Consider the following 56460-nt stretch of genomic DNA (forward strand, 5'->3'; position numbering starts at 1 on the left):
GGTTGAATTCTCAATCGAGTACGGTACCCGGCGCTGCGTGAGAGTTCAACGAGTCACCAGCCAGGTCAGGACGACGGCCGAGCGGGTGTGGTCGACGTTGGCCGCCAGCCGGAGCCGTTCCAGAGCGTCCTCCAGTGAGCGCACGTCGCGCGAGCGCAGCAGGACCAGCGCGTCCGCCTCACCGGTCACCGTTCCGGCCGTGACGACCTCGGGGACCGCCGAGAGCATCCGCTGCAGCTCGGCCGGGCGACCGTGCCCCGGCAGAACAGCTCGACGTAGGCCTCCACCCCCGGTGTCTGCTCGGCGTCGGGGTCCACCTGCACGGTGAAGCCCTGCACCACGCCCCGGGCGGTCAGCCGGTCCACCGGCGCCGCACGGCCGACGCCGACAGGCCCACCCGCGCGCCCAGATCGGCCCAGCCGGCGCGCCCGTCGACCCGGAGGAGGTCCAGCAGTCTGCGGTCGATCGCGTCGATCCCGTCCACGGCGCCGGATGCTAGTGCGCGACACCCGGAACCGGCGTAGAACGGGGTGCAGACGCGCGGATCGGGTGCAGGAATCCGGGAAACGCTCGGGCCCGGCGCGCCATGCTGTGGCCCATGACCTCTGTGCTGATGTGCCGCCCCGAGCACTTCACGGTGAGCTACCGGATCAACCCCTGGATGCGTCCGGAGCAGGCGACCGACACCCGGGTCGCGCTGGCCCAGTGGGAGACCCTGCACGCGGTCTACCGCGACCTGGGCTTCGACGTCCGGCTCGTCGACCCGCTGCCGGGCTACCCGGACATGGTCTTCGCCGCCAACGGCGGCACCGTGATCGACGGGACGGCGCTGACCGCCCGGTTCCGCCACACCGAGCGTGCCGCCGAGGGGCCCGCCTACGGCGCGTGGTTCCGCGCCGCCGGGCTCGCCGTGCACGAGGCCCTCCACGTCAACGAGGGCGAGGGCGACCTGCTGCTCGTCGGCGACACCGTCTACGCGGGCACCGGGTTCCGCACCGACCCCCGCGCGCACGCCGAGGCCGCGCAGGTGTTCGGCCGCGAGGTCGTGTCCCTGCAGCTGGTCGACCCGCGCTACTACCACCTCGACACGGCGTTCGCGGTGCTCGACCCGGCGGGCGGGCCGGGCGCGGTCGCCTACCTGCCGTCCGCGTTCGACGACGCCTCCCAGGAGGTGCTGCGCTTCCGCTTCCCGGACGCGGTGATCGTGTCCGACGACGACGCGTCGGTGCTGGGCCTGAACTGCTTCTCCGACGGGCGCACCGTCGTCCACGCACCGCAGGCGGAGAAGTTCGCCGCCGACCTCGCCGAGCGCGGCTTCGGCACCGTCGGCGTCGACACCTCCGAGCTGCGCCGCGGTGGTGGCGGGATCAAGTGCGCCACGCTGGAGCTGCGGTCGTGACCGCCGTGGTCCCGGGCACCGACCCGCAGATCGCGCTCGCCGAGGCGTTCGGCGCGGCGAACTACGCACCGCTGCCGGTGGTGCTGTCCCGCGGCGACGGCGCCTGGGTCACCGACGTCGACGGCGGCCGCTACCTCGACGCGCTCGCCGGCTACTCCGCGCTCAACTTCGGGCACCGGCACCCGGCGCTCACCGCGGCCGCGCACGCCCAGCTCGACAGGCTCACGCTCACCGCACGGGCGTTCCACAACGACCGGCTGCCCGCGTTCCAGCGTGATCTCGCCACGCTGACCGGCACCGAGGCCGTGCTGCCGATGAACACCGGCGCGGAGGCCGTCGAGTCCGCGGTGAAGCTCGCCCGCGCCTGGGGCTACCGGGTGAAGGGCGTGGCGCCGGGGGCGGCGCGGATCGTGGTCGCCGGGGGGAACTTCCACGGCCGCACGACGACGGTCGTCTCCTTCTCCGACGACCCGGTGGCCCGCGACGACTTCGGCCCGTTCACCCCCGGCTTCGACCGCGTCCCCTACGGCGACGCCGACGCCCTGGCCGCCGCGCTCACCGACGACACCGTCGCGGTACTGCTCGAACCGGTGCAGGGCGAGGCCGGGGTCCTCGTGCCACCGCCCGGCTACCTGCGCGCGGTCCGCGAGCTCACCGCCCGGCGTGGCGTGCTGCTGGTCTGCGACGAGATCCAGTCCGGGCTCGGTCGCGCCGGGGCGACGCTGTGCACCGACCTGTCCGGGGTGCGCGCCGATCTCTACACCCTGGGCAAGGCGCTCGGCGGTGGGATCGTGCCGGTCAGCGCCGTCGTCGGGCGGCGCGACGTGCTCGGGGTGCTGCGCCCCGGTGAGCACGGCTCCACCTTCGGTGGCAACCCGCTCGCCGCCGCCGTCGGGTCCGCGGTGTGCGCGCTGCTGGCGACGGGGGAGTTCCAGGCCCGGGCCCGCGAGCTCGGTGCGCACCTGGGTACGCGGCTGCGCGAACTGACCGGGGTCACCGCCGTGCGCGGGGTGGGGCTGTGGTTCGGCGTCGACGTCGACCCGCGGATCGGCACCGGCCGCGACGTGTGCGTCGCGCTGGCCCGGCGCGGGGTGCTGGCGAAGGAGACCCACGGCGTCACCGTGCGGCTGTCCCCGCCGCTGGTCGTCACCCGCGACGAGATCGACGTGCTGGTCGACACGTTCGGGGCCGTGCTCACCGACCTTTCCCGCGGGTAGGTGGCAGGCTGTCCGCCATGCCGACCCTCGTACTGCTGCGTCACGGTCAGAGCGACTGGAACGCGAAGAACCTGTTCACCGGCTGGGTGGACGTCCCGCTCTCCACCCAGGGCGAGGCGGAGGCCCGCCGGGGCGGCGAGCTGCTGGCCGAGGCGGGCGTCGCCCCGGACGTCGTGCACACCTCGCTGCTGCGCCGGGCGATCTCCACCGCGAACATCGCCCTCGACGCCGCCGACCGGCACTGGATCCCGGTCAAGCGCGACTGGCGCCTCAACGAGCGGCACTACGGCGCGCTGCAGGGCAAGGACAAGAAGCAGACCCTGGAGCAGTACGGCGAGGAGCAGTTCATGCTCTGGCGCCGCTCCTACGACACCCCGCCGCCGCCCATCGAGAAGGGCTCGGAGTTCTCCCAGGACGCCGACCCGCGCTACGCCGGTGTCGACGCCCCGCTGACCGAGTGCCTGGCCGACGTCGTCGACCGGTTCCTGCCGTACTGGACCGAGGCCGTGGTGCCGGACCTGCGCGACGGGAAGGTCGTGCTGCTGGCCGCGCACGGCAACTCGCTGCGTGCGCTGGTGAAGTACCTCGACGGGATCTCCGACGCCGACATCGCCGGCCTCAACATCCCCACCGGCATCCCGCTCGTCTACGACCTCGACGACGACCTGGCGCCGACGAACCCGGGCGGGCGCTACCTCGACCCCACCGCGGCGCAGGAGGCCATCGCCGGGGTCGCGAACCAGGGTCGCTGACCGCGCCCACCCCTCTCCCGGCACGCACTCGGCCCGGCACCCGGTCCACGCACGCCCCCGCACTCGGCACGCCCCTGCGCCCGGCACGCCCCTGCGCTCGGCACGCCCCGGTCCGCACGAACGGGCCCCTCGTACGAACCTTTCGTGCGAGGGGCCCGTTCGTGCACACGAGGGGTCCGGACGGGGTTCGTTGAACCCACGGTGAACGGGGTCGGAACAGTGTCGCGCGAAGGGGTCGCGGGCGTCACCATCCGGTGTCCGGCGCTGGTCAGCAGGTACCCCCGGCTGCCTACCATGCACCCGTGACCACGCTCGCGTGGCTGATCTCGGCCCTCGCCCTGCTCCTCGGTCTCACCGCCGGGGCGGCACTGGCGCGACGGCCGTCGCACGGCCGACCCAGCCCCGGCACCGGCCGCCCCCCGGCGGATCCCGTGGCCGCCGACGGACCCACCCTCGGCGAGCTGCTGCACCGCACGTTCCGCCAGTCGAGCTCCGGGCTCGCCGTCGTCGGGGCCGGGGGCGAGGTGCTGTTGTACAACCCGCGGGCCGTCGGCCTCGGTGCCGTCAGCGGCGAACGGCTCGACCCGCGCGCACTGGCCGCCTGCCGGCGGGCCCAGGGCGGGGACCGGCGCCTGGCCTCGGGTGACTACACCGTCGACCTCTCGCCGCTGGACCGCACACCCCGCGGCCCGGTCGCGGTGCAGGCCCGGATCCGTTCCCTCGGCGACGGGTTCGCGCTGGTCGAGGCCGTCGACACCTCCGAGGTGGCCCGGCTGGAGGCGACCCGGCGGGACTTCGTCGCGAACGTCTCCCACGAGCTCAAGACCCCGGTCGGTGCGGTCGCGCTGCTCGCCGAGGCCCTGCTCGACAGCCTCGACGGCCTGGAGCCGTCCGACGGCGCCGACCCCGACCCGGACGCCGTCCGCGAGGTCCGGCGGTTCGGCGACAAGCTGCTGCGCGAGGCCACCCGGATGGGGAACCTGGTCTCGGAGCTGATCGCGCTGTCCCGGCTCACCGGCGCCGAACGGTTGCCGGCGCTCGCCGCGGTCGACGTCGACGAGGTGGTGTCCGAGGCGCTGGCCCGCAGCCGCACCTCCGCCGAGTCGCACGCCGTCGAGATCACCGCCGACGAGACGTCGGGTCTGGTCGTCGACGGCGACCGCACGCTGCTCGTCACTGCCCTGACGAACCTGCTGGAGAACGCGATCGCCTACTCCGCGGCGGACTCGTCGGTGTCGGTGAGCCGCCGGGCGGTCGACGGCTCGGTCGAGATCGCGGTCACCGACCGGGGGATCGGCATCGCCCCCGAGCACCAGCAGCGCGTCTTCGAGCGCTTCTTCCGGGTCGACCCGGCCCGTTCGCGGGCCACCGGCGGCACCGGTCTCGGCCTGGCGATCGTCAAGCACGTCTGCGCCAACCACGGTGGCGAGGTGCGGCTGTGGAGCCGTCCCGGCACCGGATCGACCTTCACCATGCGTCTGCCCGCCCGGATGGGCATCGGCGGCGCCCCGCACGGTGCGGCTGCCGCCGGCAGCTCCCCCCAGACCGCCGGAACCGGAGGATGAGATGACCAGGGTGCTGATCGTCGAGGACGAGGAGTCCTTCGCCGACCCGCTCGCGTTCATGCTGCGCAAGGAGGGGTTCACCACGGCCGTCGCGGCCAACGGCAACGACGCGCTGAGCGAGTTCGACCGCAACGGCGCCGACATCGTGCTGCTGGACCTGATGCTGCCCGGCATGAGCGGCACCGACGTCTGCAAGGCACTGCGTTCCCGCTCCGCGGTGCCGGTGATCATGGTGACCGCCCGCGACAGCGAGATCGACAAGGTCGTCGGGCTGGAGCTCGGTGCCGACGACTACGTCACCAAGCCCTACTCGGCGCGCGAGCTCATCGCCCGGGTCCGCGCGGTGCTGCGCCGCGGTGGGGAGGCCGGCGGCGAGACCGAGAGCGGCACCGGTGTCCTGGAGGCGGGCCCGGTGCGGATGGACGTCGAACGACACGTCGTGTCGGTGAACGGCGACGAGGTCGCGCTCCCGCTCAAGGAGTTCGACCTGCTGGAGTACCTGCTGCGCAACGTCGGGCGGGTGCTCACCCGCGCCCAGCTGATCGACCGGGTGTGGGGAGCGGACTACGTCGGCGACACCAAGACGCTCGACGTGCACGTCAAGCGGCTGCGGTCCAAGGTCGAGGGGGACCCCTCGACGCCCAAGCACCTGGTCACCGTGCGCGGGCTCGGCTACAAGTTCGACGTCTGAGCAAGGGGTTGCCCGGCCGTCGATAACGGCTCGGTAACCTGACCGGGTGCGCCTGGCAGTCCTCGACGTGGGGTCCAACACCGTTCACCTGCTGGTGGTGGACGCCCACCGGGGCGCCCACCCGAGGCCGATGTCGTCGGAGAAGGACCAGCTGCGCCTGGCCGAGCACCTGGACCGCAAGGGTGCGCTGGGCCGCGACGGGGTGAAGGCCCTGCTGGAGAGCGTGCACCGGGCCCGCGACACGGCCCGGGCCGCCGGCTGCGACGACCTCCTCGCGTTCGCCACGTCCGCGCTGCGCGACGCGACGAACTCCGCCGAGGTGCTGGCCCGGGTGCAGCGCGAGACCGGGGTGGCGCTGGAGGTGCTCCCCGGCGAGGACGAGGCCCGCTGGACCTTCCTCGCCGTCCGCCGCTGGTGCGGCTGGTCGGCCGGCCGGCTGCTGGTGCTCGACATCGGCGGCGGCTCGCTGGAGCTGGCGGTGGGCCGCGACGAGACCCCCGACGTCGCCGCGTCGGTGCCGCTGGGCGCGGGCCGGCTGACCCGCGAGGCGTTCACCTCCGACCCTCCGTCCCGCGCGGAGGTCGCCGCGCTCACCGAGCGGGTCCGCGACGAGATCGCCCCGGTCGCGGGGCGGCTGCGTGCCGCGGGCCGGCCGGACCGGGCCGTCGGCACCTCCAAGACCTTCCGGACGCTGGCCCGGCTCGCCGGTGCCGCCCCGTCCAGCGCCGGGCCGGGTGCCCGCCGCACGCTCACCGCGCAGGGCCTGCGCCAGCTGTCGGCGTTCATCACCCGGATGTCGGGCCCCGACCTCGCCGAGCTCGACGGCGTGAGCGCCAGCCGGGCGCACCAGCTCGTCGCCGGGGCGGTCGTGGCACAGGCCGCGATGGACGGCCTCGGCGTGACCGAGCTCGAGATCTGTCCGTGGGCGCTGCGCGAGGGAGTGATCCTCCGGCGCTTCGACATGCTCGATGGGACGAACGGGGACGACCGCTCGGCGCAGACATCCCCGGGCGGGCTTGGACCCTTGACAACGCACAGGGCACGGTGGTCGTGATGAGTGTGGACAGCGGAGAGCCTCGCCAGCGGACGGTCGCGGAGCTCCTGGCCGCCAACGGCGGCCAGCAGCCCGGACGACGCCGCCGTCGTCGCGCCGCGGAGGACGACGAGGGCTCCGGCGCCCCGTCGTCCGCGGCACCGGTCCGGACCGACGTGGCGGCCCCGCCGCGCCGCCCGGCGGCCGCAGACCGTGTCCGCCCGCCCGAGGGCGCGGGCGGGTTCGCCCCGCGCGGTGGCGACGGGCCGCCTCCCGCCGAGCACCCCTCGTTCCCGCCGGCCCGCCGCCCCGACCCGTCGGAGCGGGCACCGGAGCCGTTCGTCCCGAACGGCAACGCTCCGAACGGCAACGCTCCGAACGGCCGCGCCCCCCAGGGCGGCCCCGCGAACGGCGGCCGCCCGCACGGCAGCGGCCCGGACGGCGGCGCGCCGCACGGTGCCACCGCCTTCGGCGGCCCCCCGAACGGCGCGCCGCCCCGCAGCCCCCAGGGCCCGCCCCCCGGCCCGTGGAACGCCGGCCCCGGACCGGTCGCGCCGGCGCCCGTGCGCCCGCCGAACGGCCGCCCCCACGACGACGGCCCCGCCACCCAGGACTGGGGCCCCCGCGGCGACGTGCCGCGTCCGGCAGGGCCCTACGGGCCCCCGCCCGGTGCCGCCGACGACCGCCCCGACGAGATCCCCACCAGCCGGCTCGGTGCCCGCCGTCCGGCCCCCGCGGCGGACGACGACGGCGGCCCGCCCACCCAGTTCGGCGCCCCGCCGCTCGACGACGACCGGGACGGACCGTCCGGGCGTCCGGGACCGGCGGACGCCGGGCCGCCGACCGGCGCCTACGACCCGTTCGTCGACGACTACGACGACCGTGGCCACGCCCGGCAGGGCTACGCCGACCGGCCGGACCACGGCGACGGGCAGGGCTACGACGACCGTGGCTACGACGACCGGGGTTACGACGACGGCGGCTACGACGACCGCGGCTATGGCGACCGGGGCTACGACGACCGGGGTTACGGCGACTCCGGCCACGACGACCGGGACCGCGGCCACGGTGCCGGTCCGCGCCAGGACCACGGGCCCGGTTCACCCGACGGCGGACGGACCGGCGTGCTCGCCCCGGAGCACCCGCAGGACGACCACGAGGACCACCCGGACTACGAGGACTACGAGGACCACGGCGAGCTCGCCGCGGGCGCGGTCGAGGAGGACGACGCCCCGCGCCGTCGCTTCGGGCGCCGCGCGGCCGTCGCCGACAGCGGTGCGCAGCCGCCCGCGGGCCTGGACGACGACGCGTCGGCCGGTGGGGCCGGGACCGGCCAGGCCTGGGCCGTCGTCATCGCCCAGTGGATCGGTGGTGCCGTCGCCGGTGCGGCGATCTGGGTGCTGTTCCGCTTCCTGTGGACGTCGCTGCCGATCGTCGCGATCTTCACCGCCGTCGCCATCACCATCGGCCTCGTGCTCGGTGTGCGGGCCCTGCTGCGTCAGGACGACCTGAAGACCACGCTGTTCGCGGTGCTGGTCGGTCTGCTGCTGACCGTGTCCCCGGCTCTGCTGGTGTTGTTGGACCGGTAACGATGAGCGACGGTCCGACGACATCACGATTCGTGACGCCGTCGCGCCCGTCCGCCGTCGCCCGTGCCCGGGTGGCGCCCGTCGCGCTGTCCACGGCCTCGGTCTACCCCGAGGGCGTCGCCGCCGGGTTCGAGATCGCCGGTGAGCTGGGCTACGACGGCGTCGAGCTCATGATCTGGACCGACCCGGTCAGCCAGGACCCGCGCGCGGTGGAGCGGCTCGCCCACCGCCACGGGGTGCCGATCCTCGCGGTGCACGCGCCCTGCCTCGCGGTCACCCAGCGGGTCTGGGGCGCCGACCCGGTGCACCGGCTGCGCCGCACCGTGGAGGTGGCCGCCCGGCTGGGCGCCCGGACCGTGGTGGTGCACCCGCCCTTCCGCTGGCAGCGCCGCTACGCGGGCGTCTTCGCCGACGAGGTCGCCCGGGCCCACGAGGTCCACGACGTGACGCTGCCGGTGGAGAACATGTTCCCGGTGACCCGCGGCGCGATCAGCACCGTGCCCTACGCGCTGGGCCACGACCCGACGGAGATCGGGTTCGGCGCCTATACCCTGGACCTGTCGCACACCGCCGCCGCCGGCGTCGACGCGCTCGACCTCGCCGAGCGGATGGGGGACCGGCTGACCCACCTGCACCTCACCGACGGCTCCGGCGCCCCACGCGACGAGCACCTCGTCCCCGGGCGCGGCGCGCAGCCGTGTGCCGAGGTGTGCCAGCGCCTGGCCGACTCCCGGTTCGCCGCGACCGGCGGCACGGTCGTGCTGGAGGTGTCGACCCGGCGCTGCCGGACCCGGCAGGAGCGCACCGGGCTGCTCGCCGAGTCGCTGCTGTTCGCCCGGCTGCACCTCACACCGACGATGTCCGCGGCCATCCCTACCCGTGGGTAACATGCCCGTATGAGCAGCACGACGGCCCGGCCCTTCGCCGACTCGCACGTCCTGTCCGACCTCGGGGACGGCCGGTTCCGCGCCCGGCTCGACGGGACCTGGGCGATCGGGGACAAGGCCTTCGGCGGTCTGCTGATGGTGCTCATGGCCAAGGCCGGGCTGGCCCGGCTCGCCGCCGACGACGCACCCGCGCCCGATCCGCTGGCCGTGTCCGCGGACTTCCTGCGCGCCCCCGACCTGGGCCCGGTCGAGATCACGACCGATCCGCTCAAGATCGGTCGGACGGTGTCCTCGGTCGCGGTGCGGCTGCACCAGGAGGGCAGGCTCATGCTGCACTCCACGATCACCGCGGGCGTGCTGCCGTCCGATGCCCCGCGCCTGGACGACGGCTCCGCGCTCGCCGCCGAACCCGACCCGGACGCACTCGACCCGGCGTCGGCCGAGGGCGGGGCGCGCGGGCTCGCCGCCGCCTGCGAGCTGCGCTACCCGCGCGGCGCGCTGCCGTTCCTGCGCGGCGAGACCGGCCCGCCGGAGATGGCGGGCTGGGCCCGCCCGCGCGGTGAGGAGCCGGACGCGCTGTTCGCGCTGCTGTCCGGCGACATCCTGCCCCCGAGCGTGTTCAACCTGGGCGGGGCGTTCGGCTGGGCGCCGACGGTGCAGCTCACCGCCCTGCTGCGGGCCCGGCCCGCCCCGGGCTGGCTGCGGGTCGAGTCCCGGTCCCGCGCGGTGTCGAGCGGCCAGTTCGACGAGGACGTGACCGTCGTCGACGCGCGGGGACGCACGGTCTGCCAGGCCCGCCAGCTCGCCCTGGCCCCGCTGGCCCGCTGAGGGGTTCCTACCCTGGCCCCATGACGAGGATCGCGGTACTGGGTGGGGGACGGATCGGCGAGGCACTGCTCGGCGGGCTGCTGGCGGCCGGGCGGGACGCCGAGGACCTGGTGGTCGCGGAGCGGTACCCGGCCCGGGCCCAGGAGCTGAGCGCCTCGCTGGGCGTCACCGCGGCCCCGGTCGCCGAGGCGGTGCGCGGGGCCGGGACGGTCGTCGTCGCGGTCAAGCCGCAGGACGTCGTCACGCTGCTCGGCGAGGTCGCCGGGGTGCTGGAGCCGGGCGCGCTCGTCGTGTCGCTGTGCGCGGGCCTGCCGACCTCGCTGTTCGAGGGCGCCCTGCCCGGGGGCACGCCGGTCGTGCGGGTCATGCCGAACACCCCGATGCTGCTCGGCGCGGCGATGTGCGCGATCTCCCCGGGCGCGCACGCGACGGCCGCGCACCTCGACGAGACCGAGGCGCTGCTGTCCACCGTCGGTGCGGTGCTGCGCCTGGACGAGGCGAAGCAGGACGCCGCGACCGCGCTCTCCGGCTCCGGGCCCGCGTACTTCTTCCTCGTCGCCGAGGCGATGATCGAGGCAGGGGTCGGCCTCGGCCTGACCCGCCCGGACGCGACCGAGCTGACCGTGCAGACCGCGCTCGGCGCGGCCCGGATGCTGCGCGAGACCGGCGAGCACCCCGCGCTGCTGCGGGAGAACGTCACCTCGCCCGCCGGCACCACCGCCGCCGGACTGCGCGAGCTGGAGCGGCACGGCCTGCGCGCGGCCCTGGCCGACGCGGTCACCGCCGCGCACGACCGATCGGTCGCGCTCGGTCGCGCCTGATCCGGCCGTCGTACCTCGTTCAGCGCATCGTGTGACGCAAAGTCACCCGGACGCGCCGCGCCGTGGCACGATCGGGCCCCCCTCCGGCGGACCGATCGTCACATCAGCCCCGCTAGAATGCATCTGCATCCCCCACCACCGGGCGAACCGGGGAACCCGTCTCGGGGGAGGAAGGCGGTGCCCCATGGCGGCGGAACGTCCCGAGCCCCTGCGGTCGTCCCAGGTCCAGTTCCTGACGGTGGCCGAGGTCGCGTCGATGATGCGGGTCTCGAAGATGACGGTGTACCGGCTCGTCCACTCCGGTGAGCTGCCCGCGGCGCGGGTCGGCCGCTCGTTCCGCGTGCCCCAGCGCGCGGTCGAGGACTACCTGCGCAACGCCTACTTCGACGCGGGCTGATCCCCCGTGGGGTGACGGCCCGTACACCCGGGTAGAATGGTGAACCGGCTGCCGACCCCCACCGGTCGCATCGCGTCGTCGTCCCGCTCCGGCGGGCGTCGCCCGGCCCGCGCCTCGTGCCAGCGTGCACGGATCGTGCGGGCGGCCCACTCCGAGGTCACCCGGTGGAGCGGTCGCTGACGATCTGCGTCGACACAGGAGGAGCACCCACATGGGCTCGGTCATCAAGAAGCGCCGCAAGCGGATGTCGAAGAAGAAGCACCGCAAGCTGCTGCGCAAGACCCGGGTGCAGCGCCGCAAGCTCGGCAAGTGACTCGCGCACCGGCCGCGCCCCCGCTCCGAGCGGGTGCGCGGCCGGTGTCGTTGTGGCGCCGCGCGTCCCGGGAGGGCGCGTCGCGCACCTCACGTGTCCGCGTGCCCACCCGGTGTGGCGGGGCCGGACTACGATCGGCACGTCCCGACGTCAGCACCCGGTGAACGGAGCGCCCATGGACCGGCCGACCCCGAACGTCGTGCTGGTCACCGGGGTCAGCGGCTTCCTCGGCGGGCACCTCGCGGCCCGGCTGGCGGCCGACCCGGCCATCGACCGGGTGCTGGGCGTGGACACCGTCCCCCCGCCCCGGGACCTGCTGAAGCGGATGGGTCGCGCCGAGTTCGTGCGCGCCGACATCCGCAACCCGCTCATCGCGAAGGTCATCTCCTCGGGGGGCGTCGACACCGTCGTGCACGCGTCGCTCTCGGCCAGCCCCGCCTCCGCGGGCGGGCGGGCGACGATGAAGGAGATGAACGTTATCGGCACGATGCAGCTCCTCGCCGCGTGCCAGAAGGCGACGAGTGTGCGTCGGGTCGTGCTCAAGTCGACGACGGCGGTCTACGGCTCCAGCTCCCGCGACCCGGCCGTGTTCGACGAGGCCACCGGGGCCAAGGACCTGCCGTCGGGTGGCTACGCCAAGGACGCCGCGGAGATCGAGGGCTATCTGCGCGGGTTCAGCCGTCGCCGCCCGGACGTCACGACCACGGTGCTGCGGTTCGCCAACTTCATCGGCCCGCGGATGGACACCGTGCTGTCGCGCTACTTCGCGCTGCCGGTCGTCCCCACCGTGCTGGGCTACGACGCGCGGATCCAGCTGTTGCACGAGGAGGACGGCCTCGCCGTGCTCGAGCGGGCCGCGACCCACGAGCTGCCGGGTGTGTTCAACGTCGCCGCGCACGGGGTGCTGATGCTGTCGCAGGCCATCCGGCGCGCCGGCAAGATCGCCGTCCCGGTCCCGAGCGGTGCGGTCGGCCCGGTCAGCCGGGTGCTGCGGGGCGCGCGGGTCGTCGACTTCTCCCCGGAACAGATGCGCTTCCTCAACTTCGGCCGGGTCGTGGACCTCACCCGGTTGATCGACGAGTTCGGCTTCGTGCCGCGGTGGACGACCACGCAGGCGTTCGACGACTTCGTCCGGGGCAAGGCGCTGGCCCCGGTGCTCGGCCCGGAGCGGATCGCCTCGCTGGAACGGGGCGTCCTCGGTCTGGCCCGGTCGCTGCGGTGACGGGGCGGGACGACGGCGTGCGGGCACACGAGCGACCACGGTCGGGCGGCCGCGGTGGTGCGACGGAGGGGAACGGCATGGCCGAGGCACGGGTGATCCCGATCCGGGGCAACCGGGGGCCCGCCCGGCCCGCCAGGACCGACGAGCCGCGTCCGGCGCCGGTCGCCGCGGCACCCGAACCCGACGACGCCGAGGGGCCGGCCTGGGAGGCCGCGCTGGAGCAGGTCCTGGAGTTCCTGCGTCGCCGTCTCGCGGGCGACTACCCGGTCGACGAGTTCGGCTTCGACCGCGAGCTCACCGACGCGATGGTGCTGCCCGCGCTGCGCCCGCTCTACAAGCGCTGGTTCCGGGTCGAGACCATCGGCACCCACCACATCCCGGAGACCGGTGGCGCGCTGATCGTCGCCAACCACTCCGGCACGCTGCCGCTGGACGCGGTGATGACGACCGTCGCCGTGCACGACGACCACCCCTCGCACCGGCACCTGCGGCTGCTCGGCGCCGACCTCATGTTCACCATGCCGGTCTCCGGCTCGCTGGCCCGCAAGGCGGGCGCGACCCTGGCCTGCAATCCCGATGCCGAGCGGCTGATGACCTCCGGCGAGCTCGTCGGCGTGTTCCCCGAGGGCTTCAAGGGCATCGGCAAGCCGTTCCGGGACCGCTACAAGCTGCAGCGCTTCGGCCGTGGCGGGTTCGTCTCGGCCGCCCTGCGCACCGGGGTGCCGATCATCCCGTGCTCGATCGTCGGCGCCGAGGAGATCTACCCGAAGATCGGCGACCTGGCGCCACTGGCGCGGCTGTTCGGGGCGCCGTACTTCCCGGTCACCCCGACCTTCCCGCTGCTCGGCCCGGCGGGGCTGATCCCGCTGCCGTCGAAGTGGTACATCGAGTTCGGTGAGCCGATCCGGACCGACGACCACACCCCGGCCGACGCCGACGACCCGATGCTTGTGTTCAACCTGACCGACCAGGTCCGCGAGACCATCCAGCACACGCTGTACTGGCTGCTGTCCCAGCGGCGCAACGTGTTCCTGGGCTGACCGGGACGGCCCGCCCGCGTGGTGGGCGCGGGAGAGCAGGTCACGCACCGGGTCCGCCGGGCCCGCCGCCGGCGGACGCCGGCACCGGTCAGCGCTTGCGGTAGGCCATCCCGGCCGCCACCGCACCGGCGACGGCGCCCGCCCCGAGCACCGACGGCACCCCGATCCGGGCGGCCTTGCGGCCGGTCCGGAAGTCGCGGATCTGCCAGTTGCGGGCCTTCGCGACGTCGCGCAGCTCGGAGTCCGGGTTCACCGCGACCGCGGTGCCGACGGCCGAGAGCATCGGGACGTCGTTCACCGAGTCCGAGTAGGCGGTGCAGCGGCGCAGGTCCAACCCCTCGGCGGCGGCCAGCGCACGCACCGCGTGCGCCTTCGCGGGGCCGTGCAGGATCTCGCCGACCAGCCGCCCGGTGTAGAGCCCGTCGACGGACTCCGCGACGGTCCCCAGCGCCCCGGTCAGCCCGAGCCGGCGGGCGATGATGCGTGCCAGCTCGATCGGCGTCGCGGTGACCAGCCAGACCCGCTGGCCGGCGTCGAGGTGCATCTGGGCCAGGGCGCGGGTGCCGGCCCAGATCCGGTCCGACATCAGCTCGTCGTAGATCTCCTCGCCGAGCGCGACGACCTCGTCGACCGGACGGCCCGCGACGAACGACAGCGCGGTGTCACGGTGCCCGGCGATGCCGCCCTTGTCCTCCCGGCCGCCCACCCGGAACTTGATCTGCTGCCAGGCGAAACCGGCCATGTCGGAGGTGGTGAAGAACTTGCGCGCGGCCAGGCCGCGGGCGAAGTGGAAGATCGACGCGCCGACCATCATCGTGTTGTCGCAGTCGAAGAACGCGGCGGCGGTGAGGTCCGGCGGTGCGCCGTCCCCGCCCTCCGGGCCGTCGGGATGGTCGTCGGCCTCGGCGGCGACGGCCGCAGCGGCGGAGGCCTGCCCGGCGCGCTGCGCGGAGTCCAGCGCGGTGGCCTGCTCCAGCACCCCCGGCTCCTCGGAGAGCCCGGTGTGGGTGGGCGGGTGAGACTCGCGGGTCCCGCTCTGGTCGAGAGGGGGGACGGACCCGGGATCACTCACCACGGCGGCCTTCCTGGTGCGACGGCATCTCGCGTCCCGAGGGGTCGGGACACGGCCCCAGCCTACTGCCGGATCGCGGGAGCGGGCCCGGCCTCCGGTGCGTGACGCGTGTCGACGTGGCGGTGGCCGGGCCCGTGCCCGCGAGGTCCGGAGCGGATCAGCCCAGGGTCACCGGGCCGAGGCCCGGCAGCAGCGGCGGGATGGTGATCGGCGGGAGCAGGCGGTCCTGCTCCGACGAGGACTCCGACGAGCTGCTCGTGCCGCCGTCGGTGGTGGTCGAGCCGCCGCCGTTCAGCAGCGGCAGCCCCCCGCCCTGCTCCGAGGAACCGGAGGTGGTCGGGGCCTGCGAGGTCGAGGTCCCCGGGGCGGACGACGTCGACGACGGCGACGGCGTTCCGGTTGCGGTCTCCGACGGCGTCACCGGTGCGGACTGCTCGACGGCCTGTGCCGAGGACGGCCCGCTCGGGGTGCGGCACTCGCCGGGAACCGGGCCGAGGTCGTCGACGGTCCCGCCGCTGTCCGCGGCGCAGCCGGTGCCGGCCCGCAGCGCCTCGGCCCGGGACAGCACCCGGTCCAGCAGGCGGATGGCCTCGGCGGTCTCCCCACGGCTCTCCGCGGGAAGCCCGGACTGCAGGCGGGTGATCCGCCCCGACTGGGCGGCCGCCCAGGTCCGCAGCTCGGCGAGGCGGGAGGCGTCGGCCCCCTCGGTGCCCGCACCGGAGAGCATCAGCCTGCTGCCGGTGCTGGTGGCCCGGTCGAAGTCGCCCATGGCGGACGCCACGGCGTCCGGGGAGGGCGGCGTGGACCGCGCGACCAGGCTCTCCAGCTCGTCGACCCGGGAGCGGGCCAGGTCGAGCTGGCGGGCGGCCTCGGCCTGCTGGCCGACGGTGAAGACCCCGCCGACGCTCTCGCTGGCGCGCTTCACGCCGTACATGGCGTCGCCGGGCAGGGCGTCACGGCTGGCGGTCGAGGTCACGCCCGCGATCACGGCGAGCGCGGCGAAGCCGCCGACGACGCCGAAGCGCTTGCGGACGCTCGGGCGGCGCCGGTCCAGCATCCGGGCGCCGGACTGCGCCGGGCGGGCGGAGTCGTCGCGGCCGGGCCCGGCATCGGCGTCGCGGGCCGGTCCGGCCGGGGCCCCCACCTGCTCGGGGTGGTCCGGGTGGTCGGCGGGCAGGACGTGCCGGCCGCGGCGCGGACGGCTGCTGCGGCCGGCGGGGTCGTCGGTGGCCGGGGTGTGCTCGCCTGCGGAGCGCCGGTTGGACACCGCGTCCCAGTCGAGGTCGTCGGCGATCGGCGGCCCGATCGGGGCGGTGAGGTCCGCGTGGTCGGTCCGGTCGACCCGGTCGACGAACGGGGACCCGCCGGACTGCTGCCCGACGCCCTCCTGGGCCAGCACCTCGAACAGCCGCGCCCGCATCCGGGCCGAGGCGTGCGGGTCCGGCGAGAGGTCCCGCCGCGAACGGTCCAGCGCGGCGGCCAGCGCGATCTCGTGCGCCAGCTCCTCCGATGCAGGGGCACCCGCCGGCGCACGGTCGAAACCGTCGTCGCCGGGATACCCGTCGTCCCATGCCCTGGGCATGCCGTCCGTCCTCACTGCAGTCTCGCGCTGCTCGTCGGCGCGTGTGGCGCCGTCAGTGCGCGCCGGTCCGTACAACGACCGACCGCGGACGAGGTTACGGCCTTCCAACCGTTCACCGCATCGAGTAGTGCGTTCGGCGCAGTGATCGACACACCCTCTCGCGTTCCGGCTGCTCCAGCGGCAGACCCGCTCACCGCAGGCCGTCCGGGAGGAGCTGGGCGAGCCGTCGCACCGCGCGGTGCTGCAGGGCCTTCACCGCGCCCTCGTTGCGGTCCATCAGCTCGGCGGTCTCGGCGACCGAGAGCCCCTTGAGGAACCGGTACTGGATGCATTCGCGCTGGTCGGAGTTCAGCTTGGCGATCGAGGCCAGCAGCTCGTCGTTGGTGGCCATGTCGAGCACCTGCTGCTCGGGCCCACTGGTGCTCGGCGACAGCTCGACGATCTCCGAGGTCGTCTGCTCCAGCCGGAACCGGCTCGACTTCACGTAGTCGAAGATCAGGTTCCGGGCGATGGTGACGAACCAGGCCCCGATGTCACGGCCCTGGTAGCTGACCGAGGAGATCCGGCGCAGGGCACGGACGAACGTCTCCTGTGTCACGTCCTCGGCGAACGAGCGGTCGCCCATCCGGAAGAGCACGTACCGGAAGACGACGTCGTGGTAGCGCTCGTACAGCCCACCGAACGCGGCCGCGTCGCCGGCCTGGCAGGCCTCCACCAGGGCCCACGAGCTGTTCGCGTCCTCGACGGCGCGGGCGGCCTCGTCGGCCGGGTCGGCCTCGGGGCGGCGGAGCTCCTGCGAGATCTGCGGTGCCTGTCGTGGCATCGGCATGTCCTGCTCGGTACGGCCGGGCGGACCCGACCGGGTGGTCCGGCCGTCCGGGCGGTGTGGGGCGGAACGTGCGGGGTACGTAGGCGGAGCGTCGACCAGGGGAGCGGACGCGATCGGCCCCGTCGGCTGGGACGGAGCAGAGGTCGCTGAAGTCACGGACACCTCCCCGTCCGGCTGGGGGCGGACGGTGTCGGGTCTGTCCTGGCCGGGTTCGGGGGCCCGGGTCGGACGGACGGTCTCGGGGACGGTCTCGGAACGCTGCTGTCGCAGCAGGCGGTGCGGTCGCATCGGCCGGGTCATGGATCCCGGGGGGTCGGACGGGGGACGGCTCGGCGGGCGACCGGGTCGGCGGGGACCGCCGGCGCGTCCCGCGCGGCGCGGCGCGGTGTGCGCCGTGGCGCGCTGGCGTCGAGCTGCATGCCACTCCCTCGGGTGAGTCGCGCGACGAACCGGCGATCCACGCGTTGAACGTCATGTAGCGGCGGAGCATAGACGTCTGTCGAGTGGCGCAACGCACTCGCCGCCTCTCGTCGCGCGCCGTTCCGGCGAGCGGCCCGATACGCGCGGTGGACGAACCGTGCGCGAAGCGTGTCCGAATCGACACGTGGCGTACACAGCGGTGAGCGGTCCCTCGCGACACGACGGTCGTCGACGGGTTTGGAACACTGATCCCGACGCGTGCCGACGAGCCGACCCCGCCCCGGCGGGGTCCGAGGATGGAGACCGCCGTGCCGAGTTCCGACCCCGTGCCGGGCCACCGTCCCGACCGGCCCACCCACCTCGCCGACCTGGTGGCGCGCAACGCCTCCGAGCGTCCCGGGCACGACGCCGTCCGTGATCTGTCCGGCGCCGCGCCGCGCACCCTGACCTGGGCGGCGTTCGACGCCGCGGTCTCCGCCGAGGCCGCCCGGCTGCGGGCGGCGGGGGTCCGCCACGGTGACCGGGTCGCGATCGGCCTGCCCGACGGGGCCGACTACTGCGTGGCGCTGTTCGGCGCGCTGCGGGCCGACGCGGTCGTCGTACCGTTCGGCGCGGGCTCGGTGACCCGCGAGCTCGAGGTCGTGCTCGACCAGGCCCGGCCGGTCGCGGTCGTCGCCCGGCCCGACGACGCGGTCGCGGCCGGCTGTGCCGAGGGTGTCGGCGCGCGCCTGCTGGGCCCGCCGGACCCGGGCGCCCCGGTGCCGGACGCCCCGGTCGACCGGGCCCCGGCCGATCCCGAGCGCGTCGCGCTGGTCGTGTTCACCTCCGGCACCACCGGGCGCCCGCGCGGGGTGCAACTGTCGCACCGCGCGCTGCTGGCCAACCGCGAGCAGGCCGGTGCGCTCCGCCCGGCCCCGGTCAACGGGGTGGACCGGGTCCTGCTGACGCTGCCGCTGTTCCACGTCTACGGCCTCGCGGCCGGGCTGCTGCAGGTCTGCTGGACCGGCGCCACCGTGGTCCTGCCCGGCCGGTTCTCCCCGGAGCGGCTGGCCGAGGCGGTGGTGGAGGAGCGGGTCAGCGTCGTCGCCGGGGTGCCGTCGATGTTCCGCATGCTGCTCGACCTGGGGCCCGAGCGGCTGCGCGCCGCGATGGCCGGGGTGCGGCTGTGCACCTCCGGCGGCGCACCGCTGCCCGCGGGCTGGCTCTCGGACTTCCGGGCGGCGAGCGGGCTGGACCTGCACGAGGGCTACGGACTCACCGAGTGCGGGCCCGTCGTCACCAGCAACGACCTGGGCCGCCCGGCCAAACCCGGCTCGGTCGGGCAGGTGCTGCCCGGTGTCGAGCTGCGCCTGGTCGACGCCGACGGGCAGCCGATGGAGCGCAGGGAGGAGCCGGAGCCCGAGCCGCGTGGCGAGGACCCGCTGGACGACCTCGACTACGACGACGGCACCGACCCGTCCGACGACACCGGGCTGATCGCGGTGCGCGGGCCGAACCTGTTCTCCGGCTACTGGCCCGACGGCTCCGGCGGCCCCGGCGAGGACGGCTGGTTCGTCACCGCCGACGTCGGCTACCTCGACACCGACGGCGACCTGTTCCTCGTCGACCGGTCCTCGGACCTGGTCATCGTCAACGGCTTCAACGTCTACCCGCGCGAGGTCGAACAGGTCGTCGCCGAGCTCGACGCGGTGGCCGAGGTGGCCGTGGTCGGGGTGCCCGACGACCGGACCGGCGCCGCGGTCAAGGCCGTGATCGTGCCCGTCGCGGGTGCCGGGCTCACCGAGGAGACGGTCGCCGCGCACTGCGCGACCCGGCTCGCCCGGTTCAAGCGGCCCGCGGTCGTCGCGTTCGTCGACGAGCTTCCCCGCACCCCGACGGGCAAGATCGCCCGGAGGACACTGGCGAGGATGTGAGATGCGGGTACGACTGCTGACCCGGGTGGGCTGGCACCTGTGCGACGAGGCCGCCGAGGTGCTGGCGCGGGTGTGCGCCGAGACCGGCACCGGCTGGGACACCCTGGACGTGGACTCCGACGACGAGCTGCGTGCCGAGTACGGCGACCAGGTGCCGGTGGTGCTGCTCGACGGCCGTGAGCACGACTCGTTCCGGGTCGACGAGGAGCGCCTGCGCGCGGACCTGGCCCGGCCGTGACCCCGGCACCCGAGGGGTCGGCCGCGCCTCCCGACGGCTCGGCGCCCGCCCCCGCCGGGACGACCGGGTCGCGGGCCCGTCCGGTGCCCCCGGCCCGCACCGCCCTGGCCGGGCTCGCCGCGGCCGCGGCGGGTGTCGGTGCAGGCCAGGCGCTCGCACTGCTGATCGCCCCGGCGGCCGGGCCGGTGAACGCCGTCGCCGAACAGGTCGTGGCGCTCACCCCGCCCGCGCTGGCCGGTGCGGCGACGGTCGGGGCCGGGATCGGCAGCCGCCACACCGTCGTCGCGGGGGTGCTCGTGGTGCTGGCCCTGGCCGCGGCCGGGCTCGGCGCGCTGTCGCGCCGCTCGCCCTGGCCGGGGGCGTGGGGGCTGGCCGTGCTCGGGCTGCTGGGCGTCGCCGCGGCGGGGACGGCCTCGAACGCCGGTCAGCTCGACGTCGTCCCCGCCGGGGCGGGGGTCGTCGTCGCGGTGACGGTCTTCCGGAAGCTGCACGCCCTGGCGTCCCGGATCCCCGCGCCGACCGCGGCCGGGACCCTGCCGGACGGGCGCCCCGTCCGGTCGTCGCTGACCCGGCGGAGGTTCCTGCGCACCACGGCGGTGGCGGGTGCCGGCGGCGTCGTGCTGGGCGCCGGGGCCGCGGTCGCGGCACCGCTGCTGCCCTCGGGCCGGATCGGGCCCGAGCGCGACGCCCTCACCGCCCGGCTCCGGACCCTCGCCGCGCAGGGGCGGATCGCCCCCGCCCCGGCACTGCCCGCCGGGGCGCAGGTGCCGGGTGCGGCCGCGTTCACCACGGCCGTCGACGACTTCTACCGCATCGACACGGCGCTGCGGGTCCCGTCGGTCGACCCGGCGTCGTGGACCCTGCGGGTGCACGGGCAGGTCGGGCGGGAGCTCCTGGTCACCCTCGACGACCTGCTGGCCCGCCCGCTGGTCGAGCGCTGGGTGACGATGGCCTGCGTCTCCAACGACGTCGGCGGCGACCTCGTCTCCACCACCCGGTTCACCGGGGTCGAGCTCGCGCCGCTGCTCGCCGCCGCGGCCCCCGACCCGGCCGCGGACCAGGCGTTGTCCACCTCGAGCGACGGCTGGACCGCGGGGAGCCCGTCGTCGGTGCTGCTCGACCCCGCGCACGGCGCGCTGCTCGCGGTCGCGATGGCGGGCCCGGACGGCCCGGTCGCGCTGCCGCCCGAGCACGGTTTCCCGGTGCGGATCGTGGTCCCCGGCCTCTACGGCTACGTCTCGGCCACCAAGTGGGTCACCGACATCGAGTTCACGACCTTCGGTGCCCGGGCCGACTACTGGCGTGCCCGCGGGTGGGCCCCGCCCGGGCCGATGGAGACGGCGGCGCGGATCGAGTCCCCCGCGTCGTACGCGAGCGTGCCCGCGGGCCGGGTCGTGGTGACCGGCACCGCGTGGGCGGTGCCCCGGGGGATCAGCCGGGTCGAGGTCGGTGTGCAGGACGGTGACGCGGCCGGGTCCTGGGTCGCCGCCGAGCTGGCGCCGGTGCCGTCCGGCGGGGTGACCTGGCGGCAGTGGCGCGCCGAGCTGGACCTGCCGCCGGGCGGGTACACGCTGGTGTGCCGCGCCACCGACGGCGACGGTGTCGTGCAGACCGCCGAGCGCCGCTCCCCCCTGCCGGGTGCGGCGACCGGGTGGCCGACCCGCACCGTGACCGTGACCTGAGCCTCCCGACCGCCCCCGCGGCGGAGAGGTGTGTCACGGCCGGTCGCGGGCCACGTCCGACGGTGGTGTCGTGGAGGTCGACGTGGCGTCCGTCGCACGACGAGCGGTTCCTGCCCGTCGATCACCGGTAGCTCCAGGTCAGGGGCCCGGGAGAGCACGGAGAGGACCAAGATCGCAACTTTGTGCGTGCCTTCACAAGCGGCTACCGTGGGTTCCCGTCGCCGGACCCGGTGGCACGGAGCCCCCGGGGCGCCGCGGACGCCGGGCCTCGTCCGTCCGCATCCCGACCGGCCCGTCCGGCCGGTCCGTGGGCGTGCCACGAGTCCGCCGTCGACCGGTACCTGCACACCCCCGACCGGAGCCCGCCCAGTCTCGATGACCGACCGCCCACGGACAAGCCCCCGTGCGCAGGACGGCCGCCGGGACGCCCGGCCGCCCGCGACCGACACCCGAGGAGGACGGCCCATGACCCTGCCGCCCGAGTCCGGTGCCGCCGCGCCCGAGGGCAACGGCGAGCGCCCCGCGCGCCCGGTGCCGGAGGCGACCGTGTCCCGGCTCGCCGTGTACCTGAGGGTGCTCGGTGAGCTGCGGGAGGCCGGGGTCGAGACGGTGTCGTCCGAGGAGCTCGCCGGTGCCTCCGGGGTCAACTCGGCCAAGCTCCGCAAGGACCTGTCCTACCTGGGCTCCTACGGCGTGCGCGGCGTCGGCTACGACGTCACGTCGCTGCAGGGGCGGCTGCAGGGCGAGCTGGGCATGGACCACCGGCAGTCGGTCGCGCTGGTCGGCGTCGGCAACCTGGGGCACGCGCTGGCCGGCTACACCGGGTTCGCGGGCCGCGGGTTCCCGGTCAGCACCCTGTTCGACGTCGACGACGAGCTCGTCGGCAGTGAGATCAACGGCATCCGGGTGCGGCACGTGCGCGAGATCCCCGAGGTGTGCGCCGAGGGCGGCGTGACCATCGGGATGATCGCGACGCCGGGCCCGGCGGCCCAGAAGGTCTGCGACCTGCTCGTGGCGGCCGGTGTGCAGTCCATCCTCAATTTCGCTCCGGTACTGCTCTCGGTCCCGGACGACGTCGAGGTCCGCAAGGTCGACCTGTCGGTCGAGCTGCAGGTCCTCGCGTTCCACGTGGCGCGACGGCACACCGGTGCCGCCGCGGTGACGGACAAGACGAACGAATCGGTGGTGTCGTAGAAGCCATGAGCGTCCTCGTGGTCGGCCTGTCGCACCGCAGCGCGCCGGTCGAGGTGCTGGAGCGCCTCGCGGTCGCGCCAGGTGACGTGCCCAAGCTGCTTGAGGAGATGCTCGACCGCGCGCACGTCGAGGAGGCCGTCGTCCTCTCCACGTGCAACCGGATCGAGATCTGTGCGGTCGTGGACGCGTTCCACGGCGGCCTCGGCGACGTCACCGACGTCCTCGGCACCCACGCCGGGTTCCCGATCGGCGAGCTGTCGGAGCACCTGTTCGTGCACTACGCCGGGTCGGCGGTGCAGCACCTGTTCGCGCTGGCCGCGGGCCTGGACTCGATGGTGGTCGGCGAGTCGCAGATCCTCGGGCAGCTGCGCGGTGCCTACGCCGCGGCGGACTCCGCGGGCGCGGTCGGCAAGGTGCTGCACGAGCTGGTGCAGCAGGCGCTGCGCGTCGGCAAGCGGGTGCACGCCGGCACCGGCATCGACGAGGCGGGCGCCTCGGTCGTGTCGGAGGCCCTGCGCGACGCCGACCGCGAGCTCGGCGGCGCCGGCCTGGCCGGGCGTCGCGCCGTGGTGGTCGGGGCGGGTGCGATGGGCGCGCTGGCCGCTGCGCACCTGCGCCGGGCCGGGGCGGGCGAGATCGTGGTGCTGAACCGGTCCGCAGAGCGCGGCGAGCGGCTCGTCGAGAAGATCGTGGAGCACGCCGACCCGGGCACCACCGCGCGGTACGCCGCGATGGACGACCTGGCCGCCGAGCTGCGCTCCGCGGACCTGCTGCTGGCCTGCACCGGCTCGATCGGCCACGTCGTCGGTGTCGAGCCGGTCACCGAGGCGCTGGCCGGCCGGACCTCGCCGCTGGTCGTGTGCGACCTGGGCCTGCCGCGCGACGTCGACCCGGCGGTCGGTGAGCTGACCGGCGTGCGGATGGTCGACCTGATCACGCTGCAGCGCAGGCTGCTCGACGTCGCCGACGGTGGTTCGGTCGCCGCGGCGCAGGAGATGGTCGACGCCGAGGCCCAGCAGTACCTGGCCGGGCAGCGTTCGGCCGAGGTCACGCCGACGGTCACCGCGCTGCGCCGACGGGCATCGGAGGTCGTCGACGCCGAGCTGCTGCGCCTGGACTCGCGGCTGCCCGACCTGGACGGGCACGTGCGCGAGGAGCTCTCGCGGACCGTGCGCCGGGTCGTCGACAAGCTGCTGCACACCCCCACCGTCCAGGTGAAGCGCCTGGCCGAGGGACCGGACGGGGACAGCTACGCCGCCGCGCTGCGGACCCTGTTCGAGCTCGACCCGCAGGCCGCCGCCGCGGTCGCCGCCCCGGTCCGGGGCGCCGACGCGAGCGTCGACGGCGGGGACGTCACCGCGGCCCTGAACGCCCCGCTCGACGCCACACCGTCGATCGGGTCCCGTCCCCCGGAGCAGATCACGTGAGCGTCCTGAAGATCGGCACCCGGCCGTCGAGGCTGGCGGTCGCGCAGTCCACCACCGTCGCCGACCGGCTCATCGCCGCGGGACACCCGTGCGAGCTGGTGACCATCTCGACCAGCGGTGACCGCTCCTCGGCGCCGATCCACCAGATCGGCGTCGGGGTGTTCGTCTCGCAGCTGCGCGACGCGCTGTACGCCGGCGAGATCGACGTCGCTGTGCACTCGTACAAGGACCTGCCGAGCGCGCAGCCCGAGGGGCTGACGATCGCGGCGGTCCCGGAGCGCGAGGACGTCCGTGACGCGCTGGTCAGCGGCGGCCGTGTGCTCGGGGAACTGGGCCGCGGGGCCCGGGTCGGGACGGGGTCGCCGCGCCGCACGGTGCAGCTCAACGCGCTCGGCCAGGGCCTCGAGGTGCTGCCGATCCGCGGCAACGTCGACACCCGGATCGGGAAGGTCCGCTCCGGGGAGCTCGACGCGGTGGTGGTGGCCGCGGCCGGGCTGCGCAGGCTGGGCCGGGTCGACGAGGCCGACGAGCTGATCGACCCGCTGCAGATGCTGCCCGCGCCCGCTCAGGGCGCACTGGCGATCGAGTGCCGCACCGGGGACACCGACCTGGTGTCGGTCCTGGCCGCGGTGCTGGACGACAGCGCGGTGCACCTCGCCGTCGCCGCCGAGCGCGCGGTGCTGGCCGGGCTGGACGCCGAGTGCACCACCCCCGTCGGGGCGCTCGCAGAGGTGGTCTCCGACCTCGACGACGACGGGCACGCCGTGGACCGGCTGTCGCTGCGCGGCGCGCTGGGGATCGGTGACATCGCCGGGGGCGACGTGGTGCGCGCCTCGGCCACCGGGGACATGGACGACGCAGAGAAGCTCGGGGCCGTCGTCGCCCACGAGCTCCTCGACCTGGGAGCCGAGGACCTGCCCCCCGCAGGCCCCGGTGGTCCCGCCAACCGCTGATTCGGGAGCTTCGTGACATGACAGGACCTGCCAACACCTCGGGGCGGATCGCCTTCGTGGGCAGCGGACCGGGGGACCCGGCGCTGCTCACCGTGCGCGCCCGGGACGTACTCGCCGGCTCTCCGCTGGTCATCACCGATCCGGACGTGCCGGAGGGCATCCTCGCCCTGGCCGCGGACGGCGCCGAGGTGCGCCCCGCCGTGGGCCAGCTCGCGGACATCGCGAGCGACCTGCTCTCCGAGGCGGGCCAGGGCCGCTCGGTGGCCCGGCTGGTCTCCGGCGACCCGCTGACCAACGACGCCGTCGTCGCCGAGGCGATGGCCGTGTCCGCCTCGGGCACCCCCTTCGACGTCGTCCCGGGCGTCCCGTCCTCGACCGCGGTCCCGGCCTACGCCGGCGTCGCGCTCGGGTCGGCGCACGTCGAGGCCGACGTCCGGGCCGGGGTCGATTGGGCCGCGCTGGCCGCGAGCCCGGGCCCGGTCGTGCTGCACGCGACGAGCGCGCTGCTCGGCGACGTCGCCGCCGGGCTGACCGCCCAGGGTGTCCCGGACGCGACGCCGGTCGCGATCACCGCTGGCGGCACCACGTCCACCCAGCGGACCATCTCCTCGTCGGTCGGGCGGATCGCCGCCGACGGCGGTGACCTGGAGGGTGCGCTCGTCCTCACCGTCGGCGACGCGGCCGGTCGCCGCGGCGAGCTGTCCTGGTGGGAGTCGCGGGCGCTCTACGGCTGGCGGGTCCTGGTGCCGCGCACCAAGGACCAGGCCGGCGTGATGAGCGAGCGGCTGCGCATGCACGGCGCCATCCCGGAGGAGGTGCCGACGATCGCCGTCGAGCCGCCCCGGTCGCCCGCGCAGATGGAGCGCTCGGTCAAGGGCCTCGTCGACGGCCGCTACCAGTGGGTCGTGTTCACCTCGACGAACGCGGTCAAGGCGGTCTGGGAGAAGTTCGGCGAGTTCGGCCTGGACGCCCGTGCCTTCTCCGGTGTGAAGATCGCCTGCGTCGGCCGCTCGACCGCGGAGAAGGTCCGCGAGTTCGGCATCGAGCCCGAGCTGGTCCCCGACATCGACGAGGCCCAGGCCTCGACGTCGGAGGGCCTGCTCGACATCTTCCCGCCGCACGACGACGTGCTCGACCCGGTCGACCGGGTGCTGCTCCCGCGCGCCGACATCGCCACCGAGACGCTCTCGGCCGGGCTGCAGGAGCGCGGCTGGGAGGTCGACGACGTGACGGCCTACCGGACCGTCCGGGCCGCCCCGCCGCCCGCGCCGATCCGTGAGGCGATCAAGACCGGCGGCTTCGACGCGGTGTGCTTCACCTCGTCGTCGACGGTGCGGAACCTGGTCGGCATCGCCGGCAAGCCGCACGCCCGCACCCTGGTCGCCTGCATCGGCCCGGCCACCGCGGAGACCGCTCGGGAGTTCGGCCTGCGGGTCGACGTGCAGCCCGAGGAGTCCCGCGTCCCGACCCTGGTCGACGCGCTGGCCAGCCACACCGCGAAGCTGCGCGCCGAGGGCAACCTGCCGCCGCCGAAGAAGGTGAAGGCGCGCCGCCGCTGAGCGGAGCGAAGGGCGCACCGGCACCGCCGCCGGGCGTGTGCTCCCGTCGGGCCCCGTACCGCCTCCCGAGGTGGTGCGGGGCCGACGTGTGTCCGGGGCGGTCGTAGCCTGGTCCGCATGGGTTTTCCGGCGCAGCGTCCCCGACGGTTGCGGACCACCCCCGCGATGCGGCGGCTGGTCTCCGAGACCGAGGTCCGTCCGCGGCAGCTGGTGCTGCCGATGTTCGTCCGTGAGGGTGCGACGGAGCCGGTCCCGATCGGGTCGATGCCCGGGGTCGTGCAGCACACCCGCGACTCGCTGCGCAAGGCGGTCGCGGAGGCGGCGGCCGCGGGTGTCGGCGGCGTGATGCTGTTCGGCGTGCCCGAGCACCACGACGCGACCGGCTCCGGCGCCGTCGACCCGGCCGGGATCCTCAACGTCGGCCTGCGTGACGTGCGCTCCGAGGTGGGCGACGACCTGGTCGTGATGTCGGACCTGTGCCTGGACGAGTTCACCGACCACGGCCACTGCGGCGTGCTGGACGCCGACGGCGGTGTCGACAACGACGCCACGCTGGAGATCTACGCGCGGATGGGCGTCGAGCAGGCCCGCGCAGGTGCCCACCTGGTCGGTCCCAGCGGGATGATGGACGGCCAGGTCGGCGTCATCCGGACCGCGCTCGACGAGGCCGGGTTCACCGACACCGGCATCCTCGCCTACACCGCGAAGTACGCCTCGGCCTTCTACGGCCCGTTCCGCGAGGCGGTGAACTCGCAGCTGAAGGGCGATCGCAAGACCTACCAGCAGGACGGCGGCAACGCCCGCGAGGCGCTGCGCGAGCTGGCGCTGGACCTCGACGAGGGTGCCGACATGGTGATGGTCAAGCCCGCGCTGGCCTATCTCGACATCCTGGCCCGGGTGGCCGACGTCGCCGACGTGCCGGTCGCGGCGTACCAGATCTCGGGGGAGTACGCGATGGTCGAGGCGGCGGTGGAGAAGGGCTGGCTCGACCGCGAGCGGACCATCCTGGAGACGCTGACCTCGATCCGCCGCGCGGGTGCGGACGTGATCCTGACCTACTGGGCCACCGAGGCCGCGACCTGGCTCGACCGGGGCTGATCCCGCCGCCCTCGGGACGGTCTCCGCGGAGATCGCTCACGCGATGGAGCGTGTCCGTCGACGGCGGCCGGGCGAGGCCGCATCGAGGACACCTGTCTGCGGGGTCGCTTACCCGGTAAGCGAATTCGCAGATCCCGGCACGGCACGGCCCGGCCCGGCCCGGCTCGGCTCGGCCCGGCCCGTCCCGGCAGAGCCCGGCCCGTCCCGGCTTGGCGCGGTGCGGCCCCGGTCCGGCACGGCGCGGCCCGGCCCCGGTCCGACCCGAGCGCGTCCCCGAGCCCGACGGCGCCTCCCGAACGAGCCGGAAGGCCTCGCGGGCCGGTCGGGGCCGCGCAGGGTGACGGCAGGGCGGCGTGCGCCGTCGCACGGACGTCCGATGAGGGGTGAATCGCGCCGGCGGGTACCGCCGAACGTGGCAAACCGGACACCGTCCCGGCTACCGTGGAGGTCGTGAGCAGCGACCCCGGACAGCACGACGCCCCGCAGTACTACCGGCCCGGGCCGTCGACGGGGCGCTACCCGCAGTACCCGCAGAACCCGTACCCGAACGGCTGGCACGGCGGCTCCACACCGCCGGCGTCCCCGCAGCAGGCACCCGCGGCGCCCACGCCCGCGCCGCAGCCGGGGCCCGGCCGGCAGGCCGGGCAGGGGCCGCAATGGAACGCCGGATCGGGCTGGGGGCCGCCCCCGGCGGGGCTCGGGAGCGGGCCGCAGGGACGACCGGCCCGTCCCCGTCAGGTGCTCTCCGCCCTGATCGTGCTGGTCGCAGCGGCGTTGCCGTTCGTCGTCATGGGCATCGGCGCGATGTTCGCCACGATCACCGACGCGGTCCTCGACGACACCGGGATCCCGCGCGCCGACATCGACGCCGCGCTGGCCCAGACCGGTCTGACGATGGACCAGCTCACCCAGTTCGTGCGGGTCATGGGCGGGGTCTTCCTCGTCCTGGGGCTGGTGTGGATCGCGCTCGCGGTCGTCGCGTTCCTCGGGGCCGGTGGTGCCCGGATCGCACTGGCCGTACTGGCCGGCGTCTACGGGATCCCGCTCCTGCTGCTCATGGCGCCGACGCTCCCGCTGTTCGCAGTGTTGGTCGTGGTCCTCTCGGTGGCCGGCGTCGCGCTGCTCTACGGCCCCGCGGCGAAGGAGTGGTACGCCACCCGCAGGCTCGGGGCCGCGAGCCGGTCCTGACACCGGCTGCGAGACTGGGCCCGTGAGCACCGGAAGCGCAGGGACCACCGTGAGCAACCCGGAACCGAAGGAGTCCGCCCGCCTGTTCGAGCGGGCGACCGAGCTGATCCCCGGTGGGGTGAACTCCCCGGTACGGGCGTTCAACTCGGTCGGCGGCACCCCACGGTTCATGGTGTCGGGGCAGGGCTGCCGCCTCACCGACGCCGACGGTGCGACCTACGTCGACCTCGTCTCCTCGTGGGGACCGATGATCCTGGGACATGCGCACCCGGCCGTCGTCGAGGCGGTGCGGTCCGCGGCGAGCCAGGGGCTCTCCTTCGGCACCCCGACGCCCGGCGAGATCGACCTCGCCGCCGAGATCGTCGACCGCGCCCCGGTCGAGCAGGTCCGCCTGGTCAACTCGGGCACCGAGGCGACGATGAGCGCCATCCGGCTCGCCCGCGGCATCACCGGCCGCACCGTGATCGTGAAGTTCTCCGGCTGTTACCACGGCCACGTGGACGCGCTGCTCGCCGACGCCGGCTCCGGCATCGCCACTCTCGGCCTGCCGACCAGCCCGGGCGTCACCGGTGCCCAGGCCGCCGACACCGTGGTGCTGCCCTACAACGACCTCGACGCCGTGCGTGCGGTGTTCGAGCAGCGCGGCCCCGAGATCGCCTGCGTGATCACCGAGGCCGCCGCCGGGAACATGGGCGTGGTCCCGCCGGTGGAGGGGTTCAACGCCGCACTGCGCGACCTCGCGCACGCGCACGGCGCGCTGCTGGTCATCGACGAGGTCATGACCGGGTTCCGGGCGTCGCGTCAGGGCTGGTACGGCTGCGACGGCGTCGACGGGGACCTCTACACCTTCGGCAAGGTCATGTCCGGTGGCCTGCCCGCGGCCGCGTTCGGCGGGTCGGCGCAGCACATGTCGTACCTGGCCCCGGCCGGGCCGGTCTACCAGGCGGGCACCCTCGCCGGGAACCCGGTCGCGGTCGCCGCCGGGCTCACCACGCTGCGCCACGCCGACGAGGCGGTCTACGCCACCCTGCAGCGCCACGCCGACCGGATCGGTGCCCTGGTGACCGCGGCGCTGGACCGGGAGGGCGTCGCCCACACGATCCAGTACGCGGGCACCATGTTCTCCCCGTTCTTCACCGCCGACCCGGTCGTCGACTACGCGGGCGCGAAGGCCGCCGAGACCTGGCGCTACCCGGCGTTCTTCCACGCCATGCTCGACCACGGCGTCTACCTGCCGCCCAGCGCGTTCGAGGGCTGGTTCGTGTCCACCGCGCTGGACGACGAGGCGTTCGAGCGCATCGAGACCGGTCTCGGCGCCGCCGCGAGGGCCGCCGCCGCAGCCACCCGACCGGACGGGGCCTGAGCATGGGCGACCGGACCAGCCCGCCCGCGTCCGGGCCGGTGACCGTGGTGCACGTGCTGCGCCACGGCGAGGTGCACAACCCCGAGGGCGTCCTCTACGGCCGCATCCCCGGCTACCACCTGTCCGAGCACGGCCACGCCCAGGCGAAGACCGTCGCCGCGTATCTCGACGGCAACGACATCGCCGCCGTCGTCGCCTCGCCGCTGCAGCGCGCCCAGGAGACCGCCCGCCCGATCGCGGACACCCACGGCGTCGACATCCACACCGACGAGGGCCTGATCGAGTCGGGCAACCTGTTCGAGGGCAAGCGGTTCGGCGTCGGCGACGGCGCGCTCAAGCGCCCGCAGGTGTGGCGGCTGCTGCGTGACCCGTTCACCCCGTCGTGGGGCGAGCCGTACCGGGCGATCGCGCACCGGATGCTCGGTGCCGTGCACGCCGCGCGGGCGCTCGCGCCCGGCCGCGAGGTCGTGTGCGTGTCCCACCAGCTGCCGATCTGGACGCTGCGCCGCTACCTCATGGGGCAGCGGCTGTGGCACGACCCGCGCCGCCGCCAGTGCGCACTGGCCTCGCTGACCAGCATCGAGTTCACCGGCACCCGGATGACCGGGCTGCGCTACGCCGAGCCGGCCGGCCCCAGTGGCGCGATGGTGACCGGAGCATGAGACGCCTGCTGCCCGCCCTGCTCGGTCTGCTCCTGCTCGTCGCGGGATGCGGCGTAGGCCGCGACGCCGCGGGCGGGGGGCCGGGCCAGGACTTCCAGTTCGTCGCCCCCGGCGGCCAGGTGCGCATCACCTACGACCCGCCGGAGAGCCGCCAGACGGTCACCGACCTGCGCGGGGAGAGTCTGCTGCGTGAGGGCACCCAGGTCGGCACGGGCGACTTCCCCGACACCGTCCGGGTGATCAACATCTGGGGCTCCTGGTGCGGCCCGTGCCGGACCGAGGCTCCCGAGCTGCAGGCGGTGGCCGAGGCGGCGGAGGGGAAGGCCGTCGTCCTGGGGATCGACGTCCGCGACGACCGTCAGGCCGCCCTGGACTTCGTCACCGACCGCGGCATCACCTACGACTCGATCTACGACGCCCCCGGCCGCACCCTGGCCCGGCTCGACGGCTATCCGCGCAACGTCGTCCCGTCGACGATCGTGCTCGACCGCGAGTCCCGGGTCGCGGCGGTGTTCCTGGTCCCGGTCGGCAGCTCCGACCTGCTGCCGCTCATCACCCGGCTCGCCGCCGAGCCGTCGTCCGGTTCGTCCCGCTGACCGCGGGTGACCGCGCGGTCGCACCCCGACCGGTGAACTACACGCTGTAGAACCCGCCGCGCGGTACCCCGCGCAGGGCTTCTACCCTGGGGTGCGATGGACGCGACGACGACGCTGGCGATCTCGGGGCCGCTGCTGCTCGCAGTGCTGGTCTCGGTCGCCGCGGGGCTGGTGAGCTTCGCGTCGCCGTGCGTCGTCCCGCTGGTGCCCGGTTACCTCGCCTACCTCGCGGGGCTCGTCGGCGCGCAGTCGCCGCCGGTGACCCCGGCCGAGGCGACCGCCCGCGCCGCCGCCCGCCGGGGTGTGCCCGCCGCGGCGCCCCGGGACGGCACCGCGGGTGCCGCCGCCGTGGCGGACGCGCCGCCCCGCGACGACGGTCGCTGGCGGGTCGCGGGAGCCGCGCTGCTGTTCGTCGGCGGGTTCACCGTCGTGTTCGGTGCGATCATGGTCGGGGTCGTGTGGCTGTCCGACGTGCTCATCGACAACGAGGCGCTGCTGCAGCGCGTCGGCGGTGTCGTGATGATCGTGATGGGGCTGGCGTTCGCCGGGGCGATCCCCGCGCTGCAGCGCGAGTACCGCTCGCACTGGACGCCCCGGGCGGGGCTCGCCGGCGCCCCGCTGCTGGGCGCGGTGTTCGGCCTGGGCTGGGTGCCCTGCATCGGACCGACGCTCGCCGGGGTGGTCGCCGTCGCCGCGGGAACCGGGGGCGGCTCGGTCCGCGGGATCGTGCTGATCCTCGCCTACTGCGCCGGTCTGGGGATCCCGTTCGTGCTGATCGCGCTGGGCGCGACCCGGGCGGTGCGCGCGCTGGGCTGGCTGCGCCGCCACACCCGGGCGGTGCAGGTCACCGGGGGGCTGCTGCTCGTCGTCGTCGGGGCGCTGCTGGTGTCCGGGCTGTGGTCCCAGTGGCTGGTGAAGCTGCAGGTGTCGGTCGCCGGATTCACCCCGCCGATCTGATGAGCTCCCCGCCCGACGCCCCGCCGCAGCCGTCCGTGTCGACACCGGACGGCGGGCCGCCGCCGTCGTCGCAGCGGCCCGGGCCGGTCGCCCGCACGCTGGCCCTGCTGCGCAACACCTGGCGCGGACTGACCAGCATGCGCACGGCGCTGGTGCTGTTGTTCCTGCTCGCGCTGGCGGCGATGCCCGGGGCCCTGCTGCCGCAGCGCTCGCTGAACGCGTTCCTGGTCGACGACTTCTACCGGGACAACCCCGCCCTGGCCCCGGTGGTCGACGCGGTCGGCGGCTTCGAGGTGTTCGCGAGCCCGTGGTTCGCCGCGATCTACCTGCTCCTGATGATCTCCCTGGTCGGCTGCGTGTTCCCGCGCACCGGCGAGTACCTGCGCTCGGTCCGCCAGCCCCCGGTGATGACCCCGCGCAACCTGACCCGGCTGCCGCACCACGCCGAGGGGACCACGGCTGCGGGTGTCGACGACGAGCTCGCCCGGGCCCGGCGGCTGCTGCGCGGCTGGCGCACGGCCGAACGCACCGAGGACGACGGCGCACGCACGATCTCGGCGGAGAAGGGGTTCCTGCGCGAGACCGGCAACCTCGTCTTCCACCTCAGCCTGATCGGGATCCTGCTCGGCCTGGCGGGGGGGAAGATGTACGGCTACGAGGGCGACGTCATCGTCCGCGCCGACGGCAGCGAGTTCTGCAACAGCTCGATCCTGGGCTACGACAGCTTCCGCGCCGGGCTGCGCGTCGACGGCACCGACCTCAACGACTTCTGCGTCAAGGTCGACCGGTTCGACGGCACCTGGCTGCCGAACGGGCAGCCCTCGACCTTCGGCGCCGCGGTCGGGTTCCAGCCCGGTCAGGACGTCCGCGACGGCGTCAGCACCTGGCGCCCCGACGAGATCGCGGTGAACCACCCGCTGCGCACCGACGGCGACCGCGTCTACCTGACCGGCTACGGCTACGCGCCGGAGTTCACGGTCACCTGGCCGGACGGGCAGAGCCGCACCGGTGAGGTGCAGTGGCGTCCGGTCGACCAGTCCGGCACCCAGCTGTCGGAGGGGGCGACGAAGTTCGAGCGTCCGGGCATCACGGACCCGGAGCAGCGGCGTACCACGCAGCTCGCCGTCACCGGGACGTTCGCCCCGACCGGCGCGGTCGACCCCGAGGGCACGCTGGTGTCGGTGCACCCGGACCTGCGCTCGCCCACCGCCGACGTCGACGTGCTCCTCGGCGACCTCGGCATCGACGACGGTCGCGGACAGTCGATCTTCAGCGTCGACCAGGGCAAGATCGACGACGGTGAGCTGCGCTCGGTCGCGACGGCGCGGCTCGGGATCGGCGACACCACCCGGCTGCCGGACGGCACGGTCGTCCGGTTCGACGGGGTCACCCCATGGGTGAACCTGCAGGTGGGGCACGACCCCGGCCAGTCCTGGGTACTGGTCGCCGCGGTGCTGATGGTCGGCGGCCTCGCGCTGTCGCTGTCGGTCACGCGGCGCCGGTTCTGGGTGCGGGTGTCCCCCTCCGGTCCGGGCGTGGCCGGCGCCGACCCGGCGCACGGCGGGGGCAGCCGCATCGCCCTCGGTGGTCTGGCCCGGACCGACCGGGCAGGCTACGGCGAGGAGTTCGACCGGCTCGCGACCGAGCTGCTCGACCCGACGGACAAGAAGGACGGTTAACCGGAGATGCTCGTCGACCCGATCACCGCGATGTGGAGCGACCGCCTGTTCCAGGCGACGCTCGTCGTGCTGCTGCTGGCGCTGGTCTTCGCGTCCCTGGAGTACGCGGCCCGGCGCGTCGCACGGGCCGCGGCCCGGCACCCGGAGCCCGCCGCGGTGGGGGCCGGGTCCACCGCGGTCGCGACGCCCGAGGAGCCCCCGGCGGACACCACCCGTCGCTCCCGCGCCGACCGCTACGGCCGGATCGGCATCTCGCTGATGGTGCTGGCGTTCCTGACCCATCTGGGGTCGATCGTGCTGCGCGGCTTCGCCGCCTACCGGTGGCCGCTGGGCAACATGTACGAGTTCACCTCGGCGCTGTGCCTGATGGCCGTCGGGGCGTGGCTGGTGCTCGTGCGCCGGCACCCGGGTCTGCGTCCGGCCGGGGTGTTCGTGCTGACGCCGGTCGTGCTGCTCATGTTCGTCACCGGCACCGTGCTGTACCTCGACGCGGCGCCGGTCGTGCCCGCCCTGCAGTCGTACTGGATCATCATCCACGTCACGACGATCACGCTGGCCTCCGGCCTGCTGCTGGTGCCCGGTGTGGCGAGCCTGCTGTTCCTGGTCAAGCGGAACGGGAAGCCGGCGTCGTGGGCCGCGAAGCTGCCGTCGGCGGAGTCGCTCGACCGGCTGGCGTACCGGGTGACGGTGCTCGCGTTCCCGCTCTACACCTTCGGCATCATCACCGGCGCGGTGTGGGCCGAGGCGGCCTGGGGCCGGTTCTGGGGCTGGGACCCGAAGGAGACCGTGGCCTTCGTCGCGTGGGTGCTCTACGCCGCCTACCTGCACGCCAGGGCCACCGCGGGGTGGAAGAACTCCGGTGCCGCGGCCTGGATCAACACGGCCGGCTTCGCCACGATCGTGTTCAACCTGTTCTTCATCAACATGGTGGTGGCCGGACTGCACTCGTACGCGGGGGTGTGAGGCGCCTCGACCACCGGGTTCCACGCGGCTACCGTCGTTTCCCGTGAGTGAGAACGGTTCCGGCGAGCAGCCCGACGGGTCGGTCGGCCGCTACGTGCGGGAGCGCTGGGCCACGACGGAGTCCCCCGGCCGGTCCTTCGGACGGCGCAGGCGGACCGGCGGTGACGACGCTGCGGAGCCGACCCCCGAGGCCGGTGCCACGCCGCCCCGGACCCCGTCGGCCGCCGAGCGCGCCGCATCGGCGCCCGCCCCGGGCCGCGCCGCCATCGGGACGCAGACCCCGCCGGCGGGCTCGGCGTGGGGCAGCGAGCTGCCCGAGATCGACGACGACCTGGTCGACGAGATCGACCCGTCCACCCCGCCGCACGGGATGGACCTGTCGTCCCTGCGGGAGACCCCGCACCCGTCCCCCGCCGGTCCCACCGTCGCCGAGGACGATCCCGCCCCGGTCGCCGCGGGCGACCCCCGGCACCGGCGCGACGACCCCGGCCCGGACCCGGCGGTGCGGGACCACGGTCCCGCCGACACCGGCCTCTACCGCGCCGCGGGTGCCGATCCGGAGCCGTGGTGGGCGGTGCCCGCCACCGGGGTCCCCGACGACGACCCGGACGTGGATCTGATCTGGCGCCGTGCCGACCGGCCCGGGGCCCGCTCCGCGGGCGAGGACACCGCGGGGTACACCGCGGGCGAGGACACCGCGGGGTACACCGCGGCCGGGGACACCGCGACCGGGGACACCGCGACCGGGGACACCGCGACCGGGGACACCGCGGGCTGGGACACCACCGCCACCGGGTACGCGGCCACCGGGGACTCCGCCACCGGGGACGGCGCGGCGGGCAACAGCGCGGCCGGGAACAGCGCGGCCGGGAACACCGCGGCGGGGGACACCACCGCCACCGGGAGCGACGCGACCGCCGCCCCGACCACCCGGCGGCCCGGGACCGATCCCGGGGCCGATCCCGCCGTGTCGCGGACCGGACCGGTCGGCGCCGAGTGGCAGCAGGACACCCCGCGCAGCGGACCGACCGTCTCCGGGCCGGACCCGGCCGCGTCGCGGACCGGGTACCCCCCGGCCGGGACCGATGCCACGGTGCCGCGGGCGGCAGCCGTCGACCCCGCGGCGCGGGAGGGCAGCCCCGGTCCCGGCGCCGCAGGGACCACCGACCGGACGGGCCACGACGTGCCCGGGCGCCCCGAGGGCGCCCCGCGCGGCGACGGCGGGTCGCGCACGGCAACCGGGTCGGGGGAGGACGGCCCGCCGCGCACCGGGGCCGGCCAGGAGGCCGGACCGGGGGTCTCCCCGACCACGTCCGCGCGGACCGGGACCGCCCGGACCGACCGGAGCCGGGACGACCGGAGCCGGGACCGGGGCGACCGGAGCCCACGCCAGGGAGACCGTCCCTGGCGTGCCGCCTGGGACGGCGAGTCCGCCGAGACCGGCCCCCAGCGCACGGTCACCCCGCCGCGCGGACGGCCCCAGACGGGGGCCAGGCGGCCGCGCTGGACGGCTCCGGAGGCGATCGAGGCCCGGGCCGCACAGCACCGCCGCACCGACGAGCCGCACGGAGGTCTGGACCTCGCGCCGTCGCGGACGGGACACGGCAGCGCGGGCCGCCCGCCGACGAGTGGCTGGCGCCGCTGGGTCTACGTCCTGACCGGCGGCCTGGTGAACCCGGGGGAGAGTCCCGCCGAGCTGCACCGGCGTGACCTCGTGTCCCGGGCGAACCGTCCGCTGATCAGCTCGCACAAGATCGCGATGCTGAGTCTCAAGGGCGGTGTCGGGAAGACGACGGTCACCGCGACCCTCGGGGCGACGTTCGCCTCGCACCGCGGCGACCGGGTCGTGGCGGTGGACGCCAACCCCGACCGCGGCACGCTCAGCCAGAAGATCCCGCTGGAGACGACCGCGACCGTCCGGCACCTGCTGCGCGACGCCGAGCGGGTCCGCCGCTACGGCGACGTCCGGGCCTACACCTCGCAGGGCGTCTCCCGCCTCGAGGTGCTCGCCAGCGAGCAGGACCCGGCCGTGTCGGAGGCGTTCAGCGAGGACGACTACCGGCGCGCGGTCGACCTGCTGGAGCACTTCTACAACCTGGTCCTGACCGACTGCGGCACCGGCCTGATGCACTCCGCGATGTACGGGGTGCTGGGGATGGCCGACCAGATCGTCGTCGTGTCCTCGGGCTCGATCGACGGTGCCCGCAGTGCCTCGGCGACCCTGGACTGGCTCGACGCGCACGGGTACGGGGCGCTGGTGCGCAACGCGGTCGTCGTGATCAACACCGTGTACCGGCGGGCCGGTGGCGGGGTGGACCTCGACCGGGTCGCCGAGCACTTCTCCGGACGGTGCCGTGCGGTGGTCAAGGTGCCGTTCGACCCGCACCTGGAGGAGGGCGCGGAGATCGACCTGGAGCGCCTCGAGGAGACGACCCGGACGGCGTTGCTGGAGCTGGCGGCAGCCGTCGCCGACGGCTTCCCGGTCTGACCGCGGCCCGGACCGGGCCGCTACCCGGTCCACGGACGCCCGGACTGTGACCGGAGACACCGAAGGGTGGTCCGCCGGTGCGGGCGGACCACCCTTCGGTCAAGGCTTCTTGGGGGAGGACGGCCGGTGCGATCCGTTCACGGACGCTCGGGCGGGTCCTCCTCCTGGTTGCGGACCTTCTCGTCGAGCTCGCGCAGGAAGTCCGGGTCGTCGTCCGGGCCGGTCGCCCGGGGTTTCTCGGCCCGCTGACCCGACGACCAGGGGAACTCGGCCCGGGGGATGCGGTCCGAGACCACCTGTTCGGACCGCAGGGTCCGCACGAGCAGGACCGCGACCACGGCCGCGCCGACGAGAAGGATCAGGAAGAACAACATCAGGCCACCTCCGCGATCCAGCCTAGCGAAGGTGGCCTGACGTGCGGGTGAAGTCGAGACCCTCACCCCATGTGTGCGGGTCGGGTCAGCGGAGCCCGGCGTTCGCCTCGCTGGTGAGGTCGGCGAGCAGGCCGCGGACCTCGGACTCGCGGAACCGGCGGTGGCCGCCCGGCGTGCGGATCGAGCCGATCCGGCCGGCCGAGGCCCAGCGGGTGACGGTCTTGGGGTCGACGCGGAAGAGCGTGGCCACCTCACCCGGGGTGAGGAGACGCTCGGGTGCCTGAGTCGGAGCTGCCATGGGGATCCTCCCGAAGTGCACGTGGAGTCTGTGTCACGGTGCTCGCCGGAGGCATCCGGCCGGGTACCGCTCTCGGTTCCGGGCCATCGTGACACCTCAGACCCCGGGTACTCGAACGGTGTTGTGTGAGTAAAGGGTTCTTAAAGGGCAAAGCCGGTGAACAAGTCGAACCGGACACCACGGGACGGCGGGGCAGGGACCGACGCGGACGCGGAGGGTCGCGCTCCGGACGTCCGGAGCGGTTCGGGAGGAACCGGGCAGCCGGGACCCGGCCGGTCCGGCCCGTACCCTGGAGGCCATGACGTCTCCGACCCCGCCGCAGGCCGCGGCGCGGGAGCGCGCCGGTGAGCCCGGGCTCGCCACCACGGTGGCGCTCTACACGCTCGCCCGGCTCGGCCTGCTCGCGGTGACGACGGTCGTCCTCGCGGTGATCGGCGTGCCGTGGCTCGTCGCGCTGCTGGTGGCCCTGGTCGTCGCCCTGCCGCTGTCGATGGTGCTGTTCCGCGGGCTGCGGGGACGGCTCGACCGGGCGATCGCCGCGTCGACGGCGCGCCGCTCGTCGGAGCGGGCGTCGCTGCGCGCCCAGCTGCGCGGCGACGTCGGCCCGCCGCCGTCCCCGGACATGCCGTCCCCGGAGGTGCCGTCCGGTCCGCCGGCGGCCGCGTCCGCCGCGGGCGGAGCCGCCGGCGAGGCGCCCACCGGGGCCGACCCGGCCCGGCCGACCGACGAGGGCCCGACCCGCTGACCGGTCACGGGCCCGTCCGGCCCGTCCACGGGCGAGGGCCCCCTCCGCCCGGTGCGTCCGGCCACGGCGGGGGTGCTCAGCCGACGGCGAGTCCGAGCGCCACGGCGACGGCCCAGGCCAGCAGGAGCAGGCCGGTGTCCTTCAGGACCGGGATGAGTGCCGGGCCCTCGGCCCCGCCCAGCACGATCCGCACCGGCCGCACCGCGGCGGGCAGCGCGAGCAGTGCCACCAGCACTCCCGGCCGGTCGAACGCGGCACCGACCGCGACCACGAACGGCACCAGCACCAGCGCGAGGTACAGCATCCGGGTCCCGCGGTCCCCGAGCCGCACCGCGAGGGTCCGCTTCCCGACGATCCGGTCGCCCGGGATGTCCCGCAGGTTGTTCGCGACCAGCACCGCGCAGGTCAGCAGCCCGGCGCCGACCGCGGCCCCGACGGCCGCGGCGTCGAGGCGTCCCGCCTGGGTCAGCATGGTGCCCAGCACCGCGACCGGGCCGAAGAACACGAACACCGCCACCTCGCCGAGCCCGGCGTAGCCGTAGGGGCGCGCGCCGCCGGTGTAGTACCAGGCGCCGACGATGCACAGGGCCCCGACGAGCAGCAGCCACCACTGGCCCGAGACCGCGGTGAGCACCAGCCCGGCGACGGCGGCGACCCCGAAGCAGGCGAACGCGGCGGCCCGCACCGTCGCGGGTTCGGCGGCGCGGGAGCCGACCAGACGCTGAGGACCGACGCGGTCGTCGTCGGTGCCGCGGATGCCGTCGGAGTAGTCGTTGGCGAAGTTCACCCCGATCACCAGTGCGACCGCCACCAGCAGGGCCAGCAGCGCGGAGCCGGGGGCGACGGCGCCCGCGCCGATGGCGGCGCCGGTTCCGACGAGGACGGGGGAGATCGCGGTGGGCAGGGTGCGCGGACGCGCACCCTCGACCCACTCTGCCGTGGTGGCCACCCCGGAAACCTATCCCGCCGCGGCGCCGACGGGTCGTCGCCGTCCCACGACGCAACCACACCCCTGCGCCGGCCCTCACACCTGCTGCAACGGGTGCGAGGACCGGCGCAGGGGTGTGGCTGCCGGCCGGGACGGTCAGGAGGTGCCGGAGGGGGCCCGCTGGGCAGAGCCCGGCGTCACGCGGGCGGCCTGGTTGTCGCCGGTGGGGACGCCGTCGGCCGGGGGCCCGGCCGGTGCGGGGGCCGTGGTCGGCGGGGCCGCGGGGGACCCCGGTGCGCCGGGTGCGCCGGGTGCGGACGGAGTGTCCGGTGTCGCCGGTGCGTCCCCCGCCGGCGTGGCGGCCGGAATGTCGGCGGCGGGCGTCCCGGGTGCCGTGTCCCGGTCCCCGGCGCGCGGGGCGCCTGCGGCGGGGGTCCCACCGGCCGCAGCCGCTGCCGGGGCGTCACCGGCGGCCGGTGCCGGAGCGGGCGTGGCCGCGTCGGCGGGCGACGGGCCGGAGGGCTCTGCGGGGGAGGGCTCGGCGGGGGCGGGTGCGGCGTCGCAGGCCGGGACGTCGCCCGGCAGTCCGGCGAACGCCGTCGAGGGGAGGTACTGCCCGTCGCCGATCCGCACGAACGCACCCGAGGTGCACTGCACCGGTACCTCGGTGGCGTCGACGGCGATCCCGACCGACTCCGCGCCGGCCTCGGGCGCGGCGAGGATCCGGATGTCCGGGGCGCCCTCGGTGCGGATCGCCGACAGTCGCTGCGACCCGGTCCACAGGTAGTCGACCTGGACCTGGGAGTTGTCCTTCAGGCCCAGGACGTCCCAGAAGATCCCGTCACCCAGGTCGATGCCCGCCGGGTTGGCGACCTTGCGGCTGAACTGGTCCTTGCCGCCGTTGTGCCCGTTGCGCGCGGCCGCGGCCTGCGGCACACCCTGGGGAAGGTCCTTCCACATCTCCCGCTGGTTCGACGGGTTCCAGTAGTCGTCCTTGGTGTTCCACGGGCCGATGTCCCAGACCGGCGCGATCGCGCAGCGGCCGTTGGGGGCGCAGACCTTGACCGAGTAGTCGGTCTTCCCGTTGGCCGACAGCGCCCGGCGCGACGGCAGCGCGACGAAACGGTCCCGATCGACGATCTTGTGACCGTTCGCGGTGGTCCCGCCGCCCAGGCCCTCGCGGGTCGCGAACACCGAGTAGCTGCGTGGGGCGGCCTCGGTGAGCGGCCCGGCCTCGGCGCCGGAGCCCGGCGTCGCGGTGAGGGTGAGCTCGCGGACGGTCGGATCGGCGTCGCCGGTGGCGGTGAGCACCAGGCGTCCCTGCACCTCGGTGACGGCCTCGGGCAGCGCGGTGCGGGAGTCCTCGGCCGGGATCCACTCGGTCCAGCCGCCGCCGGCCCGCTTCCCGCGGACGTCGACCGAGGCCGTCGAGCCGGGCGGGGTGTCCGCGACGAGCCGCGAGTCGACCTCCCGGGTCGGGGCGTCCAGGGTGCGCGGCGCGAGGGTCAGCAGCCCGGTCGGGACCACGTCGGCCGGGTCGGCGGAGGACTCGGTGTCCCCCTCGTCCGCCGGCGCCCCGAAGGCCGTCGACCGGTCGAACCGGGCCCCGTCGGCGGAGACGACGACACCGTTGCCGGTGCCCTCGCTCAGCTCCGGCTGCCACGTGGTGCCCGGCTCCCCGGCCATCGCCGGGACCGTGGCGGCGGCACAGAGCGCGCCGGTCGCGGCGAGCAGACCGACGGCCCGCAGCCCGGCCCGCGTGATGCTGCGCATGGACAACCCCCGCTGATCGCTGTGACTCGTGTGACGACGGGGAGCCCTGGGATGGGTGTGGGCTCTGTGTCGCCAGTGGTCGAAGCACACTCGATCTCGGGGGTGCGCGCAACGCACGCTGCGTGAACCAACTCCAAGGTGTGTACACGGATCGGGTGGCGACGACCGTGACGCAACGGGACGATCCGACAGCTCACCGTGACCGATGACTCCGTGGAGTGAGCGTTCAGGAGCGCTGGGCGCCGGCGAGGAGCTCCGCGACGGCGGTGCGGTCGGGCTTGCCGATCCCGCGCTCGGGCACGGTGTCGGCCCGCAGGACCAGCCGGGGCACCGCGGCCCGTCCGCACGCCGCACGGACCGCGGCACACAGAGCGTGATCGTCCGGAGCGTCCGCGGACGGCACCACGAGAGCGGCCACGATCTGGCCCCACTCGTCGTCGGGGAGACCGACGACGCACGCCGCGCGGACGCCGTCGACGGACAGGAGCGCCCGCTCCACGGCGGCCGGCGCGACCTTCTCGCCCCCGGTGTTGACGACGTCGTCGACCCGGCCCAGGACGGTCAGCGTCCCGTCCGGGGCGAGCGCGCCGAGGTCACCGGTCCGGAACCGGCGCACGCCGCCGTCGGACACGAAGGCCTCCGCGGTCGCCTCCGGCGCCCCCAGGTACCCGCCGGCGACGACCGGCCCGCCCAGCACCACCCGTCCGTCGACCGGATCGAGCGTGACCTCCACGCCGTCGAGCGGGCCGCCGTCGTACACGCAGCCCCCGCAGGTCTCGCTCATCCCGTAGGTGGTCACCACCCGCACCCCCGCGGCCAGCGCACGCTCGCGCAGCCGCGGGTCCAGCGCCGCACCGCCGACGAGCACGGCGTCGTAACCGGCCAGGGCGTACAACGGCGCGGCGCCGTGGTCGAGGACCCGCGACAGCTGGGTCGGGACGAGGCTGGTGTAGCGCCGGGTGCCGTGCGCCATCCGCCCGGTGGCCCGGTCGAGGCCGTCGGGGCGGAAGCCGTCGTGGAGGTCCTGGACCACCCGGGCGGTGTCCGCGAGCAGCGCCCGCAGGACCACCTGGAGCCCGGCGACGTGCTCGGCGGGCAGCGCGAGCAGCCACGACCCCGGGCCGCCGAGACGCGCGTGCGTCGCGGCGGCCGAGGCACGCAGCGCGTCCGCGGTCAGCCCGACGTACTTGGGCTCCCCGGTCGACCCCGAGGTGGCGACGACGGCGGCCAGCCCGTCGGGCAGCTCCCCGGCCTCCCGGGCCCGCGCCACCGGCCCGGGCAGCGCGTCCGGACCGGGGCCCCGGGCCGTGCCCGGGTCGGCCCGCACGGGCAGGACCGCGGGTCCCGCACCGTCGACGGCGGCGCGCAACGCGGCCGCCAGCCGGTCCACCGACTCCGCCGAGCCGTCCACCGGGACTGCGCGCACTGTCATGGGTCCACCCTGCCTGTCGTGTCGTACGCGCCGGGAGCGGCGTCCGGACGAGCCCCTGTCATCAGATTCGGGGAACGGTGCCGGGCGGGTGCAACGCGGGGGCCCCGCCGCCCGACTCAGGGGAGGACAGCGGTGGCGCGTCCTGCCCGCCGGTCACGGGTTCGAAGGAGCTCACCATGCCCTGCACCGCCACCGCCGCCGCCTCTCCCACCGGTCGCCCGCGTTCGCTGCGCTGCCGTCGGCCCGCCGGATCCGGGCACCGTGCGGCCGCCGGTGAGCTCGCGGCCCTGGCCTTCGACCCGCCGTCCGGCCCGGTCGGCCCCGTCCCGGCCGCGTCGCCGCAGCTCCCGGCGGTCGCCGTCGGGCCGCAGCGCGACCGGCGGGCCGTGGCCGCGCGGCCGGTCCCGGTGCCCCGGCCGCGCCCCGCCACACCGTGAGGTCCTCGGCGAGGTCGTCCGCGCGGTCCTAGTAGTGCCAGGGGAACGGCGCCCAGTCCGGGTCCCGCTTCTCCAGGAACGAGTCCCGGCCCTCCACCGCCTCGTCGGTCATGTAGGCCAGCCGGGTCGCCTCACCGGCGAACAGCTGCTGGCCGACCAGGCCGTCGTCGGCGAGGTTGAACGCGTACTTCAGCATCCGCTGGGCCTGCGGTGACTTGCCGTTGATCTCCCGGGCCCACTGCAGGGCCTCGGTCTCGAGATCCGCGTGGTCGACCACGGCGTTGACCGCTCCCATGTGGTGCATCTGCTCGGCGCTGTAGGTCCGGCCGAGGAAGAAGATCTCCCGGGCGAACTTCTGTCCGACCTGCCGGGCCAGGTAGGCCGAGCCGTAGCCGCCGTCGAAGGAGCCCACGTCGGCGTCGGTCTGCTTGAACCGGGCGTGCTCGCGGGAGGCGATCGTCAGGTCGGCGACGGCGTGCAGCGAGTGCCCGCCGCCCGCGGCCCAGCCGTTGACCACGGCGATGACGACCTTGGGCATGAACCGGATCAGCCGCTGGCACTCCAGGATGTGCAGCCGCCCCGCGCGGCCCTGCTCGACGGTGTCCGCGGTGTCCCCGGAGGCGTACTGGTAGCCGGTGCGGCCGCGGATGCGCTGGTCGCCGCCGGAGCAGAAGGCGCGCTTGCCGTCCTTGGGGGAGGGGCAGTTCCCGGTCAGCAGCACCGCACCGACGTCGGCGCTGGTGCGGGCGTGCTCCAGGGCGCGGTAGAGCTCGTCGACGGTGCCCGGCCGGAACGCGTTGAGGACCTCGGGGCGGTCGAACGCGATCCGGACCGCGCCGGTGGCGCGGGCGCGGTGGTAGGTGATGTCGCGGAGGTCGAACCCGTCGACCGGTGTCCACGCGTCCGGGTCGAAGGTCTCGGAGACGGTCATGGCCGCACTGTAAGGACTCACTCCGCGACGAGCGGGGCCAGCCGCCGCGCGACGGCCAGGGCGGTGCCGGGGCCGGTCCACCCGGCGTCGCCGTCGGCGTCCCAGACCTCCGACAGCACGCACACCGCGAAGCCCCACGCGACGGCGCGGTCCCACGGCACCCCGACCGCGTCGGCGAGACGGTCCAGCCGGTCCGGGGCGCGGCGGGCGAGCTCGGCCGGGTCGGCGCCCAACGGGTTGTACAGCAGCTGCCCGCAGTCGTAGCCGGGGTCGCCGACCCGGCCGTGCGGGTCGATCGCCAGCCAGGGCTCGCGGGTCGCGGCGAGCACGTTGTGCTGGTGCAGGTCGCCGTGCAGCAGCACCTCACGGTCGGCCGAGCCGCAGAGCCGCGTCCACAATGAGGCGGCCCGCTCCACCAGCGTCCGGGGCAGCGGCTCGTCCGGGCGGGCCAGGTGCGCGTCGAACGCGGCCCGCTCGCCCGCGACGTGGTCGAGCCCCGCCGGGACGGGTGCCCGGTGCAGCCGGGCGAGCAGCCCGCCGACGACCTCGACGGCCCGGTCATCGGGCAGGGCCGTCAGCTCGGTGCCCGGTGCGGCCCGTTCGAGCAGCAGCACCCCGCGGGCCGGGTCGGCCCACAGCAGCCGGACCGCTCCGTCGCCGTCCCAGGCACGCAGCGCGGTGGTCTCGGCGTCGAGGTGGCCGTCGGGCACACCCGCCTTCAGCACGGCCGCGGTCCCGTCCGAGCAGGTGACCGCGCGGACCGCGTGGAAGGTCTGCGGCAGTGCCGCGCCGAGCTCCAGGTCCAGCTCGCAGGCGAGGTCGGCGAGCAGCCGGTCCCGGCCGGCCAACCAGGCCGCGCCCGCACCGCCCCAGGTGCGCACCACGGTGTCGGCGAGCTCGTCACGGGGCATCCCCGCAGCGTGCCGAGGCGATCCGGATCACCGCAACCGCGTTCCCGTCGACGGGAGCGGCCCCGGCACCGCGGGGTAGCGTCATCCCCCGGCCCCGGCCCCGGCCCCGGCCCCGGCCCGTCGCGCGGGCCGGAGCCCGTGCCGAGAGGAGCCCCGTGACCACCGACAGCGCCGCGCGTCCCACCACCGGGAGGAGCGAAGGCGGATCGCGTTCGACCACCGCGTACCGCGCCCTGGAGAACGACCTGCGTGCCGCGATCGGCGGTGAGGTCCGCTTCGACGCGGGCAGCCGCGCGATGTGGTCGGCGGACGCGTCGAACTACCGGGGTGTCCCGATCGGCGTGATCGCCCCGCGCGACGCCGCGGACGTCGAGGCCGCGATGGCCGTGTGCCGCGCGCACGACGTCCCGGTGATGCCGGTCGGCTCCCGCACCTCCATCGCGGGCCAGGCGGTCAACACCGCGGTCGCGATGGACTTCCGCACGCACATGGACGCGATCCTGTCCGTCGACCCGGACGCCCGCACCGCGACGGTGCAGCCGGGTGCGGTGTGCGACGCCGTGCGGGACGCCGGCAAGCCGCACGGTCTGACGTTCGGCCCGGACCCGTCGACGCACAACCGCTGCTCGATCGGCGGCATGATCGGCAACAACGCCTGTGGCTCGCACTCGCTGTCCTGGGGCAAGACCGTCGACAACGTCCGCGAGCTGGAGGCCCTCACCTACCGCGGCGAGCGGATTGTGCTCGGCGGCGACGGCACCGAGACCGGCGCGATCCCGGACGCGCTGCGCGCGCTGGGCACGAGGGTCGCCGGCGACGTCGAGAAGCACGTCCCGGAGCTGACCCGGCGGGTGTCGGGCTACAACCTCGACCAGCTCGTGCCGGGGAACGTGAACCTGGCCAAGGCACTGGTCGGGACCGAGGGCACGTGCGCGACCATCCTGTCCGCGACCGTCGACCTGGTCGAGTCCCCGCCGGCCCGCGCGCTGGCCGTGCTCGGCTTCCCGGACGCCTACCACGCCGCGGACAACGTCATGATCGTCCGCGACCAGAAGCCGCTGACCATCGAGGGCATGGACGCCGGGCTGATCGCGTCGCTGCGCGCGCTGCGCCCGGACGAGACGACCAGCCGGATGCTGCCCGAGGGCAAGGGCTGGCTCTACGTCGAGACCGGCGGCGCCACCCGCGCCGAGGCCGAGGCCGCCGCGCAGGCCGTCGTCGAGGCGATGAAGGCCTACACGACCGGCGCCGTCGTCGTCGGCGAGCCGAAGCGGATGGCGGCGCTGTGGAAGGTCCGTGAGGAGGGCGCAGGGCTGCTGACCCGCTCACCCGAGGGCGGCGAGGCGTGGCCCGGCTGGGAGGACGCCGCAGTCCCGCCCGAGCGCTTCGGCGCCTACCTGCGCGAGTTCGACAAGGTCCTGGAGGATCACGGCCGCAAGGGCATCTACTACGGCCACTTCGGCGACGGCTGCCTGCACGTCCGGATCGACTTCGACCTGCTCAGCAAGCCCGGCGTGCAGAACTTCCGCGACTTCATGACCGCCGCCGCGGACCTCGTCGTCGCGCACGGCGGGTCGCTGTCGGGTGAGCACGGCGACGGGCAGGCCCGCGCCGAGCTGCTCCCCCGGATGTACCCGCCGCAGATCATCTCCGCCTTCGAGGACTTCAAGGGCATCTGGGACCCGGACGACCGGATGAACCCGGGCCGCGTGGTCCGTCCGGCGACGATGGACGAGAACCTGCGCGTCCAGCTCGGCATGCCGACCATGCCCGACGAGCCGAAGCTGGCCTTCGGCCACGACCGCGGCAGCTTCCACCGCGCCACCCGGCGCTGCCTGGGCGTCGGCAAGTGCGCCGTCGACACCGGGTCGGGGGTCATGTGCCCCAGCTGGAACGTGACCAAGGAGGAGAAGCACTCCACCCGCGGACGTGCCCGGCTGCTCTTCGAGATGGCCAACGGCGAGATCATCACCGACGGCTGGCAGTCCGACGAGGTCGCGGAGTCGCTCGACCTGTGCCTGTCCTGCAAGGGCTGCAAGTCCGACTGCCCGGTCGGGGTCGACATGGCCTCCTACAAGACCGAGTTCCTCGCGAACCGCTACCACCGGCGGATCCGGCCGCGCACGCACTACTCGATGGGTGCGCTGCCGCGGTGGCTGCGCGCGGTCGGGGTGCTGCCGGCGGCGGCCGTCGACGGGCTGAACCGGCTCGCGCAGGTCCCGCTGCTGGCGAAGGTCGCGAAGAAGGCGGGCGGGATCGACGCCCGCCGCGCCATCCCGCCGATCGCCCGCGAGACCTACACCGCGCAGGCGGCCCGCGGGCTGCCCATGTCGACGGTGCCGGACCTGGGCGTCGCGCCGGGCAGCCGCGGCCCGCTGCTGCTGTGGACCGACACCTTCACCGACCACTTCGACCCGGAGATCGCCGCCGACGCCGTCGCGGTGCTCACCGGCCTCGGCTACCGGGTGCAGCTGCCGCCGCGCAACGTCTGCTGCGGCCTGACCTGGACCTCCACCGGCCAGGTCACCGCGGCCCGCCGGGTGCTGGCCCGCAGCCTGCGCGCGATCGGCCCGGCGCTCGACGCCGGTGTCCCGGTCGTCGGGCTGGAGCCGTCGTGCACCGCGGCGCTGCGCAGCGACGCCGCCGAGCTGCTGCCCGACGAGCCCCGGGTGGCGCTGCTCGGGAGCCAGGTGTCGACCTTCGCCGAGCTGCTCGCCCGGCACGCCGACGAGCTGTCCGCCGTCGCGGGGGAGGGCAACGGCGCGGCGCTGGTGCAGATCCACTGCCACCAGCACGCCGAGCTGGGATCCGAGCCGGACCGCGCGGTGCTCGCCGCGCTGGGGGTGGACGCGACCGTGCTCGACTCCGGCTGCTGCGGCCTGGCCGGCAACTTCGGCTTCGAGGACGGCCACTACGACGTCTCGATGGCGTGCGCGGAGCGGGCCCTGCTGCCCGCCGTCCGGGCCGCCGACGAGTCCGTGGCGCTGCTGGCCGACGGCTACTCCTGCCGCACCCAGGTGCGCCAGGCCGGCGAGCGGGAGCCGGTGCACCTGGCCCAGATCGCGTACCGCGCCCTGCGGGGCTGATCGCGGGGGACCCCGCACCGGGGTGACCACGACCGGCGACGAGGAGGGGACCCATGGCCGACGACCGACGGGCACTGGTGCTGGGCGGCGGTGGGCTGACCGGCATCGCCTGGATGTACGGGTTGCTGGCGGGCCTGCTCGCCGACGGTGTCGACCTGCGCGACGCCGACCTCGTCGTCGGGACCTCCGCCGGGTCGATGGTGGGCACGAACCTGGCCGTCGGCCGGGACCCGGCGGCACTCGCCGCGACCCAGCTGGACCCGCCGTCCGGTGAGCTCGCCGCGACCCTCGGGCTGCGCCTGGCACTGCGGGTCGGGGTCGCCGCGCTCGCCGGCCCGCGCGACGCCACCCGGGTGCGGGCCCGGATCGGCCGGCTCGCCCTGGACACCGGCACGGTGCCGGAGGTCGAGCGGATCGCGGTGATCCGGTCCCGGCTCGACGGCGCCGACTGGCCCGCCGACCGGGACCTGCGGGTGACCGCCGTCGACGCCCACACCGGTGCGTTCCGGGTCTTCGGCCGCGACGACGGTGTCGAGCTCGCCACCGCGGTCGCCGCCAGCTGCGCGGTACCCGGGGTGTGGCCGCCGGTCACGGCCGCGGGCACCCGGTGGATGGACGGCGGGGTCCGCTCCATGGCCAACGCCGACCTCGCCGCCGGGTACGGCCGCGTCGTCGTCCTCGCACCGCTGTCCGGCGGGCTCGGCGGTGCCGCGGCGCCGCGGGTGCAGGCCGAGGCGCTCGGCGCGCTCGCCCGGGTCGCCGTCGTCGAGCCGGACCGGCGCTCGCGCCGCGCGTTCGGGCGCAACCCGCTCGACCCGGCGCGCCGCCCCGCGTCGGTGCGGGCCGGGCGGGCGCAGGCGGCCGGCGTGGCGGCCGAGGTCGCCCGCGTCTGGGGCTGACCCGGGTCGGCATTCCCGCCCGAGACCGATCCCACGGGACCGCATGGGCGGGCTACGCCGCGGGTAGCCGGAGGGCATGACTGTTCCCACCATCAAGCTGAACGACGGCCGGGAGATCCCGCAGCTCGGGTTCGGTGTCTTCCAGATCGATCCGGGCGACACCGCGGACAAGGTCAAGGCGGCCCTGGACCTGGGCTACCGCCACATCGACACCGCGCAGATGTACGGCAACGAGGAGGGCGTCGGCAAGGCCATCGCCGACTCCGGCATCCCGCGCGACGAGCTGTGGATCACCACCAAGCTGAACAACGACGGGCACGGCCGGGAGTCGGCGGTGCGCAGGCTCGACGAGAGCCTCACCAAGCTCGGCCTCGACCACGTGGACCTGTACCTGATCCACTGGCCGCGGCCGAAGGAGAACCGCTACGTCGAGACCTGGCAGGGCTTCGAGGACGCGAAGAAGGCGGGCAAGGCGCTGTCCATCGGCGTCTCGAACTTCCAGCCCGACCACCTCGACCGGCTGGCCGCGGAGACCTCCACGGTCCCGGTCATCAACCAGATCGAGTTCCACCCGCACCTGGTGCAGCGCGAGCTGCGCGAGTACCTGCAGCAGCACGACATCGCGCTCGAGGCGTGGAGCCCGATCGGCCAGGGCAAGGGCCTGCTCGAGGCCCCCGAGCTGAAGGAGATCGCCGAGCGGGTCGGCAAGTCCGCCGCGCAGGTCGTGCTCCGCTGGCACATCCAGCTCGGGAACATCGTGTTCCCCAAGTCGAACAACCCGGAGCGGATCAAGGAGAACTCCGAGATCTTCGACTTCGCCCTGAGCGACGACGACATCGCCGCGGTGGAGAAGCTCCACACCGGCGAGCGCATCGGCCCGGACCCCGACGACTTCGGCTGATCCGCACCCCGCACGCCACGGCCCGGCGCCCCTCTCCGGAGGGGCACCGGGCCGTCGTCGTGGGCGGGGTGACGCGTGTCACCCTCCGGCATGTGCGGAGGGCACGGCGCCGTCGGTCACCCGACAGGGGCCGCGGCCGCCCCGGCGCGGTGGACGTGTGTGCGTGCATCCGTACCGTGGGGACGATGTTGGCGATCACCGAGAACGCCGCCGAGGCGATCAAGACCCTGAGCACCGACGCCGAGCTGCCCGACGACGGGGGCCTGCGCATCTCCGCGCCCGACCCGGCGCAGGGCCTCGAGCTGGCCCTCGCCCAGGGGGCCGACGCGCAGGACACCGTGCTGCGTGGGGAGGGAATCACCGTCTTCCTGGAGCCGGCCGCCGCGGAGCTCCTGGACGACAAGGTCCTCGACGTGCAGCCCGTGGCGACCGAGCAGGGCGAGCAGGAGCTGCGCTTCGCGATCGTCGAGCAGTCCGAGGACGCGGACGCCCCGCAGGCCTGACCCACCCGACGTCCGTCGTGGCCCCACCGGACACCGGTGGGGCCACGGTCGTCTCACAGCTCGGTGACGGTCCCGTCGCGGACGTCCCAGCGGCGGGTGGCGCGCACCGTGCCGAGCATCCGCCGGTCGTGGGTGACGAGCAGGACGGTCCCGTCGAACTCCTCGACCGCCTGCTCGAGCTGCTCGATGGCGGGCAGGTCGAGATGGTTGGTCGGCTCGTCGAGCACCAGCAGGTTCACCCCGCGCGCCTGCAACAGCGCCAGCGCGGCGCGGGTCCGCTCGCCGGGTGACAGCGACGACGCCGTCCGCAGCACCTGGTCGGCGCCGAGGGAGAACTTCGCGAGCAGCGTCCGCACCTCGGACTCCGGCCAGTCCGGCACCTGCTCGCCGAAGGCGCGCAACAGCGTCGCCTCCCCGAGGAACGCCCCACGGGCCTGGTCGATCTCGCCGACCAGCACCCCCGAGCCGAGGCCCGCCGAGCCCGAGTCCGGGGTGATCCGCCCCAGCAGCAGCCCGAGCAGCGTCGACTTGCCCGCGCCGTTCGCCCCGGTGACGACGACCCGGTCCGCCCAGCCCACCTGCACCGTGGCCGGGCCGAACGCGAAGTCCCCCCGCCGCACGGCCGCGGCGTCGGCCCGCGCGACGACCGAGCCGGACCGCGGAGCGGAGGCGATCGCCATCCGCAGCTCCCACTCCTTGCGGGGCTCCTCGACGACCTCCAGCCGCTCGATCGCCCGCTCGGTCTGCCGGGCCTTCGCGGCCTGCTTCTCGCTGGACTCCTGACGCTGCGCGCGGACGTTCTTGTCCGGGTCCTTCGTCTTGCGCCGGGCGTTGCGCACACCCTGGGCCATCCAGTTGCGCTGCATGACGGCGCGTTGCTGGAGGGTGCCGAGCTTCCCGGCGTACTCCTCGTAGTCCTCGCGGGCGTGCCGGCGCGCCACCGCGCGCTCGGCGAGGTAGGCCTCGTAGCCACCGTCGTAGACGTCGATCCGCTGCTGGACCGGGTCCAGCTCGACGATCCGGTTCACCGTGCGCGCCAGGAACTCCCGGTCGTGGCTGACCAGCACGGTCGGGGTGCCCTGGCGGGCCAGCCCACCCACGAACCGCTCCAGCCGCTCCAGGCCGTCGAGGTCGAGGTCGTTGGTGGGTTCGTCCAACAGCAGCAGGTCGTAGCGGGACAGCAGCAGCGACGCGAGGTTGGCCCGGGCGGCCTGCCCGCCGGACAACCCGGTCATCGGAGCGTCCGGACCGACGGCCAGACCCACCTCGCGCAGGACCTCACCGGAGCGTTCGTCGAGGTCGGCGCCCCCGAGGGCGAGCCAGCGGTCCAGCGCGACGGCGTAGCGGTCGTCGGCGCCCGGGGTGCCCGCCGCCAGCCCCTCGGCCTCGGCGTCCATCGTCGCCTGCGCCGGCGCGACGCCGGTCCGGCGCGCCAGGAACCCGGCGACCGTCTCCCCGGGCCGCCGGTCGGGCTCCTGGGGCAGGTGGCCGACGGTCGCGTCCGGCGGGGCCAGGGTCAGCGACCCGTCGTCCGCGGGCCGCGAACCGGCCAGCACCGTCAGCAGGGTGGACTTGCCGGCACCGTTGGCACCGACCAGACCGACGACGTCGCCGGGGGCGACGACGAGGTCCAGCCCGGAGAACAGGGGGCGGTCGCCGTGGCCCGCGGCCAGGCCCGTCACGTGAAGGGTCGCGCTCATGTCGAGCGCAGACGCTACCCCTACAGGTTCGCCCCGAAGAGCCGGTGCAGCGCGTCCCAGTGCCGCTGCTCGGCGTCGTCGTCGTGGGAGGGGGCGTCCGGCACCGCGAAACCGTGCGCCGCCGGGTAGGTCTCCAGGGTGGCCGACACCCCGGCCGCGGACAGCGCGTCGCCCAGACGCTGCTTCTGCTCGTCGGGGAAGGAGGCGTCGTCGGTCGCGCCGGCCACGTAGACCTCGGCCCGGATGCGGTCGGCGAGCCGGTGCACGCTGGCCGGGTCGTCGGTGGCCAGGTTGCCGCCGTGGAACGACGCCGCGGCCGCGACCCGTTCGGGCTGCGTCGCCGCGGTGCGCAGGCTCATCACGCCGCCCATGCAGTAGCCGGTGGTGCCGACCGTCGTGCCCTCGACCTCGGGCCGGGCCAGCAGCGCGGTCACCCATGCCTCGGCGTCGACGGCGACGAGCTCCGGGGTCAGCGAGCCCACCATCCCCATCAGCCGCGCCCGCTCGGGCTGGTCGGAGAACACGGTGGCAAAGTCGAACGGGGCCCAGTCGCCGTGCCGGTGGTAGACGTCGGGCAGCAGCACCGCGTACCCGAGGGTCGCCAGGTGTGCGCCCATGTCGTGGATGGCCGCCCGGACACCGCCGGCGTCGGGGTAGAGGAGCACGCCAGGCCACGGGCCGTCGCCGTCCGGGGTGTGCAGGGTGGCGACGGCGTCGCCGTCGGGGGTGCTGATCGTGAAGTCGGTGCGCGGCACGGGGTCGGCCTCCCGGGGTGATCGACGGGTCGAGCCCGTTTCTACGCCCCCGGGAGGCGTTCCGCCGGGCCGCGGCCCGGTTCGCGCGTTCCGTGCCGGATCACCCCGGCCCGGGCGGTCAGGTCCTGGTCAGTGCGTCGTCGTCGTCCAGACGCCGGGTGCGGGTCTCGGAGTAGCTCGCCACGGCGACGACGGTGACCACCGACGCGATCGCGATGTACACCGCGATCGCGTAGCCGGTCCCCGTCGCGATCAGCAGCGACGCCGCGATCAGCGGGGCGAGGCCACCCGCGAACACCGACGCCAGCTGGTAGCCGATCGAGATGCCCGAGTAGCGCACCTTCGTGCCGAACAGCTCGGACAGGAACGCCGCCTGCGGGCCGTACATCGCGCCGTGCAGCACCAGCCCGACCGTCACCGCGACGGCGGTCAGGGCGAAGCTCTGCGTGTCGACCAGGAAGAAGAACGCGAACGCCCAGACACCGACGCCCACCGCGCCGAACAGGTACACCGGCTTGCGGCCGACCCGGTCGGAGACCGCGCCCCACAGCGGGGTCGTGACCAGGTGCACCGCGGCACCGATGAGCACCGCGCCCAGCACGAACGACGAGGGCAGCCCGAACCGCTCCGTCACGTACGTCGAGATGACGATCGTGAAGATGTAGTAGGAGACGTTCTCGGCGAACCGCGCCCCCATCGCGGTGAGCACCTCGCGCGGGTAGCGACGCAGGACGTCCAGGATCGGCACGGTGTCCTTCTCCCCCGCCGCGGCCCGCTCGGCCGCCCTGGCCTGGGCCTCCCGGAACACCGGGGACTCCTCGACGGCGAGGCGGACGTAGAGGCCGATCAGCACCAGCACCGCGGACAGCAGGAACGGGATCCGCCAGCCCCAGGCCAGGAACGCCTCCTCCGACTGCACCAGCGCCATCACCGCGAGCAGACCGTTGGCCAGCAGCTGCCCCGCCGGGGCACCGGCCTGCGGCCAGCTCGCCCAGAACCCCCGGTGCTCGGGCCTGCCGTGTTCGGACACGATGAGGACGGCGCCGCCCCACTCACCGCCCAGCGCGAAGCCCTGGACCAGCCGCAGCAGCACGAGCAGCAGCGGCGCGGCGATCCCGATCGTGGCGTAGGCGGGCAGCAGCCCGATCGCGAACGTCGAGACGCCCATCATCATCAGGGACAGGACCAGCAGCTTCTTGCGGCCGATCGTGTCGCCGTAGTGGCCGAAGACCAGACCGCCCACCGGTCGCGCGATGAAACCGACGGCGAAGGTGCCGAGCGACAGCAGGGTCCCGGTCGCGCCGTCGGACTCCGGGAAGAAGACCTGCGGGAACACCAGCGCGGCGGCGACGCCGTAGAGGAAGTAGTCGTACCACTCGACGGTCGTGCCCAGCATGCTCCCCGCGACGACCTTGGCGATCGGGGTGTGCGGCCGGTCGGACGCGGGCGGCGTCGGCGATCCCGGCGCGGTGGCGCCGGCATGGGTGTCGGACACGGTCCCTCCTCATCGACGGACTCCTGCGGTGGCGTCACGGTAGGGCCCCGGTGCGTCGTTTTCACCGGTTCCGGCCACATCGGTACCCCGACCGTGACGTGTGCCGGCCACACCCGGTCACCCCCGGTCGCCCCGGCCACGGTGGCCCGGCGCGCCGGCTCCCGGGCGGCACCGCGCTCGTCCGCCCGGGTCCGCCGGGCCCCGGGACGGCCGCGGCGGGATGATCCGCGCCTCAGCCGGTCGGCCTCGGTGGGGCAGGCGGCCGCCGCGCCGGTACCGTCGTGGTGAGGGGTGATGGGGTGAACGGCTCGACCGCGCAGGCGCGCGTCCTCGTCGACGAGCTGGCGCGAGCCGGTGTCACCGACGCGGTGCTGTGTCCCGGCTCCCGCAACGCGCCGCCCGCGTTCGCGCTCGCCCGCGCGGACGAGCGGGGCACGGTGCGGCTGCACGTACGCATCGACGAGCGCGCCGCGGGGTTCCTCGCGCTCGGCCTGGCACTGGCCTCCGGGCGACCGGTCCCGGTCGTCGTCACCTCCGGGACGGCCGCGGCGAACCTGCACCCGGCCGTGCTGGAGGCCTCGCACTCGGGGGTCGGACTGCTGGTCCTGACCGCCGACCGGCCGCCGGAGCTGGTCGGCACCGGGGCCAGCCAGACCATCGACCAGTCCGGGCTCTACGGCGGCGCGGTGCGCTGGGCGGGCACGCTCCCGGTGCCCGTGGGCACCACGGAACCGGAGGTGCGGCGCTGGCGGGCGGTCGTCGCACGCATGCTCGCCGCGGCCACCGGAGCCGGTGCCGGCGCCCCCGGCCCGGTGCACCTCGACCTGCCCTACACCGATCCGCTCGTGCCCGACGACGACCCGGCCGCGGCGCCCGGCGACCCGCTCGACGGCGCACCGCTGCCGGGTGCCGACCTGCCCGCCGGACGGTCCGGCGGCGCCGCCTGGACCGCGGTGCCCCGGCCGGTCCGCGCACTGCCCCCGCTGGAGCTCGACCCGGGGGCGCGCACCCTCGTCGTCGCCGGGGCGGGCGGGCCCGCCGCCGACCCCAGCCTGCTCGGCGGGACCCCGCTGGTCGCGGAGCCGTCGTCGTGCTGGTGGGCGCACGCGCTGCGCACCGGTCCGTGGCTGCTGGACCGGCCCGAGCTGCGTCCCGCCCAGGTCGTCGTGCTCGGCAGGCCCACCCTGCACCGCGGCGTCGCCGCCCTGCTCGCGGCCCCGTCGGTGGCGGTGTTCGCCGATCCCGGCCCCGACGGCACCCCCTGGACCGACGTCGCCGGCACCGTCCGGGCCGTCGGCGCGCTGCCCGCGCTGTCCCCGCCCGAGGACTGGGTGCGGTCCTGGCGCGACGCGGACCGGGCCGCGGCGAAGTCGCTCGACACCGCGCTCGACGACGGCACCGCCGCGGGCGCACCCGGCCTGCGGCTGGCGCGCGACCTGGTCGCCGCCCAGCCCGACGGGGGTCAGCTGGTCCTCGGCTCGTCGAACCCGGTGCGCGACGTCGCGCTGGCCGCGGTGCCCCGCCCCGGGCTCACGGTGCGCGCGAACCGCGGGGTCGCGGGCATCGACGGGACGGTGTCGACGGCGGTCGGCGCCGCACTGGCCCACCCCGGCCCGACGGCGCTGCTGCTCGGCGACCTCACGCTGCTGCACGACACGACCGGGCTCGTCGTCGG

General features: G+C 75.1%; 52 protein-coding genes (1 of these 52 only partly in view). 37 read left to right on the forward strand and 15 right to left on the reverse strand.

The window, feature by feature from the left end; all coding sequences use genetic code 11:
- Positions 1 to 45 precede the first annotated feature (45 nt).
- Positions 46 to 228, reverse strand: a complete 183-nt coding sequence (locus tag KPF47_RS13700) for an Lrp/AsnC ligand binding domain-containing protein (RefSeq protein WP_224389198.1) — start codon at positions 226 to 228, stop codon at positions 46 to 48.
- Positions 229 to 352: 124 nt separating this feature from the next.
- Positions 353 to 484 carry an AsnC family protein gene (locus KPF47_RS13705; protein ID WP_224389199.1) on the reverse strand — a complete coding sequence of 44 codons (132 nt, stop codon included), beginning with the start codon at positions 482 to 484 and terminating at the stop codon, positions 353 to 355.
- A 114-nt stretch (positions 485 to 598) separates the two neighbouring features.
- On the opposite strand from KPF47_RS13705, the gene ddaH reads away from it, so the two are divergent.
- The 14 genes from ddaH (at position 599) to KPF47_RS13775 (ending at position 13754) form a co-directional block, all read left to right on the forward strand.
- Positions 599 to 1399, forward strand: coding sequence for a dimethylargininase (ddaH, locus tag KPF47_RS13710; RefSeq protein WP_224386858.1), 801 nt, complete (start codon positions 599 to 601; stop codon positions 1397 to 1399).
- Positions 1396 to 2616, forward strand: a complete 1221-nt coding sequence (rocD, locus tag KPF47_RS13715; RefSeq protein ID WP_374108790.1) for an ornithine--oxo-acid transaminase — start codon at positions 1396 to 1398, stop codon at positions 2614 to 2616. The genes ddaH and rocD overlap by 4 nt, the downstream gene beginning before the upstream one ends.
- Before the next feature lie 17 nt (positions 2617 to 2633).
- The gene (locus KPF47_RS13720) at positions 2634 to 3368 is read left to right on the forward strand and encodes a phosphoglyceromutase (RefSeq protein ID WP_224386856.1); all 735 of its coding nucleotides are present in this window, start codon (positions 2634 to 2636) and stop codon (positions 3366 to 3368) included.
- A gap of 302 nt (positions 3369 to 3670) precedes the next feature.
- Positions 3671 to 4933: a cell wall metabolism sensor histidine kinase WalK gene (locus KPF47_RS13725; protein WP_224389200.1), complete on the forward strand. Its 1263-nt coding sequence runs from the start codon at positions 3671 to 3673 to the stop codon at positions 4931 to 4933.
- Between the two features lies 1 nt (position 4934).
- Positions 4935 to 5624: a response regulator transcription factor gene (locus tag KPF47_RS13730; RefSeq protein WP_224389201.1), complete on the forward strand. Its 690-nt coding sequence runs from the start codon at positions 4935 to 4937 to the stop codon at positions 5622 to 5624.
- 46 nt (positions 5625 to 5670) lie between these two features.
- On the forward strand, positions 5671 to 6678 hold the full coding sequence (locus KPF47_RS13735) for a Ppx/GppA phosphatase family protein (RefSeq protein WP_224389202.1): 1008 nt from the start codon (positions 5671 to 5673) through the stop codon (positions 6676 to 6678).
- The gene (locus KPF47_RS13740) at positions 6678 to 8246 is read left to right on the forward strand and encodes a hypothetical protein (protein ID WP_224389203.1); all 1569 of its coding nucleotides are present in this window, start codon (positions 6678 to 6680) and stop codon (positions 8244 to 8246) included. The genes KPF47_RS13735 and KPF47_RS13740 overlap by 1 nt, the downstream gene beginning before the upstream one ends.
- Before the next feature lie 32 nt (positions 8247 to 8278).
- Positions 8279 to 9133 carry a sugar phosphate isomerase/epimerase gene (locus KPF47_RS13745; RefSeq protein WP_224389204.1) on the forward strand — a complete coding sequence of 285 codons (855 nt, stop codon included), beginning with the start codon at positions 8279 to 8281 and terminating at the stop codon, positions 9131 to 9133.
- Between the two features lie 9 nt (positions 9134 to 9142).
- Complete coding sequence (locus tag KPF47_RS13750) at positions 9143 to 9961, forward strand: thioesterase family protein (protein WP_224389205.1); 819 nt, start codon at positions 9143 to 9145, stop codon at positions 9959 to 9961.
- A 20-nt stretch (positions 9962 to 9981) separates the two neighbouring features.
- Positions 9982 to 10782 carry a pyrroline-5-carboxylate reductase gene (proC, locus tag KPF47_RS13755; RefSeq protein ID WP_224386852.1) on the forward strand — a complete coding sequence of 267 codons (801 nt, stop codon included), beginning with the start codon at positions 9982 to 9984 and terminating at the stop codon, positions 10780 to 10782.
- Positions 10783 to 10966: 184 nt separating this feature from the next.
- The gene (locus tag KPF47_RS13760; RefSeq protein WP_020625776.1) at positions 10967 to 11179 is read left to right on the forward strand and encodes a helix-turn-helix domain-containing protein; all 213 of its coding nucleotides are present in this window, start codon (positions 10967 to 10969) and stop codon (positions 11177 to 11179) included.
- A 211-nt stretch (positions 11180 to 11390) separates the two neighbouring features.
- On the forward strand, positions 11391 to 11492 hold the full coding sequence (locus KPF47_RS13765; RefSeq protein WP_010241351.1) for a 30S ribosomal protein bS22: 102 nt from the start codon (positions 11391 to 11393) through the stop codon (positions 11490 to 11492).
- Between the two features lie 175 nt (positions 11493 to 11667).
- Positions 11668 to 12714: an NAD-dependent epimerase/dehydratase family protein gene (locus tag KPF47_RS13770; protein WP_224389206.1), complete on the forward strand. Its 1047-nt coding sequence runs from the start codon at positions 11668 to 11670 to the stop codon at positions 12712 to 12714.
- 77 nt (positions 12715 to 12791) lie between these two features.
- Positions 12792 to 13754, forward strand: a complete 963-nt coding sequence (locus KPF47_RS13775) for a lysophospholipid acyltransferase family protein (RefSeq protein WP_224386846.1) — start codon at positions 12792 to 12794, stop codon at positions 13752 to 13754.
- Positions 13755 to 13842: 88 nt separating this feature from the next.
- Here KPF47_RS13775 and KPF47_RS13780 read toward each other — a convergent pair whose 3' ends face one another.
- The 3 genes from KPF47_RS13780 to KPF47_RS13790 all read right to left on the reverse strand — a co-directional run bounded on the left by KPF47_RS13780 (position 13843) and on the right by KPF47_RS13790 (position 17237).
- On the reverse strand, positions 13843 to 14733 hold the full coding sequence (locus tag KPF47_RS13780) for an HAD family phosphatase (RefSeq protein WP_224389207.1): 891 nt from the start codon (positions 14731 to 14733) through the stop codon (positions 13843 to 13845).
- A 250-nt stretch (positions 14734 to 14983) separates the two neighbouring features.
- On the reverse strand, positions 14984 to 16408 hold the full coding sequence (locus KPF47_RS13785) for a DUF5667 domain-containing protein (RefSeq protein WP_224389208.1): 1425 nt from the start codon (positions 16406 to 16408) through the stop codon (positions 14984 to 14986).
- Between the two features lie 190 nt (positions 16409 to 16598).
- The gene (locus tag KPF47_RS13790) at positions 16599 to 17237 is read right to left on the reverse strand and encodes a sigma-70 family RNA polymerase sigma factor (RefSeq protein WP_224389209.1); all 639 of its coding nucleotides are present in this window, start codon (positions 17235 to 17237) and stop codon (positions 16599 to 16601) included.
- A gap of 728 nt (positions 17238 to 17965) precedes the next feature.
- On the opposite strand from KPF47_RS13790, the gene KPF47_RS13795 reads away from it, so the two are divergent.
- From KPF47_RS13795 to KPF47_RS13870, 16 genes are all read left to right on the forward strand, one after another.
- Positions 17966 to 19570 carry an AMP-binding protein gene (locus tag KPF47_RS13795; protein WP_224389210.1) on the forward strand — a complete coding sequence of 535 codons (1605 nt, stop codon included), beginning with the start codon at positions 17966 to 17968 and terminating at the stop codon, positions 19568 to 19570.
- Between the two features lies 1 nt (position 19571).
- Complete coding sequence (locus KPF47_RS13800; protein ID WP_224389211.1) at positions 19572 to 19808, forward strand: glutaredoxin family protein; 237 nt, start codon at positions 19572 to 19574, stop codon at positions 19806 to 19808.
- Positions 19805 to 21490: a molybdopterin-dependent oxidoreductase gene (locus KPF47_RS13805; protein WP_224389212.1), complete on the forward strand. Its 1686-nt coding sequence runs from the start codon at positions 19805 to 19807 to the stop codon at positions 21488 to 21490. The genes KPF47_RS13800 and KPF47_RS13805 overlap by 4 nt, the downstream gene beginning before the upstream one ends.
- A gap of 465 nt (positions 21491 to 21955) precedes the next feature.
- Positions 21956 to 22684 carry a redox-sensing transcriptional repressor Rex gene (locus KPF47_RS13810; RefSeq protein WP_224389213.1) on the forward strand — a complete coding sequence of 243 codons (729 nt, stop codon included), beginning with the start codon at positions 21956 to 21958 and terminating at the stop codon, positions 22682 to 22684.
- A gap of 5 nt (positions 22685 to 22689) precedes the next feature.
- The gene (locus KPF47_RS13815; RefSeq protein WP_224389214.1) at positions 22690 to 24111 is read left to right on the forward strand and encodes a glutamyl-tRNA reductase; all 1422 of its coding nucleotides are present in this window, start codon (positions 22690 to 22692) and stop codon (positions 24109 to 24111) included.
- Positions 24108 to 25064, forward strand: coding sequence for a hydroxymethylbilane synthase (gene hemC, locus KPF47_RS13820; protein WP_224389215.1), 957 nt, complete (start codon positions 24108 to 24110; stop codon positions 25062 to 25064). The genes KPF47_RS13815 and hemC overlap by 4 nt, the downstream gene beginning before the upstream one ends.
- A 17-nt stretch (positions 25065 to 25081) precedes the next feature.
- Positions 25082 to 26623: a bifunctional uroporphyrinogen-III C-methyltransferase/uroporphyrinogen-III synthase gene (locus tag KPF47_RS13825; protein WP_224389216.1), complete on the forward strand. Its 1542-nt coding sequence runs from the start codon at positions 25082 to 25084 to the stop codon at positions 26621 to 26623.
- A 117-nt stretch (positions 26624 to 26740) separates the two neighbouring features.
- Positions 26741 to 27721 carry a porphobilinogen synthase gene (hemB, locus tag KPF47_RS13830; protein WP_224389217.1) on the forward strand — a complete coding sequence of 327 codons (981 nt, stop codon included), beginning with the start codon at positions 26741 to 26743 and terminating at the stop codon, positions 27719 to 27721.
- 450 nt (positions 27722 to 28171) lie between these two features.
- Positions 28172 to 28909 (forward strand): SurA N-terminal domain-containing protein, encoded by a 738-nt coding sequence (locus tag KPF47_RS13835; RefSeq protein ID WP_224389218.1) that lies wholly within the window; start codon positions 28172 to 28174, stop codon positions 28907 to 28909.
- A 22-nt stretch (positions 28910 to 28931) separates the two neighbouring features.
- Positions 28932 to 30272, forward strand: coding sequence for a glutamate-1-semialdehyde 2,1-aminomutase (hemL, locus tag KPF47_RS13840; protein WP_374108844.1), 1341 nt, complete (start codon positions 28932 to 28934; stop codon positions 30270 to 30272).
- Between the two features lie 2 nt (positions 30273 to 30274).
- Entirely contained in the window at positions 30275 to 30934 is a 660-nt protein-coding gene (locus KPF47_RS13845; protein ID WP_224389219.1) for a histidine phosphatase family protein, read from the forward strand.
- Positions 30931 to 31530: a TlpA disulfide reductase family protein gene (locus KPF47_RS13850; RefSeq protein WP_224389220.1), complete on the forward strand. Its 600-nt coding sequence runs from the start codon at positions 30931 to 30933 to the stop codon at positions 31528 to 31530. Before KPF47_RS13845 ends, KPF47_RS13850 begins: the two co-directional genes overlap by 4 nt.
- Positions 31531 to 31626: 96 nt before the next feature.
- A complete protein-coding gene (locus KPF47_RS13855) occupies positions 31627 to 32487 on the forward strand; it encodes a cytochrome c biogenesis CcdA family protein (protein WP_224389221.1) in 861 nt (286 codons plus the stop codon).
- A complete protein-coding gene (locus KPF47_RS13860; RefSeq protein WP_224389222.1) occupies positions 32487 to 34166 on the forward strand; it encodes a cytochrome c biogenesis protein ResB in 1680 nt (559 codons plus the stop codon). The genes KPF47_RS13855 and KPF47_RS13860 overlap by 1 nt, the downstream gene beginning before the upstream one ends.
- A gap of 6 nt (positions 34167 to 34172) precedes the next feature.
- Positions 34173 to 35129, forward strand: coding sequence for a c-type cytochrome biogenesis protein CcsB (gene ccsB, locus KPF47_RS13865; RefSeq protein WP_224389223.1), 957 nt, complete (start codon positions 34173 to 34175; stop codon positions 35127 to 35129).
- A gap of 1183 nt (positions 35130 to 36312) precedes the next feature.
- On the forward strand, positions 36313 to 37617 hold the full coding sequence (locus KPF47_RS13870; RefSeq protein ID WP_374108858.1) for an AAA family ATPase: 1305 nt from the start codon (positions 36313 to 36315) through the stop codon (positions 37615 to 37617).
- A gap of 137 nt (positions 37618 to 37754) precedes the next feature.
- Here the strand turns inward: KPF47_RS13870 and KPF47_RS13875 are convergent, their stop codons facing one another.
- Both KPF47_RS13875 and KPF47_RS13880 read right to left on the reverse strand, forming a co-directional pair.
- Positions 37755 to 37991, reverse strand: a complete 237-nt coding sequence (locus KPF47_RS13875; RefSeq protein ID WP_224389224.1) for a hypothetical protein — start codon at positions 37989 to 37991, stop codon at positions 37755 to 37757.
- An 85-nt stretch (positions 37992 to 38076) separates the two neighbouring features.
- Positions 38077 to 38289, reverse strand: a complete 213-nt coding sequence (locus KPF47_RS13880) for a BldC family transcriptional regulator (protein ID WP_224389225.1) — start codon at positions 38287 to 38289, stop codon at positions 38077 to 38079.
- A gap of 298 nt (positions 38290 to 38587) precedes the next feature.
- On the opposite strand from KPF47_RS13880, the gene KPF47_RS13885 reads away from it, so the two are divergent.
- Entirely contained in the window at positions 38588 to 39034 is a 447-nt protein-coding gene (locus KPF47_RS13885; RefSeq protein ID WP_224389226.1) for a DUF4229 domain-containing protein, read from the forward strand.
- A gap of 76 nt (positions 39035 to 39110) precedes the next feature.
- Here KPF47_RS13885 and KPF47_RS13890 read toward each other — a convergent pair whose 3' ends face one another.
- From KPF47_RS13890 to menE, 3 genes are all read right to left on the reverse strand, one after another.
- Positions 39111 to 39983, reverse strand: coding sequence for a 1,4-dihydroxy-2-naphthoate polyprenyltransferase (locus KPF47_RS13890; protein WP_224389227.1), 873 nt, complete (start codon positions 39981 to 39983; stop codon positions 39111 to 39113).
- Positions 39984 to 40118: 135 nt separating this feature from the next.
- On the reverse strand, positions 40119 to 41735 hold the full coding sequence (locus KPF47_RS13895; RefSeq protein ID WP_224389228.1) for a hypothetical protein: 1617 nt from the start codon (positions 41733 to 41735) through the stop codon (positions 40119 to 40121).
- 226 nt (positions 41736 to 41961) lie between these two features.
- Positions 41962 to 43167, reverse strand: a complete 1206-nt coding sequence (gene menE / locus KPF47_RS13900) for an o-succinylbenzoate--CoA ligase (protein WP_255659633.1) — start codon at positions 43165 to 43167, stop codon at positions 41962 to 41964.
- A 176-nt stretch (positions 43168 to 43343) separates the two neighbouring features.
- Here menE and KPF47_RS13905 point away from each other — a divergent pair, with 176 nt between their 5' ends.
- The gene (locus tag KPF47_RS13905; protein ID WP_224389229.1) at positions 43344 to 43604 is read left to right on the forward strand and encodes a hypothetical protein; all 261 of its coding nucleotides are present in this window, start codon (positions 43344 to 43346) and stop codon (positions 43602 to 43604) included.
- 28 nt (positions 43605 to 43632) lie between these two features.
- On the opposite strand, the gene KPF47_RS13910 is transcribed toward KPF47_RS13905, so the two are convergent.
- Together KPF47_RS13910 and KPF47_RS13915 are read right to left on the reverse strand one after the other, a co-directional pair.
- Positions 43633 to 44535, reverse strand: coding sequence for a 1,4-dihydroxy-2-naphthoyl-CoA synthase (locus tag KPF47_RS13910; protein WP_224389230.1), 903 nt, complete (start codon positions 44533 to 44535; stop codon positions 43633 to 43635).
- A 17-nt stretch (positions 44536 to 44552) separates the two neighbouring features.
- Positions 44553 to 45446 carry an aminoglycoside phosphotransferase family protein gene (locus KPF47_RS13915; RefSeq protein ID WP_224389231.1) on the reverse strand — a complete coding sequence of 298 codons (894 nt, stop codon included), beginning with the start codon at positions 45444 to 45446 and terminating at the stop codon, positions 44553 to 44555.
- A gap of 155 nt (positions 45447 to 45601) precedes the next feature.
- Between KPF47_RS13915 and KPF47_RS13920 the strand changes: the two genes are divergently transcribed.
- From KPF47_RS13920 to KPF47_RS13935, 4 genes are all read left to right on the forward strand, one after another.
- Positions 45602 to 48532 carry an FAD-binding and (Fe-S)-binding domain-containing protein gene (locus KPF47_RS13920; protein WP_224389232.1) on the forward strand — a complete coding sequence of 977 codons (2931 nt, stop codon included), beginning with the start codon at positions 45602 to 45604 and terminating at the stop codon, positions 48530 to 48532.
- 53 nt (positions 48533 to 48585) lie between these two features.
- Entirely contained in the window at positions 48586 to 49431 is an 846-nt protein-coding gene (locus KPF47_RS13925; protein ID WP_224389233.1) for a patatin-like phospholipase family protein, read from the forward strand.
- A 76-nt stretch (positions 49432 to 49507) separates the two neighbouring features.
- Positions 49508 to 50332: an aldo/keto reductase gene (locus tag KPF47_RS13930; protein ID WP_224389234.1), complete on the forward strand. Its 825-nt coding sequence runs from the start codon at positions 49508 to 49510 to the stop codon at positions 50330 to 50332.
- Between the two features lie 185 nt (positions 50333 to 50517).
- A complete protein-coding gene (locus KPF47_RS13935) occupies positions 50518 to 50835 on the forward strand; it encodes an adhesin (protein WP_224389235.1) in 318 nt (105 codons plus the stop codon).
- 53 nt (positions 50836 to 50888) lie between these two features.
- Here KPF47_RS13935 and KPF47_RS13940 read toward each other — a convergent pair whose 3' ends face one another.
- The 3 genes from KPF47_RS13940 to KPF47_RS13950 form a co-directional block, all read right to left on the reverse strand.
- Positions 50889 to 52535: an ABC-F family ATP-binding cassette domain-containing protein gene (locus tag KPF47_RS13940; protein ID WP_224389236.1), complete on the reverse strand. Its 1647-nt coding sequence runs from the start codon at positions 52533 to 52535 to the stop codon at positions 50889 to 50891.
- 20 nt (positions 52536 to 52555) lie between these two features.
- Positions 52556 to 53290 carry a dienelactone hydrolase family protein gene (locus tag KPF47_RS13945; RefSeq protein ID WP_224389237.1) on the reverse strand — a complete coding sequence of 245 codons (735 nt, stop codon included), beginning with the start codon at positions 53288 to 53290 and terminating at the stop codon, positions 52556 to 52558.
- 118 nt (positions 53291 to 53408) lie between these two features.
- Positions 53409 to 54686 carry an MFS transporter gene (locus tag KPF47_RS13950; RefSeq protein ID WP_224389911.1) on the reverse strand — a complete coding sequence of 426 codons (1278 nt, stop codon included), beginning with the start codon at positions 54684 to 54686 and terminating at the stop codon, positions 53409 to 53411.
- A 398-nt stretch (positions 54687 to 55084) separates the two neighbouring features.
- On the opposite strand from KPF47_RS13950, the gene menD reads away from it, so the two are divergent.
- Positions 55085 to 56460 carry the 5' portion of a 2-succinyl-5-enolpyruvyl-6-hydroxy-3-cyclohexene-1-carboxylic-acid synthase gene (menD, locus tag KPF47_RS13955; protein ID WP_224389238.1) on the forward strand. The gene runs 316 nt beyond the window's last position, so only the first 1376 of its 1692 coding nucleotides appear in the window; it begins with the start codon at positions 55085 to 55087; the stop codon falls past the right edge of the window.

This window comes from Pseudonocardia sp. ICBG1293 (genome assembly GCF_020131355.1).
Classification (GTDB): Bacteria; Actinomycetota; Actinomycetes; order Mycobacteriales; family Pseudonocardiaceae; genus Pseudonocardia.

What these genes read in the sequence shown, in the direction of transcription:
- KPF47_RS13700 (WP_224389198.1), bottom strand. Translation starts at nt 228, where the DNA reads ATGCTCTCGGCGGTCCCCGAGGTCGTCACGGCCGGAACGGTGACCGGT.
- ddaH (WP_224386858.1), top strand. Translation starts at nt 599, where the DNA reads ATGACCTCTGTGCTGATGTGCCGCCCCGAGCACTTCACGGTGAGCTAC.
- KPF47_RS13720 (WP_224386856.1), top strand. Translation starts at nt 2,634, where the DNA reads ATGCCGACCCTCGTACTGCTGCGTCACGGTCAGAGCGACTGGAACGCG.
- KPF47_RS13730 (WP_224389201.1), top strand. Translation starts at nt 4,935, where the DNA reads ATGACCAGGGTGCTGATCGTCGAGGACGAGGAGTCCTTCGCCGACCCG.
- KPF47_RS13740 (WP_224389203.1), top strand. Translation starts at nt 6,678, where the DNA reads ATGAGTGTGGACAGCGGAGAGCCTCGCCAGCGGACGGTCGCGGAGCTC.
- KPF47_RS13750 (WP_224389205.1), top strand. Translation starts at nt 9,143, where the DNA reads ATGAGCAGCACGACGGCCCGGCCCTTCGCCGACTCGCACGTCCTGTCC.
- proC (WP_224386852.1), top strand. Translation starts at nt 9,982, where the DNA reads ATGACGAGGATCGCGGTACTGGGTGGGGGACGGATCGGCGAGGCACTG.
- KPF47_RS13760 (WP_020625776.1), top strand. Translation starts at nt 10,967, where the DNA reads ATGGCGGCGGAACGTCCCGAGCCCCTGCGGTCGTCCCAGGTCCAGTTC.
- KPF47_RS13765 (WP_010241351.1), top strand. Translation starts at nt 11,391, where the DNA reads ATGGGCTCGGTCATCAAGAAGCGCCGCAAGCGGATGTCGAAGAAGAAG.
- KPF47_RS13770 (WP_224389206.1), top strand. Translation starts at nt 11,668, where the DNA reads ATGGACCGGCCGACCCCGAACGTCGTGCTGGTCACCGGGGTCAGCGGC.
- KPF47_RS13775 (WP_224386846.1), top strand. Translation starts at nt 12,792, where the DNA reads ATGGCCGAGGCACGGGTGATCCCGATCCGGGGCAACCGGGGGCCCGCC.
- KPF47_RS13785 (WP_224389208.1), bottom strand. Translation starts at nt 16,408, where the DNA reads ATGCCCAGGGCATGGGACGACGGGTATCCCGGCGACGACGGTTTCGAC.
- KPF47_RS13790 (WP_224389209.1), bottom strand. Translation starts at nt 17,237, where the DNA reads ATGCCGATGCCACGACAGGCACCGCAGATCTCGCAGGAGCTCCGCCGC.
- KPF47_RS13800 (WP_224389211.1), top strand. Translation starts at nt 19,572, where the DNA reads ATGCGGGTACGACTGCTGACCCGGGTGGGCTGGCACCTGTGCGACGAG.
- KPF47_RS13810 (WP_224389213.1), top strand. Translation starts at nt 21,956, where the DNA reads ATGACCCTGCCGCCCGAGTCCGGTGCCGCCGCGCCCGAGGGCAACGGC.
- KPF47_RS13815 (WP_224389214.1), top strand. Translation starts at nt 22,690, where the DNA reads ATGAGCGTCCTCGTGGTCGGCCTGTCGCACCGCAGCGCGCCGGTCGAG.
- KPF47_RS13825 (WP_224389216.1), top strand. Translation starts at nt 25,082, where the DNA reads ATGACAGGACCTGCCAACACCTCGGGGCGGATCGCCTTCGTGGGCAGC.
- hemB (WP_224389217.1), top strand. Translation starts at nt 26,741, where the DNA reads ATGGGTTTTCCGGCGCAGCGTCCCCGACGGTTGCGGACCACCCCCGCG.
- KPF47_RS13845 (WP_224389219.1), top strand. Translation starts at nt 30,275, where the DNA reads ATGGGCGACCGGACCAGCCCGCCCGCGTCCGGGCCGGTGACCGTGGTG.
- KPF47_RS13850 (WP_224389220.1), top strand. Translation starts at nt 30,931, where the DNA reads ATGAGACGCCTGCTGCCCGCCCTGCTCGGTCTGCTCCTGCTCGTCGCG.
- KPF47_RS13855 (WP_224389221.1), top strand. Translation starts at nt 31,627, where the DNA reads ATGGACGCGACGACGACGCTGGCGATCTCGGGGCCGCTGCTGCTCGCA.
- KPF47_RS13860 (WP_224389222.1), top strand. Translation starts at nt 32,487, where the DNA reads ATGAGCTCCCCGCCCGACGCCCCGCCGCAGCCGTCCGTGTCGACACCG.
- ccsB (WP_224389223.1), top strand. Translation starts at nt 34,173, where the DNA reads ATGCTCGTCGACCCGATCACCGCGATGTGGAGCGACCGCCTGTTCCAG.
- KPF47_RS13875 (WP_224389224.1), bottom strand. Translation starts at nt 37,991, where the DNA reads ATGTTGTTCTTCCTGATCCTTCTCGTCGGCGCGGCCGTGGTCGCGGTC.
- KPF47_RS13880 (WP_224389225.1), bottom strand. Translation starts at nt 38,289, where the DNA reads ATGGCAGCTCCGACTCAGGCACCCGAGCGTCTCCTCACCCCGGGTGAG.
- KPF47_RS13885 (WP_224389226.1), top strand. Translation starts at nt 38,588, where the DNA reads ATGACGTCTCCGACCCCGCCGCAGGCCGCGGCGCGGGAGCGCGCCGGT.
- KPF47_RS13895 (WP_224389228.1), bottom strand. Translation starts at nt 41,735, where the DNA reads ATGCGCAGCATCACGCGGGCCGGGCTGCGGGCCGTCGGTCTGCTCGCC.
- menE (WP_255659633.1), bottom strand. Translation starts at nt 43,167, where the DNA reads ATGACAGTGCGCGCAGTCCCGGTGGACGGCTCGGCGGAGTCGGTGGAC.
- KPF47_RS13905 (WP_224389229.1), top strand. Translation starts at nt 43,344, where the DNA reads ATGCCCTGCACCGCCACCGCCGCCGCCTCTCCCACCGGTCGCCCGCGT.
- KPF47_RS13910 (WP_224389230.1), bottom strand. Translation starts at nt 44,535, where the DNA reads ATGACCGTCTCCGAGACCTTCGACCCGGACGCGTGGACACCGGTCGAC.
- KPF47_RS13915 (WP_224389231.1), bottom strand. Translation starts at nt 45,446, where the DNA reads ATGCCCCGTGACGAGCTCGCCGACACCGTGGTGCGCACCTGGGGCGGT.
- KPF47_RS13925 (WP_224389233.1), top strand. Translation starts at nt 48,586, where the DNA reads ATGGCCGACGACCGACGGGCACTGGTGCTGGGCGGCGGTGGGCTGACC.
- KPF47_RS13930 (WP_224389234.1), top strand. Translation starts at nt 49,508, where the DNA reads ATGACTGTTCCCACCATCAAGCTGAACGACGGCCGGGAGATCCCGCAG.
- KPF47_RS13935 (WP_224389235.1), top strand. Translation starts at nt 50,518, where the DNA reads ATGTTGGCGATCACCGAGAACGCCGCCGAGGCGATCAAGACCCTGAGC.
- KPF47_RS13940 (WP_224389236.1), bottom strand. Translation starts at nt 52,535, where the DNA reads ATGAGCGCGACCCTTCACGTGACGGGCCTGGCCGCGGGCCACGGCGAC.
- KPF47_RS13950 (WP_224389911.1), bottom strand. Translation starts at nt 54,686, where the DNA reads ATGCTGGGCACGACCGTCGAGTGGTACGACTACTTCCTCTACGGCGTC.